Origin of the sequence: Kribbella catacumbae DSM 19601, from assembly GCF_000372465.1 — a bacterium.
Classification (GTDB): domain Bacteria; phylum Actinomycetota; class Actinomycetes; order Propionibacteriales; family Kribbellaceae; genus Kribbella; species Kribbella catacumbae.
The window spans coordinates 170,681-227,571 of sequence record NZ_AQUZ01000001.1 but is presented as its reverse complement, the minus strand read 5'-3'; the positions used below and the strand labels follow the sequence as shown (position 1 = coordinate 227,571).

Annotated in this window: 52 protein-coding genes and 1 riboswitch (1 of these 53 cut by a window edge); of the genes, 37 read left to right on the top strand and 15 right to left on the bottom strand. The window is 68.0% G+C overall.

All coding sequences use genetic code 11. From position 1 onward, the window contains the following. Together A3ES_RS0101055 and mshC are read left to right on the top strand one after the other, a co-directional pair. Positions 1–777, top strand: the 3' portion of a protein-coding gene (locus A3ES_RS0101055; protein ID WP_051084592.1) for an NmrA family NAD(P)-binding protein. Its footprint begins 39 nt before the window's first position; the window shows 777 of its 816 coding nt (coding positions 40–816); the start codon falls outside the window, past its left edge; it ends in the stop codon at positions 775–777. Between the two features lie 77 nt (positions 778–854). After that, positions 855–2,075 carry a cysteine--1-D-myo-inosityl 2-amino-2-deoxy-alpha-D-glucopyranoside ligase gene (gene mshC / locus A3ES_RS0101050; RefSeq protein WP_020384910.1) on the top strand — a complete coding sequence of 407 codons (1,221 nt, stop codon included), beginning with the start codon at positions 855–857 and terminating at the stop codon, positions 2,073–2,075. A 276-nt stretch (positions 2,076–2,351) separates the two neighbouring features. On the opposite strand, the gene A3ES_RS0101045 is transcribed toward mshC, so the two are convergent. Genes A3ES_RS0101045 through A3ES_RS0101035 form a run of 3 tightly spaced genes read right to left on the bottom strand, consistent with a single transcriptional unit; the run spans position 2,352 to position 4,907 of the window. Further along, positions 2,352–3,245 (bottom strand): hypothetical protein, encoded by an 894-nt coding sequence (locus A3ES_RS0101045; protein WP_020384909.1) that lies wholly within the window; start codon positions 3,243–3,245, stop codon positions 2,352–2,354. A 28-nt stretch (positions 3,246–3,273) separates the two neighbouring features. Beyond that, on the bottom strand, positions 3,274–4,056 hold the full coding sequence (locus A3ES_RS0101040; protein WP_020384908.1) for a L,D-transpeptidase: 783 nt from the start codon (positions 4,054–4,056) through the stop codon (positions 3,274–3,276). Between the two features lie 5 nt (positions 4,057–4,061). Next, positions 4,062–4,907, bottom strand: a complete 846-nt coding sequence (locus tag A3ES_RS0101035; RefSeq protein ID WP_020384907.1) for a PAC2 family protein — start codon at positions 4,905–4,907, stop codon at positions 4,062–4,064. 132 nt (positions 4,908–5,039) lie between these two features. Here A3ES_RS0101035 and A3ES_RS0101030 point away from each other — a divergent pair, with 132 nt between their 5' ends. From A3ES_RS0101030 to A3ES_RS0101000, 7 genes are all read left to right on the top strand, one after another. After that, positions 5,040–5,690: an HAD family hydrolase gene (locus A3ES_RS0101030; protein ID WP_020384906.1), complete on the top strand. Its 651-nt coding sequence runs from the start codon at positions 5,040–5,042 to the stop codon at positions 5,688–5,690. A 50-nt stretch (positions 5,691–5,740) separates the two neighbouring features. Further along, a complete protein-coding gene (locus A3ES_RS0101025) occupies positions 5,741–7,312 on the top strand; it encodes an ABC transporter substrate-binding protein (RefSeq protein WP_020384905.1) in 1,572 nt (523 codons plus the stop codon). A 249-nt stretch (positions 7,313–7,561) separates the two neighbouring features. After that, positions 7,562–8,551 carry an ABC transporter permease gene (locus A3ES_RS0101020; protein ID WP_026162453.1) on the top strand — a complete coding sequence of 330 codons (990 nt, stop codon included), beginning with the start codon at positions 7,562–7,564 and terminating at the stop codon, positions 8,549–8,551. A 50-nt stretch (positions 8,552–8,601) separates the two neighbouring features. Further along, a complete protein-coding gene (locus A3ES_RS0101015) occupies positions 8,602–10,362 on the top strand; it encodes an ABC transporter substrate-binding protein (RefSeq protein ID WP_026162452.1) in 1,761 nt (586 codons plus the stop codon). 102 nt (positions 10,363–10,464) lie between these two features. Further along, positions 10,465–11,478 carry an ABC transporter permease gene (locus tag A3ES_RS0101010; RefSeq protein WP_020384902.1) on the top strand — a complete coding sequence of 338 codons (1,014 nt, stop codon included), beginning with the start codon at positions 10,465–10,467 and terminating at the stop codon, positions 11,476–11,478. Continuing rightward, entirely contained in the window at positions 11,475–12,503 is a 1,029-nt protein-coding gene (locus tag A3ES_RS0101005; protein ID WP_020384901.1) for an ABC transporter ATP-binding protein, read from the top strand. The genes A3ES_RS0101010 and A3ES_RS0101005 overlap by 4 nt, the downstream gene beginning before the upstream one ends. A gap of 13 nt (positions 12,504–12,516) precedes the next feature. Next, positions 12,517–13,587, top strand: coding sequence for a dipeptide ABC transporter ATP-binding protein (locus A3ES_RS0101000; RefSeq protein WP_020384900.1), 1,071 nt, complete (start codon positions 12,517–12,519; stop codon positions 13,585–13,587). 59 nt (positions 13,588–13,646) lie between these two features. Here the strand turns inward: A3ES_RS0101000 and A3ES_RS0100995 are convergent, their stop codons facing one another. Both A3ES_RS0100995 and A3ES_RS0100990 read right to left on the bottom strand, forming a co-directional pair. Beyond that, positions 13,647–14,849: a hypothetical protein gene (locus A3ES_RS0100995; protein ID WP_020384899.1), complete on the bottom strand. Its 1,203-nt coding sequence runs from the start codon at positions 14,847–14,849 to the stop codon at positions 13,647–13,649. After that, entirely contained in the window at positions 14,846–15,370 is a 525-nt protein-coding gene (locus A3ES_RS0100990; RefSeq protein ID WP_020384898.1) for a SigE family RNA polymerase sigma factor, read from the bottom strand. The genes A3ES_RS0100995 and A3ES_RS0100990 overlap by 4 nt, the downstream gene beginning before the upstream one ends. Positions 15,371–15,602: 232 nt before the next feature. On the opposite strand from A3ES_RS0100990, the gene A3ES_RS0100985 reads away from it, so the two are divergent. From A3ES_RS0100985 to A3ES_RS0100970, 4 genes are all read left to right on the top strand, one after another. Then, the gene (locus A3ES_RS0100985; RefSeq protein ID WP_020384897.1) at positions 15,603–16,448 is read left to right on the top strand and encodes an MIP/aquaporin family protein; all 846 of its coding nucleotides are present in this window, start codon (positions 15,603–15,605) and stop codon (positions 16,446–16,448) included. Positions 16,449–16,475: 27 nt separating this feature from the next. Further along, complete coding sequence (glpK, locus tag A3ES_RS0100980; RefSeq protein ID WP_020384896.1) at positions 16,476–17,993, top strand: glycerol kinase GlpK; 1,518 nt, start codon at positions 16,476–16,478, stop codon at positions 17,991–17,993. A gap of 54 nt (positions 17,994–18,047) precedes the next feature. Beyond that, on the top strand, positions 18,048–19,760 hold the full coding sequence (locus A3ES_RS0100975) for a glycerol-3-phosphate dehydrogenase/oxidase (protein ID WP_020384895.1): 1,713 nt from the start codon (positions 18,048–18,050) through the stop codon (positions 19,758–19,760). A 335-nt stretch (positions 19,761–20,095) separates the two neighbouring features. Beyond that, a complete protein-coding gene (locus A3ES_RS0100970; protein ID WP_020384894.1) occupies positions 20,096–20,917 on the top strand; it encodes a GNAT family N-acetyltransferase in 822 nt (273 codons plus the stop codon). Between the two features lie 79 nt (positions 20,918–20,996). On the opposite strand, the gene glpK (A3ES_RS0100965) is transcribed toward A3ES_RS0100970, so the two are convergent. The 7 genes from glpK (A3ES_RS0100965) to A3ES_RS0100935 form a co-directional block, all read right to left on the bottom strand. Continuing rightward, positions 20,997–22,502: a glycerol kinase GlpK gene (glpK, locus tag A3ES_RS0100965; RefSeq protein ID WP_020384893.1), complete on the bottom strand. Its 1,506-nt coding sequence runs from the start codon at positions 22,500–22,502 to the stop codon at positions 20,997–20,999. Positions 22,503–22,520: 18 nt separating this feature from the next. Continuing rightward, positions 22,521–23,279 (bottom strand): IclR family transcriptional regulator, encoded by a 759-nt coding sequence (locus A3ES_RS0100960; protein ID WP_020384892.1) that lies wholly within the window; start codon positions 23,277–23,279, stop codon positions 22,521–22,523. Positions 23,280–23,334: 55 nt separating this feature from the next. After that, positions 23,335–25,860: an ABC transporter permease gene (locus A3ES_RS0100955; protein ID WP_020384891.1), complete on the bottom strand. Its 2,526-nt coding sequence runs from the start codon at positions 25,858–25,860 to the stop codon at positions 23,335–23,337. Then, positions 25,860–26,621 carry an ABC transporter ATP-binding protein gene (locus A3ES_RS0100950; protein WP_020384890.1) on the bottom strand — a complete coding sequence of 254 codons (762 nt, stop codon included), beginning with the start codon at positions 26,619–26,621 and terminating at the stop codon, positions 25,860–25,862. The genes A3ES_RS0100955 and A3ES_RS0100950 overlap by 1 nt, the downstream gene beginning before the upstream one ends. A gap of 79 nt (positions 26,622–26,700) precedes the next feature. Continuing rightward, a complete protein-coding gene (locus tag A3ES_RS0100945) occupies positions 26,701–28,386 on the bottom strand; it encodes a ribonuclease J (protein ID WP_020384889.1) in 1,686 nt (561 codons plus the stop codon). A gap of 106 nt (positions 28,387–28,492) precedes the next feature. Continuing rightward, on the bottom strand, positions 28,493–29,380 hold the full coding sequence (locus A3ES_RS0100940; RefSeq protein ID WP_026162451.1) for a RecB family exonuclease: 888 nt from the start codon (positions 29,378–29,380) through the stop codon (positions 28,493–28,495). Positions 29,381–29,417: 37 nt separating this feature from the next. After that, positions 29,418–29,864 carry a hypothetical protein gene (locus tag A3ES_RS0100935; RefSeq protein ID WP_020384887.1) on the bottom strand — a complete coding sequence of 149 codons (447 nt, stop codon included), beginning with the start codon at positions 29,862–29,864 and terminating at the stop codon, positions 29,418–29,420. Positions 29,865–29,994: 130 nt separating this feature from the next. Between A3ES_RS0100935 and A3ES_RS0100930 the strand changes: the two genes are divergently transcribed. From A3ES_RS0100930 to A3ES_RS0100875, 12 genes are all read left to right on the top strand, one after another. Next, positions 29,995–32,346 carry a WD40/YVTN/BNR-like repeat-containing protein gene (locus A3ES_RS0100930; protein ID WP_063745908.1) on the top strand — a complete coding sequence of 784 codons (2,352 nt, stop codon included), beginning with the start codon at positions 29,995–29,997 and terminating at the stop codon, positions 32,344–32,346. A gap of 88 nt (positions 32,347–32,434) precedes the next feature. Further along, positions 32,435–33,196 carry a carbohydrate ABC transporter permease gene (locus A3ES_RS0100925; RefSeq protein WP_020384885.1) on the top strand — a complete coding sequence of 254 codons (762 nt, stop codon included), beginning with the start codon at positions 32,435–32,437 and terminating at the stop codon, positions 33,194–33,196. Next, positions 33,193–34,452: an ABC transporter substrate-binding protein gene (locus A3ES_RS0100920; protein WP_020384884.1), complete on the top strand. Its 1,260-nt coding sequence runs from the start codon at positions 33,193–33,195 to the stop codon at positions 34,450–34,452. Before A3ES_RS0100925 ends, A3ES_RS0100920 begins: the two co-directional genes overlap by 4 nt. After that, on the top strand, positions 34,449–35,483 hold the full coding sequence (locus A3ES_RS0100915) for an ABC transporter ATP-binding protein (RefSeq protein ID WP_020384883.1): 1,035 nt from the start codon (positions 34,449–34,451) through the stop codon (positions 35,481–35,483). The genes A3ES_RS0100920 and A3ES_RS0100915 overlap by 4 nt, the downstream gene beginning before the upstream one ends. Then, on the top strand, positions 35,480–36,364 hold the full coding sequence (locus A3ES_RS0100910) for a carbohydrate ABC transporter permease (protein ID WP_020384882.1): 885 nt from the start codon (positions 35,480–35,482) through the stop codon (positions 36,362–36,364). Before A3ES_RS0100915 ends, A3ES_RS0100910 begins: the two co-directional genes overlap by 4 nt. 91 nt (positions 36,365–36,455) lie before the next feature. Continuing rightward, positions 36,456–37,289 carry an intradiol ring-cleavage dioxygenase gene (locus A3ES_RS0100905; protein WP_020384881.1) on the top strand — a complete coding sequence of 278 codons (834 nt, stop codon included), beginning with the start codon at positions 36,456–36,458 and terminating at the stop codon, positions 37,287–37,289. Positions 37,290–37,324: 35 nt separating this feature from the next. Continuing rightward, positions 37,325–38,476, top strand: coding sequence for a site-2 protease family protein (locus A3ES_RS0100900; protein WP_237744826.1), 1,152 nt, complete (start codon positions 37,325–37,327; stop codon positions 38,474–38,476). Between the two features lie 487 nt (positions 38,477–38,963). Further along, a complete protein-coding gene (locus A3ES_RS0100895) occupies positions 38,964–39,920 on the top strand; it encodes a tRNA (adenine-N1)-methyltransferase (protein ID WP_051084591.1) in 957 nt (318 codons plus the stop codon). A 69-nt stretch (positions 39,921–39,989) separates the two neighbouring features. Then, entirely contained in the window at positions 39,990–41,735 is a 1,746-nt protein-coding gene (arc, locus tag A3ES_RS0100890; RefSeq protein ID WP_020384878.1) for a proteasome ATPase, read from the top strand. 105 nt (positions 41,736–41,840) lie between these two features. Then, positions 41,841–42,377, top strand: coding sequence for a hypothetical protein (locus A3ES_RS0100885; RefSeq protein ID WP_020384877.1), 537 nt, complete (start codon positions 41,841–41,843; stop codon positions 42,375–42,377). Between the two features lie 178 nt (positions 42,378–42,555). Continuing rightward, positions 42,556–44,454, top strand: coding sequence for an endo-1,4-beta-xylanase (locus A3ES_RS52280; protein ID WP_083933108.1), 1,899 nt, complete (start codon positions 42,556–42,558; stop codon positions 44,452–44,454). A gap of 121 nt (positions 44,455–44,575) precedes the next feature. Then, positions 44,576–44,911, top strand: a complete 336-nt coding sequence (locus tag A3ES_RS0100875; RefSeq protein WP_020384875.1) for a hypothetical protein — start codon at positions 44,576–44,578, stop codon at positions 44,909–44,911. 13 nt (positions 44,912–44,924) lie between these two features. On the opposite strand, the gene A3ES_RS0100870 is transcribed toward A3ES_RS0100875, so the two are convergent. The 3 genes from A3ES_RS0100870 to A3ES_RS0100860 all read right to left on the bottom strand — a co-directional run bounded on the left by A3ES_RS0100870 (position 44,925) and on the right by A3ES_RS0100860 (position 47,053). Continuing rightward, positions 44,925–45,815, bottom strand: coding sequence for a hypothetical protein (locus A3ES_RS0100870; RefSeq protein ID WP_020384874.1), 891 nt, complete (start codon positions 45,813–45,815; stop codon positions 44,925–44,927). Next, positions 45,812–46,456: an RNA polymerase sigma factor gene (locus A3ES_RS0100865; RefSeq protein ID WP_020384873.1), complete on the bottom strand. Its 645-nt coding sequence runs from the start codon at positions 46,454–46,456 to the stop codon at positions 45,812–45,814. Before A3ES_RS0100865 ends, A3ES_RS0100870 begins: the two co-directional genes overlap by 4 nt. A gap of 63 nt (positions 46,457–46,519) precedes the next feature. After that, positions 46,520–47,053: an NUDIX hydrolase gene (locus A3ES_RS0100860; RefSeq protein WP_020384872.1), complete on the bottom strand. Its 534-nt coding sequence runs from the start codon at positions 47,051–47,053 to the stop codon at positions 46,520–46,522. Between the two features lie 73 nt (positions 47,054–47,126). Here A3ES_RS0100860 and dop point away from each other — a divergent pair, with 73 nt between their 5' ends. From dop to der, 12 genes are all read left to right on the top strand, one after another. Further along, positions 47,127–48,647, top strand: a complete 1,521-nt coding sequence (dop, locus tag A3ES_RS0100855) for a depupylase/deamidase Dop (RefSeq protein WP_026162449.1) — start codon at positions 47,127–47,129, stop codon at positions 48,645–48,647. A 58-nt stretch (positions 48,648–48,705) separates the two neighbouring features. Next, on the top strand, positions 48,706–48,915 hold the full coding sequence (locus tag A3ES_RS0100850) for a ubiquitin-like protein Pup (RefSeq protein ID WP_020384870.1): 210 nt from the start codon (positions 48,706–48,708) through the stop codon (positions 48,913–48,915). Between the two features lie 8 nt (positions 48,916–48,923). Next, positions 48,924–49,775 carry a proteasome subunit beta gene (gene prcB, locus A3ES_RS0100845; RefSeq protein WP_020384869.1) on the top strand — a complete coding sequence of 284 codons (852 nt, stop codon included), beginning with the start codon at positions 48,924–48,926 and terminating at the stop codon, positions 49,773–49,775. Between the two features lie 32 nt (positions 49,776–49,807). Beyond that, the gene (gene prcA, locus A3ES_RS0100840) at positions 49,808–50,674 is read left to right on the top strand and encodes a proteasome subunit alpha (protein WP_020384868.1); all 867 of its coding nucleotides are present in this window, start codon (positions 49,808–49,810) and stop codon (positions 50,672–50,674) included. 166 nt (positions 50,675–50,840) lie between these two features. Beyond that, the gene (locus A3ES_RS52275; protein WP_083933106.1) at positions 50,841–51,092 is read left to right on the top strand and encodes a type II toxin-antitoxin system Phd/YefM family antitoxin; all 252 of its coding nucleotides are present in this window, start codon (positions 50,841–50,843) and stop codon (positions 51,090–51,092) included. Next, entirely contained in the window at positions 51,089–51,469 is a 381-nt protein-coding gene (locus tag A3ES_RS0100830; RefSeq protein WP_020384866.1) for a type II toxin-antitoxin system VapC family toxin, read from the top strand. The genes A3ES_RS52275 and A3ES_RS0100830 overlap by 4 nt, the downstream gene beginning before the upstream one ends. A 78-nt stretch (positions 51,470–51,547) precedes the next feature. Further along, positions 51,548–51,638: riboswitch (ZMP/ZTP riboswitch) on the top strand. Between the two features lie 29 nt (positions 51,639–51,667). Continuing rightward, the gene (locus A3ES_RS0100825) at positions 51,668–52,531 is read left to right on the top strand and encodes a bifunctional 5,10-methylenetetrahydrofolate dehydrogenase/5,10-methenyltetrahydrofolate cyclohydrolase (RefSeq protein WP_020384865.1); all 864 of its coding nucleotides are present in this window, start codon (positions 51,668–51,670) and stop codon (positions 52,529–52,531) included. Between the two features lie 68 nt (positions 52,532–52,599). Beyond that, a complete protein-coding gene (aroH, locus tag A3ES_RS0100820; RefSeq protein ID WP_020384864.1) occupies positions 52,600–52,968 on the top strand; it encodes a chorismate mutase in 369 nt (122 codons plus the stop codon). Next, positions 52,965–54,038: a prephenate dehydrogenase gene (locus tag A3ES_RS0100815; protein WP_020384863.1), complete on the top strand. Its 1,074-nt coding sequence runs from the start codon at positions 52,965–52,967 to the stop codon at positions 54,036–54,038. Before aroH ends, A3ES_RS0100815 begins: the two co-directional genes overlap by 4 nt. A 10-nt stretch (positions 54,039–54,048) precedes the next feature. Beyond that, entirely contained in the window at positions 54,049–54,735 is a 687-nt protein-coding gene (cmk, locus tag A3ES_RS0100810) for a (d)CMP kinase (protein ID WP_020384862.1), read from the top strand. Then, positions 54,732–55,463: a lysophospholipid acyltransferase family protein gene (locus A3ES_RS0100805; protein WP_020384861.1), complete on the top strand. Its 732-nt coding sequence runs from the start codon at positions 54,732–54,734 to the stop codon at positions 55,461–55,463. The genes cmk and A3ES_RS0100805 overlap by 4 nt, the downstream gene beginning before the upstream one ends. Then, the gene (der, locus tag A3ES_RS0100800; protein ID WP_020384860.1) at positions 55,456–56,838 is read left to right on the top strand and encodes a ribosome biogenesis GTPase Der; all 1,383 of its coding nucleotides are present in this window, start codon (positions 55,456–55,458) and stop codon (positions 56,836–56,838) included. Before A3ES_RS0100805 ends, der begins: the two co-directional genes overlap by 8 nt. Positions 56,839–56,891 lie beyond the last annotated feature (53 nt).

The window sequence follows — 56,891 nt, the reverse complement described above, 5'->3', positions numbered from 1 at the left end:
CGGCGGGTAGTCCGGCAATTAAGGGCCGATGGCAACGAAGTACGGGCGGCGTCGCGATCGGGTGAGGTGCGGTTCGACTGGACCGATCCGCAGACGTGGGCCGGCGTGGTGGACGGGGCGAAGGCGGTCTATCTGATCGCGCCGGATGATCCGGAGCCGATCGAGGCATTTGTGACGCAGGCGGTGCGGGCCGGCGTCGAGCGGTTCGTGGTGTTGTCCGGGCGCGGGATCGACCACGCGGAGGGGCGATTCGGGCCTGGAATGGTGGAGGCCGAGCGGGCGGTGGCGGCCTCCGGGGTCGGCTGGACGGTACTGCGGGCAAACAACTTCAACCAGAACTTCACCGAAGATCTGTGGCATGAACCCCTGCTGGCCGGGCGGCTGGCGCTGCCGATGGGCGCGGTGGGAGAGTCGTTCGTCGACGTGCACGACATCGCCGAGGTGGCTGCTCTGACGCTCACCGGGGACGGGCACTTCGGGCAGGTGTACGAGCTGTCCGGGCCGGAGTCGCTCACGTTCGCCGAGGCCGTCCGGGTGATCTCGAAGGTGAGCGGGAGGACGATCGAGTACGTCGAACTGTCGCCGGCCGAGTACCAGGCAGAGGTGCTTGCCGAGGGGTATCCGGCGGAGGTCGCGGAACTGTTGGGCGTGATGTTCGAGTTGATGCGCGCGGGGAACCTGACAGCGCCCACCGACACGGTGGAGAAGCTCCTCGGGCGGCCGGCGACCACGTTCGCCGAGTACGCCGTACAGGCTTGGAGTGGCACTAGCGCATAAAAGCCGGGAGCGCGCGCTGGATCGGAGAGTGGAACCGCGTCGTGGCGCGAATTCGCTGACTGGATAGGCTCCATCCCATGCAGGCGTGGACGAAACCAGAAATCCCGGTCGTACCCGGGCCGTCCCGGCGTCTTCGCCTCTACGACACCGCTTCGGCGGGGCCGGTCGAGGTGCCGCCCGGCGGCGACGGCCCGGCCCGGATGTACGTCTGCGGGATCACGCCGTACGACGCGACCCACATGGGGCACGCCGCGACGTACGTCACGTTCGACCTGATCAACCGGCTCTGGCTGGACGCCGGGTACGACGTGGCGTACACGCAGAACATCACCGACGTGGACGACCCGCTGCTCGAGCGTGCGACCGCGACCGGCGTCGACTGGACTGATCTGGCGCAGGCCGAGATCCAGCTGTTCCGCGACGACATGACCGCGCTGCGGGTGGTTCCGCCGCAGAACTACGTCGGCGTGGTGGAGTCGATCGAGCTCGTCACGAGGTCGATCGAGGACTTGCAGCGGGCCGGCGCGGTGTACTCCGTCGACGGCGACCTGTACTTCGCTGTGAAGGCGGATCCGGCGTTCGGTGGCGTGTCCGGGTACGACGTGGAAACGATGCGGGCGCTCTTCGCTGAGCGAGGTGGCGACCCGGATCGCGAGGGCAAGCGCGACCCGTTGGACAGCCTGCTCTGGCGTGCTGAGCGGCCGGGGGAGCCGGCCTGGGACTCGCCGTTCGGGCGGGGGCGTCCGGGGTGGCACGTGGAGTGCTCGGCGATCGCGCTGGAGCATCTCGGGATGGGGTTCGACGTTCAGGGCGGTGGGAGTGATCTGATCTTCCCGCATCACGAGATGTCGGCCAGTGGGGCGCAGGTGGCGACGGGAGAGCACCCGTTCGCGCGGGCGTACGTGCACCAGGCGATGGTCGGGCTGGACGGCGAGAAGATGTCGAAGTCCAAGGGCAACCTGGTGCTCGTCTCGAAGGAGCGCAAGGGCGGCTCGGATCCGATGGCGATCCGGCTGGCGTTGCTGGCGCATCACTACCGCACCGATTGGTTCTGGACGTCGTCCGACCTGCTCGACGCACAGGAGCGGCTGGACGTCTGGCGAGGCGCGATCACCCGGGGGACTGGCCCCGACGGCGCGGCTGCGGTCGACGCGCTGCGTGCCGCACTAACCAACGACCTCGACACCGTGGCGGCACTCGCTGCCGTCGACCTCTGGGCCGAAACCAACGGCGACGACCCCGAGTCCGCCGCACTGGTCGCCCAGGCTGTCGACGCACTGCTCGGGATCAAGCTCTAACCCGTACTGCGAACCGAGCGTGCCGGTGCCGGTGAGCGGGCGCGGACCGCCACCACTACCGAACCCGGAACCGGAGCCGCGACACGCCGCGGGGAAGCGTTTGCTGGCGAGGTTCGACAGTGGCGGCGGTCCGGCCCCTGCCTCGGATCAGCGCTGTCAGCCGGGGCGACTGGGTCAGCCGGTGACCGGGAACCGCCGGGTCAGCCGTGACCGGGAACTCCCGGGTCAGCCGGTGACTGGGAACCGCCGGGTCAGCCGTGACCGGGAACTCCCGGGTCAGCCGGTGACTGGGTGGTGGGTCTTAACCGGGGTGGGGACCGGGGCGGCCGGGGCCTCGTCTGGGGGTGGGACGGGGAGTGTTGTCGTCGGCGTGGTCGGCTTTGGGGTGGGCTTGGCGGCTGGCTTGGCGCAAGTGGCTGAGGCCAGGCGGATTACCTGGGCGCCGCCGCCGAGGTTGATTGTCAGGCCGGTGATGGTGAACGCGCCGTCCGAGTGCTTCGCCTGCTGGTTGACCGTGATGGTGGCCAGCGGCGCCGCCGGGATCGTCGCGCTTTGCTTGACGGTCGGTACTGCGATCCGCTGGCCCAGCAGCGTCAGCGCACCGATGTCGACACCGCCCTGATCGCCGGAGCACCAGACGCTCAGGCCTTCGATGCCGAGCAGCGAACTCGGCGGGGTGAGTAGCAGCTTGCACAGGTCCGGCAGATTCTTGACCGGCAGGTCGATCGTGTTCAGGTCCGGCAGCGGAATGCCGAGCTCGGGCAGCGGGAGATTCGGGATCGGCAACTCGTCGGCGCCGGTGGCCGGAAGGTTCGCGCAGCTCTTCTTCAGGTCGGGCGGGAGCTTTACCTGGCTGAGGATGTCCGGGCCGACGACCACGTCGAAGAGCTCGACCGCGGCGGAGTCGTTCCCGGCGGTCGCAGTACCGGCGCGGACGGACAGCAGCGGGTTCTTCGGCAGTTCGAGGGCGGAGGTGCTTCGCCGTTTGCCGTCGAGCGATTCGGCGTACGGCGTCTTCGCGATCGGGACCTGGCCTTCCGCGCTGACCGCGTACGCCGACGAGGCGCGCGCGGCCGCGTTGCCCACCGGGGCGCTGGCGACCAGCGTGAACGCTACGACACCTGTCACGGCCGTGACCGTCGTGATGGTCGGCACGAGCTGTCGTCGCATCGGAATCCCCACTTTCTGCCGAACCCTGCTACTTGCTGTCGATCAGGACGAGTGTTCCCAGCGGAACCTGCTGCAGACGACCGAGTGCGGTCTTCGGCACCCGGACGCAACCGGCGCTGACGGCTGCCCCGAACACGTCCGGCCTGGGCCAGCCATGAATCGCGACGGTACCAGGCCCACCACCGAACGTGTCGAGAGTAGGACTGTGTGCTCCCAACGGCAGGACGACGGGCGACGCGGACCGCTTGGTGTCGATGATCGAGCCGAGCAAGAAGGTACGCCCGGGCGGGGTCGGCGTCTTCTTCGCGCCGACGCCGGCCTTCCACCGGCCAAGGCTTTTGCCCTGCTGGAACAGCTCGATGGTCCGCGAGCCTGTGTGCACCCTGATCACGTACGACGAGGAGGCGCGCTCCAGGTCCTCGTCGCGCACCCAGCCGGTCGAGCGATTCGGCTTCGACGGCAGCAGCACCCGCAGCCACCCGTCAGCCTGCTCGACCACGGGCAGCCAGGTCGGCCCGAACTGGGTCGGCCCGATCTTGGCGAACGGTTCGGCGTCAGGAGCGGAGTAGAGGGCTGTCTCGGCGCGCGGGTGGACGACCAGCCCATCGGTTCCAGCGAAGGGTTGCGGGTCGAGTGGCGCGGTCGCGACGGTGGTGTGGGTCGACGAACTCGCCAGCGTGCTGAGGTCGACCTCCTCGACGTGCTTGCGGTTGCCGAGCACGCCGACGACCGCGACGGTGCCAAGCAACAGGAGCACGGCCAGTGCTCCGATCGACCCTCCGCCCCGCTCGTCGGCGCGTGTCCTGCGCATACCGGTTACTCCGGGCGGTCGGTATTGCGGCGGCGGAGGTAACGCTCGAACTCGGCGGCGATCGCGTCGCCACTGGCCTCGGGGAGGTCGGTGGTGTCGCGCTGCTCTTCAAGGGACGCCACGTACTCCGCGACCTCCGGGTCCTCTTCGCTCAGCTCGTCCGCGCCGCGCTGCCAGGCACGCGCCAGCTCGGGCAGATCACCCTCGGGCATCGGCAGATCCAGCAGGGCCTCCACCTTGCCGAGCAACGCCAGCGACGCCTTCGGGCACGGAGTACCGGCGATGTAGTGCGGGATCGCGGACCAGATCGACACCGACGGTACGCCGAGAGTTCCGCACAGGTCGGCGAAGACGCCGGTGATCCCGGTCGGGCCTTCGTAGCTCGACGGCTCGAGGCTCCACGAGGCGGTCAGTTCCGGGTCGGACGACGACGCGGAGACCGGGATCGGCCGGGTGTGCGGCGAGTCGGCGAGCAGCGCGCCGAGGACGACGACGAGCTGCGCGTTCGAGTCGTCGACCAGTTCGAGCAGCTCGCGGCAGAAGCCACGCCAGCGCATGTTCGGCTCGATGCCGCGGATCAGCAGCACGTCCCGGTCGGTGTCGTCGGGACGGGCCAGGAAGATCCGGGTGGTCGGCCAGGTGAGCCGCCGGACGCCTTCGTCGTCGAACTCGACCTCGGGGCGCTTCACCTGGTAGTCGTAGTAGTCCTCTGGGTCGATCGCGGTGACGAGCTCGGCGTCCCACTCCTCGATCAGGTGATCGACCGCTCCGGTGGCCGCCTCGGCCGCGTCGTTCCAGCCTTCGAACGCGGCGATTACGACCGGATCCCTCAGGTTCGCGAGATCTACCACTCGCCATCCCCCGTCCTAGTCGTCTGTTGAGCCAATAACCGGAGTGCCAGCCTACGTGTAGAGCGAGGCGAGCGGCTTCGGTTTCACGGCCGGCCGGAAAAGGTGTCGAACGTACTCCGTAGGATGCCGTCCATGACCCTTCAAGCGGTGCTCTGGGACATGGACGGCACGTTGGTGGATTCGGAGCCCGAGTGGGCCCGGGTGCAGATCGGGCTGCTCACCGAACTCGGCGCGATCTGGACCATCGAGGACTGCATGTCCCTGGTCGGCAGCGATCTCGGTGACGCGGTGAAGGTCTGGATGACCCGGATCCCGGCCGGCGCGATCGAGCCGGAGGAGCTCGCCGAGCGGATGTACGGCGAGGTGGTCCGCGCCCTGAAGGAAGGCGTCGCACTGCGTCCCGGCGCGCTCGAGTTGCTGACCGCACTGAGGTCCGCGGGGATTCCGTGCGCGCTGGTCTCCGCGTCGTACCGGGTGATGATCGACGCCGTGTTGTCGCATCTGCCGCCTGATCTCTTCGACGTGATCGTGGCCGGTGACGAGGTCCGCAACGGCAAACCGCACCCGGAGCCGTACCTGACCGCAGCGGCCGAGCTGAGAGTCGATCCCGCCAACTGCATCGTGATCGAGGACTCGCCGACCGGCGCCCAGGCCGGGACCGCGGCGGGCGCGTTTGTCATCGCCGTACCGCAATTGGTGACGATCCCGGCGGCCCCCCGGCGTCTGGTGGCGGAGTCACTGGAACCGCTCACTCCGGATGCGTTGCGCGACTTGCTCCGCTGAGGGGTTACCTTCTTTGGGTGCCTGCGGGGGTGTTCTGGGGGAAGGTTGGAATGGTGACTTTGTTCAAGCGGCGCGCCGCGTGGCTGGCGGCGGCCGGCGTGCTGGCGGGCTCGCTCGCGGCCTGCGGCAAACCTGGTGCCAGCAATCCGAACCAGGAAGGGCCGCCGCCGAAGGAACTGGTCATCAAGGTCGCCACGACCGACACCGTCAGCTCACTCGACCCGGCCGGTCCGTACGAGATCGGCTCCCGCACGCTGCAGGCCAACCTGTACCAGACGCTGCTGACGATGCTGCCCGGCAAGGCGACCCCGGTGCCGGACGCCGCCGACTGCCAGTACGACGCGCCCACGACGTACACCTGCAGTCTGAAAAAGGGACTGACCTTCCCCAACGGGCATGAACTGACGTCATCGGACGTGAAGTTCAGCTTCGACCGGATGCTGCGGCTGAAGACGCCCGGCGGACCGTCGGGTCTGTTCGGTTCGCTCGTCTCGGTGAGTACGCCCGACGAGCTGACCGCGGTCTTCACCCTGAAGAAGCCGGACGCACGGTTGCCCTACCTGCTGACCACCACGGGCGCGTCGATCGTGGACGAAGAGTCCTACCCGGCCGGCAAGCTGCTCAGCGACAACGCGATCGGCAGCGGGCCGTACCAGCTGAAGTCGTACCGGGCGGGATCCGCGGCGGTGCTCGGCAAGTTCAAGGGGTACCGCGGGCCGCGCGCCGCGCAGAACGACACGGTCGAGGTCAGCCTGCTGCCGGATGCCGCGTCGCTGACGGAGGCGCTGACGAGTGGCAAGGCCGATGTCGGGTTCCATGGGTTCGGGCCGGGGACGCTCGACAAACTGCGAGCCGGCGACCAGGTGCAGGTGGTCGACGGGGGATCGGCGGAGATCCGGTTCTTCGCTTTCCACATGCGCTCGATGGTCGCCCGCAAGCCCGCCGTACGACGGGCCGTCGCGCAACTGATCGACCGGCCGGCCATCGCCAAGAAGGCGTACGGCGATCGCGTGTCCCCGCTGTACTCCGTCGTGCCACCCGGGTTCGCCGGGCAGGTGGACGCGTTCCGGACGCAGTACAAGGAGCCGAACAAGACGGCCGCGGCCGCGATCCTGCGGGAAGCCGGCATCGTCTCGCCGGTGACGCTCACGGTCGGCTGGACGCCGTTCCAGTACGGCGCGGGCGCGAAAGCTGAAGTCCTCGAGCTGAAGCGGCAGCTGGAGGCGTCAGGGCTGTTCAAGGTGGTACTGCGGAGTGCGGAGTGGCCGAAGTACCAGCAGCTCGCGCACGCTGGGGTGTACGACCTCTACCAGGCAGGCCTGTTCCCGGAGTACCTGGACAGCGGTGACTATCTGGAGCCGTTCGTGCGTGACGGTGGTGTCTATCAGAACGGCTACCGCAGCTCGGCGGCGAACAAGCTGCTGGACCAGGAGATCGCGGAGCAGAACCAGCTCGAACGCGAAGAGTCACTGAAGAGCCTGCAGAACCTGCTGGCCCAGGATGCCCCGGTCATCCCGTCCTGGCAGGGCCGGTTGACGGTGGTCGCCGGCAAGAGCGTGGAGCGGGTCGAGGAAACGCTGAATCCGCTCTCGTTCGTGTATTTCTCGCCGCTGCGCAAGTAGCGCCCGCCAACCTGTCGGCCGCTCTGTCATGGCCCGTCAGTGTCAGTGACAGCGAGTCGCCAGCGACCCTCGGTAGGTACATGCTGTACTGCGAGTTGTCCCACGATACGGGACGATTTCCTACGCATCACGATCGGGCAACGCGGTACTTTCGGCGTTTGACTCCGGCGAGTAATGAAGGCAGGTTAAGTCGGCAGCTATACCGGATCCGTACCCGGATCCATTGACACAGGCAGGGGAACACATCGCGTGACGACACCACTCGAGGTCGAGCCCGGCAGGGGAGATCCTGAAGCAGTCCTGCAAGGGATGCGGAAGATCGAGGGACGCTCGCTCGGCCAGATCGCGTGGATGCGGCTCAAGCGGGACAAGGTAGCGATCGTCGGCTTCGTCGTGATCGTGCTGCTGATCCTGATGGCGATCCTCGCGCCGCTGATCGTCAAGGCGATCGGCCACCCGCCGAACGAGTTCAACCAGGACCTGATCGACACCCAGGGCGGCACGCTGGCCCCGCTCGGCAGGTTCGGCGGGATGAGCTGGGACCACCCGTTCGGGGTCGAGCCGGTGAACGGTCGCGACCTGATGAGCCGGGTCATCTACGGCTCGCGGATCTCGCTGCTGATCGCGTTCTTCGCGACGCTGCTCTCGGTCACCATCGGCACCGTTATGGGGATCGTGTCCGGCTTCTTCGGCGGCTGGGTCGACGCCCTGATCAGCCGGCTGATGGATGTCTTCCTGGCCTTCCCGCTGCTGGTCTTCGCGATCGCGCTGGCTGGTGTCATCCCGGACGACGCCTTCGGCCTGCAGGGTGACTCACTGCGGATCGTGTTGCTGATCTTCATCATCGGGTTCTTCAACTGGCCCTATATCGGGCGGATCGTGCGCGGGCAGACGATCTCGCTGCGGGAACGCGAATTCGTCGACGCGGCCCGCAGCCTGGGCGCGCGCCGGCCGTACATCCTGTTCACCGAGCTGCTGCCGAACCTGGTGGCGCCGATCCTGGTCTACTCGACGCTGCTGATCCCGACGAACATCCTCTTCGAGGCGGCGCTGTCGTTCCTCGGCGTCGGTGTCCGGGCCCCTACGGCCACCTGGGGCGGCATGTTGTCCGACGCGGTCACCTTCTACACGATGCCGCACTTCATGTTGTGGCCTGGCCTGGCCATCTTCATCACCGTCCTCGCCTTCAACCTGTTCGGCGACGGGCTGCGCGACGCGCTCGATCCGCGATCGCGATGAGTTCGACTTTCACCACCAGCGGTTCTGACAAGAAGGGGTGCACCACCACGATGAGCATCAAACGACTGAGAACGGTAGCCGCATTGTCGGCGGTCGTTGCTCTGGCGCTGTCCGCCTGTGGCGGCGGCGGCGGCAACGACAACGGCACCGCGGCCGGTGGGGCCAAGAACGAGTTCAACGCTGGGCTGGCCGCGGTGGTGAACCCTTCTGACAAGAAGGGTGGAACCATCAAGATGGGGCACTCCGACACCTGGGACAGCCTGGACCCGGGTGAGACCTATTACGGCTACGCCTGGAACTTCGCGCGGTTGTACGGCCGCTCGTTGCTGATGTTCAAGCCGGCTCCTGGCAAGGCGGCCAACGAGGTGGTTCCCGACCTGGCCGAGGGCCTGGGCGTACCCACCGACGGTGGTAAGACCTGGACCTACAAGATCCGCAAGGGCGTCAAGTTCGACGACGGCACCGAGGTCAAGGCCAAGGACGTCAAGTACGCCGTCCTGCGCTCGACCGACAAGGAGACCTTCCCCAACGGTCCGGCCTACTTCGAGGCGTTCCTGAACCTGCCGGCCGGCTACAAGGGCCCGTACAAGTCCAAGGGCGTCAACACGGACTCGGCGATCAGCACCCCGGACGACTACACCATCGTCTTCCACCTGAAGAACGGCTTCGGTGGCTTCGACTACCTGGCCCAGTTGCCCCAGACGATGCCGGTGCCGGAGGCCAAGGACACCGGCGCCAGGTACCGCAACACGATCGTCTCCAGCGGCCCGTACAAGTTCGCGAACCTGCAGCCCGACAAGTCGTTCGAGCTCGTCCGTAATGACAAGTGGGACCAGGCGACCGACCCGAACCGCAAGGCCCTGCCGGACAAGTACCAGGTCTCGCTGAAGGTCAACGCCGATGACATCGACAACCGGGTCATCTCCGGCGACCTGGACATCGACGTCTCGGGTACCGGTGTCCAGCCGGCCTCGTTGAGCAAGGTGCTGACCGACCCTGCGCTGAAGGCCCAGGCGGACAACGCCTCCCTCGCCCGCCTGTGGTACACCTCGATCAACCCGACGGTTCCGCCGTTCAACAACATCGAGTGCCGCAAGGCGATCCAGTACGGCATGAACAAGGCGAGCTACCAGACCGCCTACGGAGGCCCGTTCTCCGGTGGTGACCTGGCGACGACGCTGATGCCGCCGCTGGTTCCCGGCTACGAGAAGTTCGACCTCTACCCGGCCGGCCCGGACAGCAAGGGCGACCAGGCCAAGGCCAAGGAAGCGCTGACCGCGTGCGGCCAGCCCAACGGCTTCACCACCAACATGGCGTACCGCTCCGACCGGCCGCGCGAGAAGGCGACCGCCGAGGCGTTCCAGCAGGCACTCAAGCCGATCGGCATCAACCTGACGCTGAAGGGTTACCCGTCGGGTGACTACTTCTCGCAGTACGCCGGCAACCCGCCGTTCGTCGTCGCGAACAAGATCGGCCTGGCCACCAACGGCTGGGGCGCTGACTGGAACGACGGCTTCGGCTTCCTGTCGCAGATCGTCGACAGCCGGGTCATCCGGCCGACGGGTGGCTCCTCCAACACCAGTGTCCGGATCCCCGACGTCGACAAGATGCTCGACGCCGCGATCGCCGAGACGGACACCGCCAAGCGCGAGAAGCTGTGGGCGCCGATCGACAAGCGCGTGATGGAAGAGGCAGTGATCTACCCGGGTGTCTACGCGAAGAGCCTGCTGCTGCGGCCGAAGAACCTCAGCAACGTGTTCATCAGCGAGGCGTTCAACATGTACGACTACCTGAGCCTGGGTGTGAAGTAGCAGGTCCGCGCTGCCCCGTACAGAAACTCACGTTAGGTAGGTGAAGGCCGCAGGTGTCCGGCCCGGGAGGATCTCCCGGGCCGGACACCGGTGCCAGACACTGTGATCACATACATCATCAGGCGCCTCGTGGCGGCGATCGGGCTACTGGTCATCGTGAGCGCGGTCACCTTCTCGATCTTCTATCTGGTCCCACGCTGGGCCGGCGCTACGCCGGAGACCCTGGCGACCCGGTACGTCGGCCGCGCCGCGACCGAGGACACGGTCAAGCTGACCGCCGAGCGGCTTGGTCTGTACGACCCGATTGCAGTGCAGTACTGGAACTGGGCCAAGGGCGTCGTTGTCGGCGCCGAGTACGACTACGGCGCTGGGGTCGAGCGGTGCCCGGCGCCTTGCCTGGGCTACTCGTTCATCACCAAGCAGCCGGTGTGGCCCGAGCTGCTGGACCGAATACCAGTGACGCTTTCGCTGGCCGCGGGTGCTTCGGTGCTGTGGCTGGCGTTGGGCGTCGCGATCGGAGTGCTGTCCGCGCTGAGACGCGGGTCGATCTTCGACCGGGCGGCGATGACAGTCGCCCTGGCCGGTGTCTCGCTGCCGATCTTCTTCACCGGGCTGATATCCCTGGCTTTCTTCAGTTATCAGCTGGGCTGGACGGTGCCTGGTGGAACCTTCGTGAAGATCACCGACAACCCGATCAAGTGGGCACAGGCACTGACCTTGCCCTGGATCACGCTCGCGTTCCTCTTCTCCGCGCAGTACGCCCGGCTCACTCGGGCCGGCATGCTCGAGACGATGAACGAGGACTTCATCCGGACGGCCCGGGCCAAGGGGCTGCCGGAGCGGACAGTCGTCGTACAGCACGGCCTGCGGGGCGCGCTGACGCCGATCGTCACCATCTTCGGTCTGGACGTCGGCCTGCTGCTCGGTGGCGCCGTGCTGACCGAGAAGACGTTCTCCCTGCCGGGGCTGGGCAAGTATGCGGTCGACGGCATCGTCGCCAACGACCTGCCGAAGATCCTCGGCGTGACGCTGGTCGCCGCGGTGTTCATCGTGCTGGCGAACCTGATCGTCGACCTCCTGTACGCCGTCGTCGACCCGAGGGTGCGCGCCAAATGACCGAACCGAACTCCTTCCTCGAGGTCCGCGACCTGCGCACGCACTTCCCGACCGACGACGGTCTGGTCAAGTCCGTCGACGGTCTGTCGTTCTCGCTCGACCGGGGCAAGACGCTCGGTATCGTCGGCGAGTCCGGGTCCGGCAAGAGCGTGACCAGCCTGTCGATCATGGGCCTGCACAAGGGTGGCAGCGCGCGGATCTCCGGCGAAGTACTGCTCGACGGCCAGGATCTGGTCAGCTCGTCGGCCGAAGAGGTCCGGCTGCTGCGCGGCAAGCGGATGGCGATGATCTTCCAGGACCCGCTGTCGGCGATGCACCCGTACTACACGGTCGGCCACCAGATCATCGAGGCCTACCGGGTGCACAACAAGGTCACCAAGGCGGTCGCCAAGAAGCACGCGATCGAGATGCTCGACCGGGTCGGCATCCCGCAGCCGGACAAGCGCGTGGACGCCTACCCGCACCAGTTCTCCGGCGGGATGCGGCAGCGCGCGATGATCGCGATGGCGCTGTCGTGCGACCCCGACCTGCTGATCGCCGACGAGCCGACGACGGCGCTCGACGTCACCGTACAGGCGCAGATCCTGGATCTGATCCGCGATCTGCAGCGCGAGTTCAACTCCGCCGTCATCATCATCACCCACGACCTCGGGGTGGTCGCCGAGCTCGCCGACGACATCCAGGTGATGTACGCCGGCCGGGCGATCGAGTACGGCACGGCCGAGGACATCTTCGACCGGCCGCAGCACCCCTACACCTGGGGTCTGCTGGGCTCGATGCCCCGGATCGACCGGGAGCGGACCGAGCGGCTCATCCCGATCAAGGGCACTCCGCCCAGTCTCATCAACGTCCCGTCGGGGTGCGCGTTCAACCCGCGGTGCAACTACGCCTCCCTGAACGAGGGCGCGAGTGAGACCGAGCGGCCGGAACTTCTGGACATCGGCGCCGGACACAAGGTGGCCTGCCACCTGTCGCCGGGGCAACGCCAGAAGATCTGGGAGACCGACATCAAGCCGAAGCTGTGAACGGACGAGGACTGTGACGACTGCTGATACCGACCCCACCGCCGTTCCCGGCGTCGTCGAGCCCGAGATGGGCGAAGAGCTGCTGTCGGTGACGAATCTGACCAAGCACTTCCCGATCCGGCGCGGCCTGCTGCAGCGCCAGGTCGGCGCCGTCCAGGCCGTCGACGGCCTGGACTTCACGGTGAAGAAGGGCGAGACGTTCTCGCTGGTGGGGGAGTCGGGCTGCGGCAAGACCACCACCGGCCGGCTGCTCACCCGGCTGCTCGAACCGACCGACGGCAAGATCATCTTCGAGGGGCGCGACATCAGCCACCTCGGCGACGGCAAGATGCGGCCGCTGCGGCGCGACGTACAGATGATCTTCCAGGACCCGTACGGTTCGCTGAACCCGCGGCACACCGTCGGCAAGATCGTCGGAGCGCCGTTCAGGCTGCAGAACGTGAAGACCGAGGGCGGCACGAAGAAGGCCGTCCAGGAGCTGCTCGAGCTGGTCGGCCTGAGCCCGGAGCACTACAACCGCTACCCGCACGAGTTCTCCGGCGGCCAGCGGCAGCGCATCGGCATCGCCCGCACCCTCGCGCTCCGGCCGAAGCTGATCGTCGCCGACGAGCCGGTCTCCGCGCTGGACGTGTCGATCCAGGCGCAGGTGGTGAACCTGCTCGAGGACCTGCAGGACGAGTTCGACCTGACCTACGTGATGATCGCCCATGACCTGTCAGTGGTCCGGCACGTCTCGGACCGGGTAGCCGTCATGTACCTGGGCAAGATCGTCGAGATCGCCGACCGGGTCGGCCTGTACGAGACACCGATGCACCCGTACACGCTCGCCCTGTTGTCCGCAGTACCGATCCCGGACACCAAGCGCAGAGGCAAGCAGGAACGCATCCGCCTCCAGGGCGACGTCCCCAGCCCCATCGACCCACCCCCCGCCTGCCGCTTCCACACCCGCTGCTGGAAAGCCCAGGACATCTGCAAAACAGTCGAGCCCCCACTGCTCCAGCTGGCCCCCGGCCACCAGGCGGCTTGCCACTTCCCCGAAAACCAGCCCGGCGGCGAAGCCCCCAAAAAAGCCACCGCCAGCTGAAGCTCAAGCAGTCACAGCGCCCGAAGAACCAGACCAGGTTCTTCGGGCGCTGTTGTTGTTCAGCCGTAGAGCCAGCGGATGGGGGTGCCTATGGGGAGGGTGAAGGGGGCTGTGCGGGGTGGGGTGGTGGTGAAGGTGAGGGTGGAGAAGGCGGGGGTGGTGACTTGGCAGGTCAGGGTATTGGTGGAGCAGGTTAGGAGGTCCACGGGGATGCCGGGGACTGGGTCGATGAGTTGAGGGATGAGGCGGACGCCGGCGGCGGTGAAGGTGTTGTCGGTTAGCCACTGGCTGAAGATCAGGCGGGGGTGGTCGGGGTCATAGAAGGGGAGTTGCTTGCCGGCGGTGGTGTCGAAGAGTTTGAGGTCTGTGGGGGGTGGGGTGATGCGTTGGGGGTCGTTTGCGCCGGTCAGGAGGTACTTGGCGGAGGGGGAGAGGTAGGCCTGCTTGCCGGGGTAGGTGCCTTTGACGTTGTTGCCGGGGAGGTCTTTCAGGGTCAGCAGGGCGGGGCCCGTGGGGTTTTCTGGGTGCGCGTCGAGGAGGTAGCGGTCGGCGGTCAGTGCGCGGATGGCGCGGGGGTCGAGCGGCTCGATGAATGGCTGGCTCTGGCCGGTCTTCAGGTTCCAGCGGTAGACGCCTTTGAGGGTGCCGAAGTAGGCGTCGTCGCCGTCGATGGCGATGACGCGTGGGGCCGTCGCGAGGGACACGTTCGGGGGAACCTTGTTGCCGAGCTCGGTGCGGACGAGTTCGCGGCGGGCCGCGACGTCGTAGACGACCGACTCGTACCGGTCGTTGAAGCCTTCGACCCAGCCGACCAGGTTTCCCCGGGTGGCGGCGGTCAGCTCGCCGAGCTCGCCGGGGCCATCGCCCAGCCGGCGTACTTGCTTGCCATCGGCAAGGAAGATGCCGCCGTCGCCGGTCGTGGTGAAGACGAAGCCGGCGTCGGTCTGGACGAAGGCGTTGAGCTTGTTCGGGGCGATCGAGATGACGTCGCGGCCGTAGTGGATGTCGCTGCCGATCGCATAGGTGGCGCGGCGCTCGGTGAACGGCAGGGCGACGGGTGCCGGGTCAGGCCCAAGCGTCTTGGCCACAGTGAGTCCTGTCGCGAGGACGGCCAGGGTGACCATCGCCGTACCGAGGACCACGACGGCCCGGCGGCGCCGGATCCGGCGGTCGCCGGTACTGATGATCGAGTCGAGGTCGAGTCCAGGCGGCTCGGTGAGGTTGGCGTGCTGGGTCAGGGTGTCTTTCAACAGGTCGGTCACTCCGTCATCCCTGCCTTGTCCATGATCAGGTCCGCGTCGGCGCCGAGCCGGGCGCGGAGTTTCTTGAGGGCGTCGGAGACCTGGCTCTTCACCGTGCCGATCGAGCAACCGAGGATCTCGGCGGTCTGGGCCTCGGTGAGGTCTTCGTAGTACCGGAGCACGACGGCCGCGCGCTGGCGCGGAGGCAGCCGCCGGAGCTCCTCCCACAGCCAGAGTCGTGCGGTGGAGTCCTCGGCGTCGGACGGTTGCTCCGGTACGTCGTCGCGCGGCTGCTCGGCGTGCCAGGACTTCCGGCGCCACCACGTGATCGCGACGTTGGTGATCACCTTGCGGGTGTAGGCCTCCGCATTGGCCGGATCGCGCAGTTTCCGCCAGGCGACGTACGTCTTGGTAAGCGCTTCCTGGACCAGATCGTCGGCCAGACCGCGATCGCCGGCCAGCAGGTAGGCGTACCGGTACAACGCCCCGTGCCTGGCGGTGGCGAACTCCACGAAGGCGCTGGAGTCCTTTCCGTCGGCCATCTGGTCTCCCTCACCTGGTGGTCGGCCTGCTCGTCAACCCTGACGAGGTGGACTTGGCAAAGGGTTGGGTGTCAAAGCCTGAATCTCGATCGTACGAAGCGCCCGAGTGTCGCAACCGGCAGACGGCTGGGCCGCGTTCGACAATGTCGAACGATAGGCGTTGTGCCGCCTCGCTAACGCTCCTAGATTCCAGTTCTCCGTGGTCGTCACGGAGTGGAAGGGAGTTTTCGGAATGGCTACGACAGCTACTGATCCACGGGCGGTCAAGGCGAAGACCCTTCTGGGGGAGTGCTCCGCCGAGCTCGCCGGAACATTCATCCTGATCTTGTTCGGCTGTGGTGTTGTCGCCCAGGTGGTGGCGGCAGGGATCGGAAACCACGACTCCATCGCCTGGGCCTGGGGGCTCGGAGTGACCCTGGGCATCTACACCGCCGGGCGGATGACCGGCGCGCACCTGAATCCGGCGGTGACGATCGCCCTGGCGGCGTTCCGCGGGTTCTCCTGGAAGAAGGTGCTGCCGTACTCGGTGGCACAGTTCCTCGGAGCGTTCCTGGCGGCGCTGGTAGTTCGGTGGAACTACACCGAGGCACTCAACAAGTTCGACCCTGAGCTGGGCATCAAGAGCCAGGGCGTGTTCTCCACCCTGCCGGGCAACGGCAGCATGGATCTCGGCGTCGGTATGTGGGACGGCTTCCGGGACCAGATCATCGGCACCGCGATTCTGATGTTCCTCATTCTCGCGATCGTCGACCTGCGCAACACGTCGCCGGCAGCGAACCTGGCCCCGGTCATCGTCGGCCTGGTGGTGGTCGGCATCGGGATGGCGTGGGGTACCAACGCGGGGTACGCGATCAACCCGGCCCGTGACTTCGGGCCCCGGCTGGCGTCCTTCTTCACCGGCTACGGGGGAGCGTTCAAGGATCAGTTCGGGGATCTGTATTTCTGGGTGCCGATCGTGGCACCGATCATCGGCGCGCTCGTCGGCGCGTTCCTGTACGACCTGCTGGTCGGCCGCAACCTCCCGATCGCGGACGAGGAAGAAGAGCCGGGCAGGATCCCTGAGGAAAAGACCGCATGACACGCGAGCGTGAGGAGAGGACAATCCATGGCTGACTTCGTAGGTGCCGTCGACCAGGGCACCACGAGCACCCGCTTCATGATCTTCGACCACTCCGGCAACGAGGTGGCCATTCACCAGCTGGAGCACGAGCAGATCCTGCCGCAGGCCGGCTGGGTCGAGCACAACCCGGTGGAGATCTGGGAGCGCACCAGCTCGGTGATCAGGACCGCGCTGAACGCGCAAGGGCTGCATGCGAGCGACCTGGCGGCGCTCGGCATCACCAACCAGCGCGAGACGGCCGTGGTCTGGAACCGCAAGACCGGACGCCCGTACTACAACGCGATCGTGTGGCAGGACACCCGCACCGACCGGATCGCGTCGGCGCTGGAGCGCGAAGGCAAGGGTGACGTGATCCGGCAGAAGGCCGGCCTGCCGCCGGCGACGTACTTCTCGGCCGGCAAGGTGCAGTGGATCCTGGAGAACGTCGACGGTGTGCGCGAGGCGGCCGAGGCCGGTGAGGCCGTCTTCGGCAACACCGACACCTGGCTGCTGTGGAACCTCACCGGCGGCACCGAGGGTGGCGTGCACATCACCGACGTGACGAACGCCAGCCGCACGATGCTGATGAACTTGGAGACGCTCGACTGGGACGACGAGTTGATCTCGTTCTTCAACATCCCCCGGCAGATGCTGCCGGAGATCCGCCCGTCGTCCGACCCGAACAAGTACGGCGAGACGCTCGCCAACGGGCCGCTCGGCGGCGTGGTACCGCTGACGGGTGACCTCGGTGACCAGCAGGCCGCCACGGTGGGGCAGGTCTGCTTCAACCCGGGCGAGGCCAAGAACACCTACGGCACCGGCAACTTCATGCTGCTGAACACCGGCACCGAGCTGGTCCGCTCGAAGGCAGGCCTGCTCAGCACGATGTGCTACCAGTTCGGCGACGACGCGCCGGTCTACGCGCTGGAGGGATCGATCGCCGTCACCGGGTCGGCCGTCCAGTGGCTGCGGGACCAGCTCGGCATCATCTCCGGCGCGAGCGAGACCGAGACGCTGGCCCGGCAGGTCGCGGACAACGGCGGCGTGTACTTCGTCCCGGCGTTCTCCGGCCTGTTCGCACCGTACTGGCGGTCGGACGCCCGCGGAGCGATCGTCGGGCTGTCGCGGTTCAACACGAACGCTCACCTGGCCCGCGCAACACTGGAAGCGATCTGCTACCAGAGCAAGGACGTGGCCGACGCGATGGAGAAGGACTCCGGCGTGAAGCTGGAAGTCCTGAAGGTCGACGGTGGCGTGACCGCGAACGAGCTCTGCATGCAGATGCAGGCCGACATCCTCGGCGTCCCGGTGAGCAAGCCGGTCGTCGCGGAGACCACCGCCCTCGGAGCGGCGTACGCGGCCGGTCTGGCGGTGGGGTTCTGGAACAACACCGACGAGCTGGTGCAGAACTGGAACGAGGACAAGCGCTGGAGTCCCGAGTGGAACGACGAGCAGCGTGCCGCCGGGTACAAGGGTTGGGAGAAGGCCGTCCAGCGCACGCTCGACTGGGTCGACGTCGACTAGCCGGCCCCAGCGACAACACGTAGTACAAGGCAACACGACGGAAGGAACAGCACAGTGGGCGCAGTGGCTCTGTCACCGCAGGCAAGGACCGACGCCATCGACGCGATGTCGGACGGCCCGGAACTCGACGTCCTGGTGATCGGTGGCGGGGTGGTCGGCACCGGCTCGGCTCTCGACGCCGCGACCCGGGGCCTGACCACCGGACTGCTGGAGGCGCGCGACTTCGCGAGCGGTACGTCCAGCAGGTCAAGCAAGTTGGTTCACGGTGGCCTGCGCTACCTGGAGATGCTCGACTTCCGTCTGGTGCACGAGGCGTTGCAGGAGCGTGGGCTGCTCCTGCAACGCCTGGCACCGCACCTGGTGAAGCCGGTGCCGTTCCTCTACCCCCTGCAGCACAGGTGGTGGGAGCGGATCTACGCCGGCTCCGGTGTCGCGCTGTACGACGCCATGGCGCTCAGCTCGGGTCTCGGCGCCGGCCTGCCGATCCACAAGCACCTGACCCGGCGTGGGGCCATGCGACTGGTCCCCAGCCTCAAGAAGTCGGCACTGATCGGCGCACTCCAGTACTACGACGCGCAGGTCGACGATGCCCGCCACACGATGGAACTGGCGCGTACTGCGGCGTCGTACGGGGCGCATGTCGCCAACCGGGTCAAGGTGACCGGGTTCCTCCGGCAGGGCGAGCGGGTGACCGGGGTCCAGGCGAAGGACCTGGAGAGCGGACGCGAGTTCGAAGTACGGGCCAAGCAGGTCGTCAACGCGACCGGCGTCTGGACCGACGACACCCAGGCGATGGTCGGTGAGCGCGGGCAGTACCACGTCCGCGCGTCGAAGGGGATCCACCTGGTCGTACCGAAGGACCGGATCCAGTCCAGCACGGGGATGATCCTGCGGACCGAGAAGTCCGTGCTGTTCGTCATCCCGTGGGGCCGGCACTGGCTGATCGGCACCACCGACACCGACTGGAACCTGGACAAGGCCCACCCGGCCGCGACCAGCAAGGACATCGAGTACCTGCTCGACCACGTCAACGAAGTACTGGTGACACCGTTGACGCGGGAGGACGTGGAGGGCGTGTACGCCGGGCTCCGACCCCTTCTGGCGGGGGAGTCGGAGAGTACGTCGAAGCTCTCGCGCGAACACGTCGTCGCGCATGCCGCCCCCGGCCTGGTGGTTGTTGCCGGTGGCAAGTACACGACGTACCGGGTGATGGCCAAGGACGCGATCGACGCGGCCGCGAATGCCCTCGACGGCCGGGTGCCCAAGTCGGTCACCAAGAACACCCCACTCGTCGGCGCCGACGGCTACCACGCGATGTGGAACCAGCGTCATCTCATCGCGCAGCGCTCGGGGCTGCACGTGGCCCGGATCGAGCACCTGCTCAACCGGTACGGCGCTCTGGTCGACGAGGTGCTCGCACTGGTCGAGGAGGACCCGTCGCTGGGTGAGCAGCTGCCCGGCACGCAGGACTACCTCAAGGCTGAGATCGTCTACGGCGCCAAGAGCGAAGGCGCCCGCCACCTCGACGACATCCTGGCCCGGCGTACCCGGATCTCCATCGAGGCCTGGGACCGCGGCGTCGAAGCCGCCGACGCGGCCGCCCGGCTGGTGGCACCGATCCTCGGCTGGGACGAGCAGACGATCGAGCGAGAGGTCAGCTTCTACAAGCGGCGCGTCCAGTCCGAACGCGACTCCCAGGACCAGCCCGACGACGAGTCAGCAGACAAGGTCCGCCTGGAGGCCCCAGACATCGTCTCCCCAGCCTGACCTCAAACCGCCGCAGCTGGCCGAGCCCACCACTGGTGGGCTCGGACCCCTAACGGCGACCTTGAACAAGGTGTGCCCTGTTCGAGGTCACCAGAAGGTGTTCAAGCCCACCACTGGTGGGCTCGCTCGCCTTGCTTGCTTTGGGGTTGTGCTCTGGAGCCCCTGCACCGCGTGAAGGATTGTTGCCACGGAGCGGCTAAAACCCTTCACGCGGTGCGGGAGCGCGTCCCCTCAAATCTCGGGTTGAGTTGCTGCTCGAAAGGCTGGTCGTTTGCCCGAACGGCCTACGCTCATTGGAGAATCTCTCTCACTTGTTCTCCACCGGAGGAAGCTTGATGGCGCTGGACCGGATCGCCGCACTGCTGGAACTGTCCGAGGCCGAGGCCCTTTGGGGTTATCAGACCAACGCCCCGGCCGACGTCGCGGAAAGACTCGGGCTGGCGTCGCTGCGGATCGGCGGCGGAGTCGTGCTGTCGGTGCGCGACGATGCGACGGACTACTGGAGCAAAGCCCTCGGGTTCGGCTTCAGTGAACCGGTCACCACAGCGATGGTTGCCTCGATCACCGACTTCTATCGCGAGCACGGTTGCAAGCAGGCCACGCTGCAGTTCGCGCCGGCGGTGCTGCCGGCGGGCTGGGACGAGATCTGCGCGAAGGAAGGCCTGACCGAGGGCACCACGTGGCTGAAGCTCGCCCGGCTGGCCGGTCTGGTGGAGTCGCCAGAGACCGAGCTGCGGGTGGCCAAAGTCGAAGCGGCTGACGCCGACGAGTGGGCGACCGTGATGACGCGTGGCTTCGGGATGCCCGAGCACCAGGTGGTGCCGATGATGAGAGGCGTCGTCGACATGCCCGGCTGGACGGCGTACGGGGCCTGGGAAGGGGGTCAGCTGGTGGCCGCGGCGGCGCTGCTGATCACTGGAGAGGTCGCGGAGTTCCCGGGCGCTGCGACGCTGCCAGAGCATCGCGGGAAGGGCGCACAGTCGGCGCTGCTGGCGGCACGGGCCCGGCAGGCCGCCGCGGAGGGCGTGAAGTGGCTGAGCGCGGAGACCGGCAAACCCGCGGAAGGCCAGCAGAATTCCTCGCTGAACAACATGATCCGCACCGGTTTCGAGATCCGCTACGAGCGGAAGAACTGGACCTGGCGACAAACCACGTGATCATTCGCCCCCTTTTAACCCTCGCCGCTGCCCTGCAACTCCGGGCTTTATCCACAGAGGGTGAAAAGGGGGCGAATGATCAGGTGGTTTGGATCCAGCCGAAGGTGCGCTGGACTGCGGCCTGCCAGTTCGCGTACTCCGTGGCGCGCCGGCCGGGATCCATGTTCGGCAGCCACTGACCGGCCCGATGCCAGTTGCTGCGCAAGCCTTCCAGGTCGGGCCAGTAGCCGACCGCGAGCCCGGCGGCGTACGCGGCACCGAGGGACACCGTCTCGGTGACCATCGGCCGGACCACCGGGACGTCGAGCAGATCGGCCAGGAACTGCATCAGCAGGTTGTTCGCCGTCATCCCGCCGTCGACCTTGAGCGCCTTCAGGGCGATGCCGGAGTCGGCGTTCATCGCGTCGACCACCTCGAGCGTCTGGAACCCGGTCGCCTCGAGCACCGCCCGGGCCAGATGACCTTTGGTGATGTACGACGTGAGGCCCGCGATCACCCCGCGCGCCTCGCTGCGCCAATGCGGCGCGAACAGCCCGGAGAACGCGGGCACGATGTAGGCGCCACCGTTGTCCTCGACGGTCCGCGCGAGCGTCTCGATCTCGGCGGCGGTGTGGATCAGCCCGAGCCCGTCGCGGAACCACTGCACGAGTGAGCCGGTGACCGCCATCGACCCTTCCAGCGCGTACGCCGCCGGCTCCGACCCGATCTGGTACGCCACGGTGGTGAGCATGCCGTGCGTCGACCGGACGATCTCCTTACCCGTGTGCAGCAACAGGAACGAGCCGGTGCCATAGGTGCACTTGGCCTCACCCGGGCTGAAACACGTCTGCCCGAACAGCGCGGCCTGCTGGTCACCGAGCGCCGCCCCGATCCGTACGCCGGGCAGCACCGTGGTCGCCGTCGCGAAGACCCCCGAGGACGGCCGGATCTCCGGCAGCACGGTCGCCGGTACGTCGAACGCGGCCAGCAACTGGTCGTCCCACTGGAGCGTCTCGATGTTCATCAGCATCGTCCGGCTCGCATTCGTCACGTCGGTGACGTGCAGACCGCCGTCCGGGCCGCCGGTGAAGTTCCAGATCAGCCAGGTCTCCATCGTGCCGAACAGCACCTCGCCGCGTTCGGCGCGAGCGCGCAGACCCGGGGTATGGTCGAGCATCCAGCGAAGACGCGGTGCGGAGAAGTACGTCGTCAGCGGCAGCCCGCACAAGTCGGCGAACCGGTCCACCCCAACGTCCCCGGCCAGCTCGGTGATGAGGCGATCCGTCCGAGTGTCCTGCCAGACCACGGCATGGCCGATCGGCTGACCGGTCCGGCGATCCCACAGCAGGCTGGTCTCCCGCTGGTTGGTGATGCCGATGGCAACGATCTGGGACGGCTCGGCGCCGATCTGGCGAATCGCGGACGGCACCACCCGGGTCACGTTGCGCCAGATCTCCGCGGCGTCGTGCTCGACCCAGCCCGGCCGGGGGAAATACTGCTTGTGCTCCCGCTGGGCGACGGACACGAGCCGCCCGCGCCGGTCGAACAGGATGCAACGGGTCGAGTTCGTGCCCTGGTCGACGGCAGCGACGTACTGCTCAGCCATCGATACCTCCCGGGGCCGTCATCGGTCCTCGCGGAGGTCTCGGCCGATCGCTTCGGCGGTGGCGCGGACCATCGTGACGAGGTTCGCGCGATGGCGAAGACGGCTGTCGCAGATCCGTTCGATCCGGCCTGTCAGACCGACTGCACCGACGACGAGACCGCCGAGACCACGGATCGGCGCGGCGATCCCGGCCAGCTCGACGGTGTGCTCCTCGAACTCTGCGGCCCAGCCCTTCGCCCGTACTGCGGTCAGCTCCTCCGCAAGACGGGCGGGCTCGACGATCGTCCTGGTCGTGTAGGCGTCCAGCTTGCCGGGCCGGGTCGCTCCGCTGGCGTCGAAGGCGAGCACCGCCTTGCCGAGAGCGCACGCGTGCGGCGGCAACGTAGTACCGACGTCCAGGTCCTGGTCGCTGTCGTCGGGGCGGAAGACGTGGTGCACGACGACGACCTTGCCTTCGACCAGGCGTCCGACGCGGACGACCTCGCCGCTGCGGGATGCCAGTGAGTCGGCCCAGTTGATCGCCCGGCTGCGCAGCTCGTTGGGATCGAGGTAGGTGTCGCCGAGCCGGCCGAACGCGTCGCTGAGCCGGTAATGCGCCCCGCTGTGGTCCTGCTCAACGAATCCGACCTGGTGCAACGTCTTGAGAATCCCGTGCACGGTCGTCTTGGCCAGTCCGAGCGCGTTGCCGAGATCGGCTACCCCCAAACCGTTCGGCGCCGCCGCAAGTAGCCGCAGCACAGCCGCGGCCCGCTCGATCGACTGCACGCTGCCCGGCACACCGGCAGGCTACCCGCGTTTGCGTGCCGTGGCTGCGGCTCGGCCCTAGAGCACGTCACTCGGTGGCGATTGCCCGCAGTACGTCGAGCTTCGCTGCACGGCGTGACGGCCAAACTGCAGCCAGTACTCCGACCGCGGCGGAGACCACGACCGCGATCGCCAGTTGGAGCACGGGGATGTCGAGGACGCTCAACCCGTCCTCCTTCATCACGTTCTGGATGGCCATCCCGAACAGAACCCCGATCAGCAGGCCCAGCAGCGAGCCGAGCAAGGCGATCGCGATCGCCTCGACCTGGAGCATCCGGCGCAGTTGCGGGCCGTCCATCCCGATCGCCCGGAGCAGGCCGATCTCCCGGGTCCGCTCGATCACGCCGAGCGCGAGCGTGTTCACGATGCCGAGGATGGCGATCAGGATCGCGAGGGTGAGCAGCATGGCGATCGCGGCGAGCACGAGGTTGATCGGCTGCCGCTGGCTCTGCGCGTAGGCCTGCTGGTCGCGGACCTCGACGGTGGGGTAGTCGGTCAGCTGGCTGGCGACGGTCTGCCGCACCGTGGCGAAATCGGTGCCATCGGCAACTTCGACGTACAAGGTGGTGTCGGTGGTCCCGCCGCCGACCTGACTGAAGGTCGGCAGCGCCAGGATGACGGCGTTGAGCTGGCGGTTCGGCGCGATGATGCCGGCCACGGTCAGTGTCTGTTTGCCGGTCGTCGTGGTCAGGACGAACTTCTCGCCGACCGTCAGCTTCAGTTGCCTGGCCAGATTGCGGGGGATCACGGCCTGACCGTCCTTCAGGCCGTTGGCCGAGCCGGACTCGAACCGGGTGCTGATCGGACCGTCGATCGTGCCGTCGTCGACGCCGGCCACGGTGATCCGGTTTCCGTCGAGGTCGCCCGGCATCTGCCGGACGCGGTGCACCGAAGCGACCCCGTTGACCTTGGCGACCTTGTCGCCGACCTGGCTGCTGAACGGCTCATCGGCGCTGACCAGGAGTTCGGCGGTGCCGATCGTGTCCTTGAGGTTCTGGTTGATCGACGCCTTCGCGGACGCGGCGATCACGACCAGGCCGCTGATCAGGGCGAGCGAGATCATCAGGGCGGACGCGGTCGCGGAGGTACGGCGGGGATTGCGCTCGGCGTTGCGGCGGCCGAGCGTCACCGGGGCCTTTCGGCCGAATGGCGACATCAGCCCGCGTACGGCGTACCGGCTGATCAGGGGGCTGGTCATGACCACACCGAGGAGGGCGAGCGCGGCGGCGAGGCCGAGCAGGATCGTCGCCGGCAGACCGCGCAGGGTGAACGCCGCCCCGCAGAGGATGGCGGTCATGAGCAGCAGGAAGCCGCCGATCAGGAGCCGGACAAGTAGTGAGCGTTCGGGCACGCTGGCGTCGTCGCGCATCGCGGCGACGGGCGAGAGCTTGCCGGCCCGGCGGGCCGCGGGATAGGCGGCGAGGAGGGTGACGCCGATGCCGACGGCGTAGCAGGCGATCACGGTCGTGACGCTGACCTGCAGGTTCGAGCCCGGGATCGCGAGGTCGAGGGACTTGTAGAAGGCCTGCAGCGCTGCCGCGACACCGGCGCCGAGCATCAGGCCGAGAGTCGAGCCGACGGCGCCGATCACCAGTGCCTCGGTGAGGACCGTGCGGGTGATCTGCCCTCGGGAGGCGCCGATCGCACGGAGCATGCCGAGCTCGCGGGAGCGCTGCGCGACGAGCATCGCGAACGTGTTGATGATCAGGAAGGTGCCGACGAAGAGCGCGATGCCGGCGAACAGCAGCAGGACGGCGCTGAAACCGCCGAAGCTGTCGTCGAGCGCGCTCTCGGCATCGGCCGAGACCTGCGCCGCGGTCCGGACGCTGACGTCCTTGCCGACGAGTTCGGTGATCGCCTTGCTGACGGTAGCGACGTCCTGGCCGGGGTGGACGGCGACGCTGATCGACGTCCAGCCGGGCCTGCCGAGGAGGAGTAGCTGGGCGGTGGCCGCGTCGAACGTGATCAGCGGGGCGCCGGCCGACGTACCGGAGAGGTTGGGGGAGGTGATCGCGGTCAGGGTCGCGGTGATGGCCTTGGCCGGCGTGATGACCTTGACCTGGTCGCCGATCTCATAGCCCTCGCGCTTCGCGGTCGGCTGGTCGATGCCGAGTTGCTGCTGACCCCACGGTGGCTTGCCGTCGAGCAGCCGGAAGGTTGCGGTGTGCCCGTCGTGCGGCCAGCCGGCGGCGTACGTCGGAAGGCCGAACGCGTCGGTCGGCTTACCGTCGGTGCCGAGGATCTGCCCGCCGGGGACGAGTAGTTGCGGGTCAGTCCCGGCGACGCCTGGGACGGCGGCGATCCGGCTCGCGAGGTCGGAGGAGAGGGTGGCTGCGCGGGCGTTCGACAGGCCGGGGTTGTTCTTGAGGGTGACGACCGGGCTGACCACGATGTCGGCGGGGTGGCCGGCGAAGTTCTTCTTCAGCGCGGCCGACAGCGTGTCGGTGAAGATCAGGGCTCCGCCCACGAACGCGACGCCGAGCAGGACGGCGATCGTGCACAGGACAAAGCGGAGCCGATGCGCGAGCACCGACCGGAGGCCGAGCTTGAGCATCAGCCGGCCTCTTGGGTGTCGAGCTTCTTCATCCGCTCGAGCACGGAGTCCGCGGTCGGGTCGAGCAGCTCGTCCTGCAGCCGTCCGTCGGCGAGGAAGACCACGCGATCGGCGTACGACGCCGCCGTCGGGTCGTGGGTCACCATTACGACGGTCTGGCCGAAGTCGCGGACCGAGCGATGCAGGAAGCCGAGGACGTCGGCCGATGAGCGGGAGTCGAGGTTGCCGGTCGGCTCGTCAGCGAACACCACCTCGGGGCGGGAGGCGAGCGCGCGGGCACAGGCGACGCGTTGCTGCTGACCGCCGGACAGTTCGGACGGCTTGTGCTTGAGGCGATCCTGCAGGCCGATCGTGGTGATCACCTTGTCGAGCCATTCCGCGTCCGCCTTGCGGTTGGCGAGGTCCAGCGGGAGCGTGATGTTCTCCAGCGCGGTCAGTGTCGGAACCAGGTTGAACGCCTGGAAGACGAACCCGATCCGGTCCCGGCGCAGGTGCGTGAGCCGCTTCTCGTCGAGCCGGGTGAGCTCGACGTCGCCGAGCATGACCTGGCCGGCCGTGGGGCGGTCGAGGCCGGCCAGACAGTGCAGCAGAGTCGACTTGCCGGACCCCGACGGGCCCATGATCGCGGTGAACCGCCCTTTACCGAACTCCAGGCTGACGTCGGCCAGCGCCTCGACCCGGGTATCCCCGGTCGTCCCGTAGCTCTTCCCCAACCCACTGGTCCGGATAGCCACACCCTGCTCGACAACTCTCACGGTCACACCCAGAACGCTATCCGCCCACAGGTCCGCCCCACCCAACCCACCCCGGTACGGCGAGGGGTGGGGTCAGGGGTTGAGGTCAGGCGTCGATGACGATGGGGATGACGACCGGGCGGCGGCGCCAGTGGCGCCAGGTCCAGTTGCCTACTGCGCGGCCGACGAGTTCTTCCAGAGCGTTGGCGTCGCCGATGCTCTCGGAGGCGGCCTTGGCCAAGGTGTCTTCGATGACCGGGATGACGTCCTTGAACGTGGTGTCGTCGTGGACGAAACCACGGGCCAGGAAGTCCGGCGGCTCGGCCAGGCGGCCGGTGTTCGCATCGACGAGCAGGACGACGGTGACCACGCCTTCTTCGGCCAGTGCCCGGCGGTCCTTCAGCGACGCCTCGGTCACCCCACCGACGGTCATCGCGTCGACGTACACGTACCCCGCCTCGACCTTGCCGGTGATCCTCGCGCGGCCCTTGTCCAGGTCGACCACCACGCCGTCCTCGGCGATGATCACCCGATCCGCCGGTACGCCGGTGCTGACCGCGAGCTGGGCGTTCGCCTTCAGGTGCCGGAACTCACCGTGCACGGGCATCACGTTGCGCGGCTTGACCAGGTTGTAGCAGTAGACCAGCTCGCCCGCGCTCGCGTGCCCGGAGACGTGCACCTTGGCGTTGCCCTTGTGCACGACGTTCGCGCCCCAGCGGGTCAGCCCGTTGATCAGGCCGTAGATCGCGTTCTCGTTGCCCGGGATCAGCGAGCTGGCCATCAGCACCGTGTCGCCCTCGCCGATCCGGATCATGTGGTCGCGGTTGGCCATCCGGGCCAGCGCGGCCATCGGCTCACCCTGCGAGCCGGTGCAGACCAGGGTGACCTTGCGGTCGGGGAGCTTCTCCAGCTCCTTCAGGTCGACGATCAGGCCCTTCGGGATCTTCAGGTAGCCCAGGTCGCCGGCGATGCCCATGTTGCGCACCATCGAGCGGCCGACGAAGGCGACCTTGCGCCCGCCGGCCTTCGCCGCGTCGAGCACCTGCTGGATCCGGTGCACGTGGCTGGCGAAGCTGGACACGATGATCCGGCCGGGAGCGGTCCGGAAGACGGTGTCGATCGCCGGGCCGAGGTCCTTCTCGGCCACGGTGAAGCCGGGCACGTCGGCGTTCGTGGAGTCGGTCAGGAACAGGTCCACGCCCTCCTCGCCGAGCTTGGCGAAACCGCGCAGGTCGGTCAGCCGGCGGTCCAGCGGGAACTGGTCCATCTTGAAGTCACCGGTGTGCAGGACGACTCCGGCCTTGGTCCGGATCGCCACCGCCAGGCCGTCCGGGATCGAGTGGTTCACGGCGAAGAACTCGGTCTCGAACGGGCCGAGCTTGCGCCGCTCACCCTCCTTGACCTCGATCGTCTTCGGCGTGATCCGGTGTTCCTTGAGCTTGGACGTGATGAACGCCAGGGTCAGCTTCGAGCCGACCAGCGGAATGTCGCCGCGCTCCTTCAGCAGGTACGGGACGCCGCCGATGTGATCCTCGTGGCCGTGGGTGAGGACGATCGCCTCGATCTTGTCCAGCCGGTCCCGGATCCAGCCGAAGTCGGGCAGGATCACGTCGACGCCGGGCTGGTGCTCCTCGGGGAACAGCACGCCGCAGTCCACGATCAGCAACCGGCCGCGATGCTCGAACACGGTCATGTTGCGGCCGATCTCGCCGAGACCGCCGAGCGCCACCACGCGGAGGGCGGTGTCGGGCAGGCGGGGCGGGTGGCCGAGGTCGGGATGCGGATGACTCATAGTGCGGACCGTATCCGAGTCGGGTGGTTGTCCCGGGCATCGACCGGGTGTGAGCAGAAACTCAGGCGGGTGATAGCGGGTTCCCGCCACTGCTTGCCGAGGCTTCTCATCCGTCCACTCCTACCAGATCCACCCCGGCCGATTCCAGGGCTACCTCTTCCACCGATCGGGTCGGCAGCGGCGGCGGCGTACCGCCCCAGGCGGGGCAGAGGGGCTTGTAGTCGCACCACTCGCAGAGCGCGCCTTTGCTCGGTCGCCAGTCGCCGGAATCCAGTGCGCGGGTGATCGCGGTCCAGAGCGCGCCCACCTTGCGCTCGCAGGCGCGCAGATCGGCCTCGTCGGGGACGTAGCGCACGATCTCGCCGTTGCCGAGGTAGACGAGCTGCAGCATCGCCGGTACGACGCCGCGCACCCGCCACAGCACTAGTGCGTAGAACTTCATCTGGAAGAGCGCCTTCGCCTCGAAGAACTCCGACGGCGACCGGCCGGTCTTGTAGTCGACCACGCGGATCTCGCCGGTCGGCGCGACGTCGAGGCGGTCGACATACCCGCGCAAAGTCAGGCCTGACTCGAGCTCGGTCTCGATATACAGCTCACGCTCGGCCGGCTCCAGCAGGTTCGGATCCTCGAGGGTGAAGTACTTGCCGAGTAGTTGGTGCGCCTCGGCGAGCCATTTGGCCAGCTCCTCGCCGTCGGCGTCCTCGGCGAACAACTCGGCCACCTCAGGCTCGGCCTCGAGCAGCCGCTGCCACTGGGGCTCCAGCATCTCAGCCGCGTGCTCGAGCGTGCGCTCACCGCGAGGCAGATCGAAAAGCCGCTCCAGTACTGCGTGCACCACCGTGCCGCGGACCGCCGCGGACGAAGGCTTCTCCGGCAGGCGGTCGATGACGCGGAAGCGGTACTTGAGCGGGCAGCTCATGAAATCCGCCGCCCGGGACGGAGACAGGGCTCCACTCGGGTGGCCGTGCAGGTCGGCTGCTGCTGCAACGCTCATGTCTCCAAGGCTAGGCCAGACCGCCGACAGTTCCTGCTCACCGCGCTTGGGTCGGCGAAGGAACGGCACCGGGGTCGATGAGGACGAGGTCGATGTCCCATTGCCCCTCGCAGGCGGCCCGCCGGACGAGAGCCTGGCCCGCGGCATACGACCCGGCGGTGAAGAACACCTCCGCCTCGAAGCCCTCGTTGTCCATCCCGGCCGGACGGTAGTCCGCGGCGGTCACCGCGTCCTGGATCAGCACGGTCACCTCGTCGATGGGCTTGCCCGTGACCGCCCGCACCGTGAGGTGGCCCTGTGTTTTCTGGACGTGCGTGACGGTCGCGAAGGCGCTGAAGGACAACTTGGCGGGCAGGAGTGCGGTTTCGGCCGGGGGAGCGGCCGTCGGAGTTGCGCACGCGCCCTCCGCGGCGCCGCTCGAACACCCGGCCAGCAGGACGGTCAACGCGGCCGCCGCCGTTCCGATCAACGCCCGTACGACCATGGCGCCAACTGTAGGGTGGGCGCCCGGATTGCAAGGGTCGCAAGCCGGTGAAATGTGGATTTCCCGGTGCTACGGTGACCCGGCATCGTGGCGCGTGGGGCGCCCAGTGATCCTGGAGGCACGCGTGGCCATGCGCAGGAAATCCGTCGTTCCTTTGATCGCCGCGGTGGCTGTCACCGCCTTGGTGGGTGGCGGCGCCGTCTCGGCCGCCGGGCCTGACAGCGGCCGTGTGACGCAGGCCGCCGAGTCGATCGCCACGGCTGATCCGGTGGGCGCCGAGGAGTGGATGTACCAACAGCGGGCCAACCCCGACGGCTCCATCCCGGACACCGCGGTCGATGCGGCGCTCATGCAGTCCAAGCAGATGAGTGATGTGGCGTTGAAGTCGCCGAGCACCGACCAGGTCTGGAAGGGTCTGGGCCCGAGCAACATCGGCGGCCGCATCCGAGATATCGCCGCCGACCCCACCACCAAGGACGTCGTCTACATCGCGACCGGTACCGGTGGCCTGTGGCGGTCCAACAACGGTGGCGCAACCTTCGCCACCGCATGGGATGACCAGTTGCCCCAATCGATGGGCGCCGTCGCGGTCGACTCACGCGGCACAGTGTGGGCCGGTACGGGCGAGCCGGACCACGGCGGCGGTTCGTCGTACTACGGCAAGGGCATCTACAAGTCGCGCGACGGCGGCGCCAACTGGACCAACCTGGGTTTGAAGGCCGGCGACACGATCGGCCAGATCGTCATCGACCCGCGGAACGACAACCGGGTCTTCGTCGCGGTGATGGGTGCCCTGCACGACACCGAGCCGACCCGCGGCCTGTTCATGACCGAGAACGGCGGCCTCACCTGGACCCGCGTCATCGTCCCGGACAGCGCCAGCACCGGCGCGATCGATGTCAGCATCAACAAGGCCAATCCCGACATCATGCTCGCCACCACCTGGGACAAGATCCGGGACCAGAAGTCGCGCATCTACGGCAAGAACTCGTTCCTCTACCGCTCGACCGACGCCGGCAAGACCTGGACGAACATCCACCAGGCGCCGTTGCCGCAGAGCACCGACGTGGTGGGTCAGCCGGTCACCGCGACGTACGTCGGCCGGATGGGTGTCGACTTCAGCGACAGTGACCCCAACCGCGCCTACCTGATCTCCAGCACGGCCGGTGGCAACTTCAACGGCTTCTTCACCAGCACGGACGCAGGCGCGACCTGGACCCCGGTCGGGGCCACTACTGGCGGGCCCCTGCAGTCCATCAGCGGCGGGTTCGCCTGGTGGTTCGGCCGCGTGTACGTCGACCCGGTCGATCCGCAGCACGTCTTCGTGGCCGGCATCAGCCTCGCCGAGAGCCGCGACGGTGGCCTCACCTGGACGACCTCGCAGACCCCGCATGCCGACCAGCACGGTCTCGAGTGGGATCCCTTCACCCCGGGCAAGGTGATGCTCGGTAACGACGGCGGCTTCTACTGGTCGACCGAGAACGGCGCCGCCCGGGGCCTGTGGGCCAAGACCCCGCGCCTGCCGGTGACGCAGTTCTACGCGATGGACGTCTCGCACCAGGACGGTTCGCGGCTCAACGCGGGTTCGCAGGACAACGGCTCGCTGAAGTCGTGGGCGGCCGACAACACCGTCAACGGCGACTGGTTCGGCTTCGTCGGCGGCGACGGGATGATGAACCGGATCGACCCGACGAACGACCGCAAGTACTACGGCTGCTCGCAGAACGGCGGCTGCCGCGGCTTCGTCGACGGCGTGGGCTTCACGATGACGATTCCCGGCGCCCGCAAGAACTGGGTCGCCCCGCTGGAGTTCGCCGCCGACCCGCGGCACTTGTTCGGCGGCAGCGAGTACGTCAGCCGGATCAACACCGACGCCGGTCAGCGGGTGTGGCAGCGGATCAGTCCTGACCTCACCGAGGGCACCGAGCCCCGTGCTCCCGGCTTCGGTACCGTCACCGCCCTCGGTACCACGAAGGCCGATCCCAACCTGGTCTACGCCGGCACCGACAGCGGTCTGGTCTGGGTCAGCCGCAACGCGATGGCCGCGCCCGACCAGGTGACCTGGGAGAAGCTGCAGAGCCCGGCCTTCCCCGGTCGCTGGGTCACCCGCATCACCGTCGACCCGCAGAACCCGGCCATCGCCTGGGCCAGCTTCTCGGGCTGGCGCTCCGGCGAGTCCTACCCGCACCTGGTGATGACCCGCAACGGCGGCAAGAGCTGGTCCGACATCACCGGCTTCCGCATCCCGCAGGCGCCGATCAACGACGTCATCCGGCATCCGTCGAAGAAGTCCTGGCTGTTCATCGCCACCGACGTCGGCGTCTTCCGGACGACCAACCTGGGCCTGACCTGGGTCAAGGTCGGAGCGAACCTTCCGCTCGTACCGATCAACGACATCGACCTGCCCGAGGGCAGCCAGACGCTCTACGCCGCGACGTACGGCCGGAGCATCTGGACCACCTCGCTCGCCGACGCGTCCTGAAACCCGCGAAGGCCTGACCCTGCGACGCATCAGCCGGCCATCCCGACGGCCCGCCTCCTGGCGGACCCTCGGGGCGGTCGGGCTGTCCGTGCTCTTCCTCGCGCCACTCGTCGTCATGCTGCTGGGCTCCCTCCAGCGCCCGCTTCAGCCACCTCCGGACGGGCTTGACCTCTGGCCCAACCCCGTCGAGTGGTCGAACTATTCGGCTGTACCGCGGTTCATGCCGCTGGCCCGCCTGCTGCTGAACTCGCTGCTGCTCGTCGTCGTCGCGGTCCCGGTCACGGTCGTCGTGACGTCCATGGCCGGCCTCGCGATCGTCACGGCTCGCGACCCGGTACGCCGCTGGCTCGTCGGCCTCTCGGTGCTCATGCTGTTGGTGCCCGCTGCGGCGTTGTGGGTGCCGCGAGTCGTTCTGCTGCGCGGCATCGGTCTCGCCGACACCCCACTCACCGTGGCTCTCCTTTCCCTTGCGGGCACGACGCCCTTCTATGTGCTGCTGTTCGCACTGGCCTACTCGCGAATCCCCGGATCGCTACTCGAAGCCGCCACGCTCGAAGGACTCAGCCCGTACGCCGTCTGGCGGCAGATCGCGATTCCGCTGGCGCGCCCGGCGGTGGTCGCGGTCGCGGCGCTGTCAGGCCTGTTCTACTGGTCCACGTTCATGGATCCGCTGACCCTCGTGTCGTCGCCCGCCAACTGGCCGGTGGCGCTGGGCCTGCGGAGCCTCAGCGAGATGGAGGCCGCCCTGTATCCGATCTACCTCGCCGCCGCGGTGATCGTGACCGCGCCCGCGCTGATCGCGTTCTGCATCGGCCAGCGATCGTTCTTCTCCACGGTGGAGCGGGCATGAGGGCCCGCGGGGCGCTTGCCGCGCTGACGGTTTCGGCGGTGCTCGCGGTGAGCGCCTGCGCCGGGGAACCCGATCCGGCCAGCGAGGCCACGCCGGCGAAGATCACGGTCCAGGTCCGGGCCGAGCCGGAGGAAGCGGCGGTCTACCGCAGCCTCGTTTCGGCGTACCAGAAGGAGAGTGGTGGTGAGGTCGAGCTCGTCGCGGTCGGCCGGGCGGACCACCTGACCCGGCTGTCCACCGCGTTCGCGTCGGGTGACGCCCCGGACGTCTTCCTGATCAACTACCGCGAGTACGCGCCGTTCGTACAACGCGGAGCGGTCGCGCCGGTAGGCCCGCTGATCGACAAGCAGGGACTCGACCGAGGTGGGTACTACGAGGAGCCGCTGAGCGCGTTCAGCTATCGCGGTGCTCTGCAGTGCATGCCGCAGAACATCTCCTCGCTCGTCGTGTACTGGAACCGCGCGTTGTTCCGGCAGGCAGGCGTCGCCCCTCCCAAGGCGGACTGGACCTGGGCCGAGTTCGTCGCGACCGCCCGGGCCCTGACCAGCGCCAAGACGAAGGGTGTCGGCATCGACCCGTCGATCACCCGGATGGCGCCGTTCATCTGGAGCAGCGGTGGCTCCATCGTCGACAACGACGAGAAGCCGACCCGTACGACGTTGCACGAGCCCGGCGCCCGCGCCGCGCTCCAGGCCGTCGTCGACCTGATCGGTACCGGAGCCACGCCGACAAAGGCCCAGCTCGCCGCGCAGGACCTGGACGAGCAGTTCATGACCGGCAAGGTGGCGATGTTCCTGAGCTCGCGCGTCGAGGTCCCGGCGCTGCGGGAGCAACGCGGGCTCGACTTCGACGTCGCGAGCCTGCCCGTCCTGGGCAAGCCCGCGTCGGTGCTGCACTCCGATGCGTACTGCGTCGCGAACAGCTCGGAGCACAAGGACGCCGCGGCCAAGTTCATCGCCTACGCCGTTGGTCACCAGGGCCAGACCATCACAGCCCTCGGCGGGCGGACCGTGCCGTCGCTGCGGGCGGTCGCGACCTCGCCGGCGTTCCTCAGCCCGACCCGCGCGCCCGCGTCGTCCCAGGTGTTCCTCGACGCCATCCCGCATCTGCGGCACACACCAGTGACGCCGTCGTGGCCGGAGGTCGAGGACGTGATCGGCAATCAACTCCAGCGCGCGTTCGAAGACCGTGTTCCGCTCGACCAGGTGCTTGCCGAGATCCGGAAGCAGGCCGACCCGCTGCTCCGGGGCCGATGAGCCTGCGGGTCGAAGCCGCGCGCAAGGTTTTCCGGGCTCACGGCGGGGCGCGGGTGGTGGCCCTCGACGGGGTCGACCTCGAGGCGGCCGATGGTGAGTTGCTCGTCATCGTCGGGCCCTCGGGGTCCGGCAAGTCGACGCTGCTGCGAGCGATCAGCGGGCTGGAGCCGCTCGATTCGGGGCGCGTGGTCATCGGCGACCGGGACGTCACCGACGTACCGGCAGGTCGGCGGGACGTCGCGATGGTGTTCCAGGAGGCCGCGCTGTTCCCGCATCTCAGCGTCGCCGCGAACATCGGCATCGGCGAACGGGCCCGGGGAGCTCGGCGACGCGAGGTCGAGGTCCGCGTTGGCGAGGTGGCCCGCAGCCTCGACGTCGAGCACCTGCTGCGGCGGATGCCGGGCGAACTGAGTGGTGGCGAACGGCAGCGGGTGGCGCTGGCGCGAGTGATGATTCGCGTCCCCTCGGTCTGTCTGCTCGACGAGCCGCTCGCCTCGGTCGACGCCGAGCTACGACTGCGGATGCGAGGCGAGATCCGGGCGGTGCAGCGGTCGCTTGGGATCCCGATGGTGCATGTCACCCACGACCAGCTCGAGGCGATGGCGATGGGGGACCGGGTAGCGGTCATGGACGGTGGCCGCGTGCTCCAATGCGACACTCCGGCCGCCCTGTACGCGCGGCCTGCCACGACTGCGGTGGCACGCATCGTCGGCCCGCTGCCGATGAACCTCTTGCCTGCCACTGACGGGCTGGTGGTGGGAGTGCGACCCGAGCGAGTCCGGGTGTGCCGGGATGGTCAAGCACCTGCGGACCGTGCTGGACAGGGTCAGTCCGGCGAAGGTGAGTGGACAGGCACAGTGCTGGCGGTCGAGCCAGCCGGCGAGGAGTGTCTGGTTCGGATCCAGGCCGACAGCGAGTTGCTTGCTCGCCTGCCCTGGGGTGACGCCCCGAAGGTGGGGGAGCAGGTGTCTTTGGCTTGGCGTCGCGAGGACGAGCATCGCTTCGACGCCGTGACCGGCCAGCGCCGATGAAACCGACTGCGGCAGTGTGGCGGTGGCCGCTCGCCGTTCCGTACCTGTTGGGGTCGCTGCTACTCGTACTGGCCCCGCTCGCGCTGGCCGCCGTACTCGCGTTCACCGACTACTTCGGGTTCCGGGCGCCGGAGTTCACCGGTGTCGACAACCTCGTCCGCTTGGTGGGCGACGGGGCGTTCTGGGACGCCGTCGGTGTCAGTGCGCTCGTCGCCGCGGTCGTCGTACCGCTTCGGCTGCTCCTCGCGGTCGGGGCTGCCCTCCTGCTGGCCCGCGGCGGCGGAGCCACGACGACGGTTGGCCGCGCATCGGCGTACCTGCCGTCCGTCATCCCGGACGCGGCCTGGGCCCTGCTGTGGCTGTGGATCCTTAACCCGTTGTACGGGCCGTTGCCCGCCCTGCTCGGCGCCTTGGGCATCCCTGACCCCGGCTTCCTCACGACGCCGTGGGGAGCCAGGCTGGGATTGGTCCTGGTGATGGCCTTCCAGATCGGCGAGGCGTTCACCGTCGCGCTCGCCGCGCGGATCGCCATCCCCGCGCGGCTGCATGAGGCGATCGAGCTGGAAGGCGGGTCCGCCTGGTTCGCGATGACACGGGTGACGCTGCCGCTGATGGCGCCCATCGTGATCGTCCTGGCTGTGCGGGACGTGGTCGTCGTCGTACAGAACGCGTTCGTCCCGGCACTGCTCGTCACCGGCGGCGGTCCGGTGAACGCGACCCTGACCGCACCGCTGCTGATCTACCGCCGGGCCTTCGAGTACGGCGAACTCGGCTACGCGAGCACGCTGTCGGTGACTCTGTTGGTGCTCACCGGCGTCGCGGCTGCACTCCCGCTCTGGATGGCGGCTCGCCTGGCCGCCCGCCAGCGAACCCGGCAGTAGACCCGCTCACAGCGAACTCCCAGCAGACTTTCGGCAAACCATCGGTCTCGCTCGGCACCCTGGATCTACAAGCAAGGGCGAGGAGACCGAGATGCATGACCATGACAGAGGCCTCGAGTACGACCTGGGCGTACTCCGGCGGCGCAACGTCCTGAGGCTGTTCGCAGGAGCAGGCCTGGCGGTGGTGGCCGGTTGCGCGGCAGACGACAGCGCCTCAGGCGGCTCGTCGCCGAGTGCCTCCACCAGCACCAGCAGCACGCCGACGGCCGGTACGTCGACTGGCACCACGTCGAGTGTCGATGTCGACGAGATCCCGGAAGAGACCGCCGGACCCTACCCGGGCGACGGGTCCAACGGCCCGAACGTCCTGACCGAGTCCGGCATCGTGCGCAAGGACATCACCAAGAGCTTCGGCTCCGCGAGCGGCGTTGCCGAGGGCGTCCCGCTCACGGTCGAACTCGTAGTACTGGATGCGGCCAAGGACACCCCTCTGGCGGGTGCGGCCGTCTACCTGTGGCACTGCGACGCGCAGGGGCGCTACTCGCTCTACGACGGCGAGATCAGCGGCGAGAACTACTGCCGCGGAGTACAGGCTGCCGACGAGAGCGGGAAGGTCACCTTCACCACCATCTTCCCCGCGGCGTACCAGGGGAGGTGGCCGCACATCCACTTCGAGGTCTACGCATCGCTGTCCGAGGCCACGGCGGCCGGGAAGATCAGTGCGACCTCCCAGCTGGCTCTGCCGGCCGAGGCGTGCAACGCGGTCTACGCGACTTCGGGGTACGACGGAAGTGCGCGGAACATGTCGCAGACCTCGCTGGAGAACGACAACGTCTTCTCCGACGACGGCGCCGTCCACCAGTTGGCCACCATGAGCGGCGGCGTTGAGCAGGGTTACACGGCGCGGCTTACGGTGGGTGTATAGCGCACTGTTACACCTCGACCAGTAGCGTTACCTCGATGTCCGATTCGCGTGATCCCCAGAGTCCCGCCCAGCCTGCCGGTCCTACGCCCGGCACCTGGGTGATCGGTCGTGTCAAGGGCATCAAGCTCACCATGAGGTTCACCTGGCTGCCGGTGGCGGTACTGCTGGCGCTGGGCTTCTCCAGCATCATCGGTGCGCAGTTCCCGGAGCTGGGCAGCTGGCGGTACGTCGCGTCGTTCGTGTTCGTCGTCGCGTTCACCGCGTCGATCCTGATCCACGAGCTGGCGCACGCGCTGGTGGCCATGCGGTTCGGCATCCCGGTGTCGGAGATCAACCTGGGGTTCTTCGCGGCCGGCACGCACATCGAGGGGGAGCGGAAGAGCCCGTTCGAGGAGTTCGCCGTTTCCGTGGTCGGCCCGCTGGCGTCGCTGCTGGTCGGCGGACTGGCGTACCTCGGCTCGCGGGCAGTGGACGAGGGCGTCGGGTACGTCGCGTTGTTCAACCTCGCGATGGCCAACCTGATCGTCGGCGTCACCAACCTGCTGCCGGGGCTGCCGCTGGACGGCGGCTGGGTGCTGCGGGCGTTCGTCTGGAAGGTGACGGGCAACCCGCACACCGGCACGATCGCGGCCGCCTGGGCGGGCCGGGTGATCGCCATCGCTGTCCTGGCGGCGCCGGTGATCCTGGAACAGCTCTTCAACCGGGAGCCCACCCTCATCGACTTCGTGATCGCGCTGGCGGTCGGGTTCTTCCTCTGGATGGGGTCGACGGCGGCCTTGATGCAGGCCCGGCTCCGGCAGAAGCTGCCGGCGCTGCAGGTGCGCACGATGGCTCGCCGAGCGATCGCAGTACACGCCAACATGCCGATCTCGGAGGCCGTTCGGCTGGCCACGGGTGCACAGGCCGGCGCGGTCGTCGTCATCGACGGGGACGACAAGCCGCATGCGCTGGTCTCGGAGTCGGCCGTCAACGCGGTCGCCCAGAACCAGCGCCCCTGGACCACGGTCGGCGAGGTCGCCACCCGGATCGGCGCGGGCCACATCATCGGCGTCAACGACACCGGCGAGGAGATCCTCGCCACCCTCCGCAAGAGCCCCGCCTCGGAGTACCTCGTGCTGGACACGAACGGCGAGGTCTACGGAGTCCTCGCCACCGCAGACGTAGAACAGGCCTTCCGCAACCGCTGACCTCAGCAACGCGTACTGCGGGTGCTGACGGTCGCGGCCCACCCGTCCAGCCGAGCGGGCCTCCAGTCGACCGACCCGGCCTTCATCCTGCCGATCGGCGCCTACCTGTCTGCACCACTAGCGCCTTATGGGGCGACTGGCGTGCTAAAGCGCGCCAGTCGCCCCGTAAGGCGGCAGCGTCCCGGGACCAACCCGCTCCGCACCGGCGAGACAGCACCGTCCCTGACACATGCACCTGTCGCGTCGCCGCCGGAGCCGTCTTCCGGACCGCCGTGCACGCACCACCCGTCGCGGCCGCGCCGACACGCCGCGGTACGCGCTTGCCCGGCCGGCCTCTGCAGGCATGGCGATCCGTTGCCTGGGGCAACTGGCTTGGGGTGCTCGTGGGGGTCGGGTTGATGGGTGGGGTCCGGTTGCGGCGGGGTGGGGGTAGGGGGTGTGGCGGCATTCTGAGGTCGTCGGGGTGGCGAAGTAGGGTGACCCTCTTATGTCTGATCTTCGTGATTTTCCTGATGCTTCCTTCTCCGGGGTGCACCACGGTCCGCTGCAGGCGGGCGAATGGGTGACGCTTTCCGACTCCAAGGGCCGGCGGCACTCGGTCTTCCTGGAGCGGGGGAAGATCTTCCACACCACCAAGGGCGGGATCGAGCACGACGAGCTGATCGACGGGCCGGACGCGGTGGTGGTCCGGTCCAAGGGCGGGGTCGAGTACCTCGCGCTGCGGCCGCTGATGGCCGACTACTCGGTGTCGATGCCGCGTGGCGCGGCGGTGATCTACCCCAAGGACACCGCCCAGATCGTGACGATGGCCGACATCTTCCCCGGCGCGAAGGTGGTCGAGGCCGGCGCTGGGTCGGGCGCGCTGACCACCGCGCTGCTGCGGGCGGTCGGGATCCACGGTCAGGTGATCTCGTTCGAGCGCCGCGAGGACTTCGCCGAGGTGGCCCGCAAGAACGTGACGGGCTTCTTCGGCGCGGAGCACCCGGCCTGGCGGCTCGAGGTCGGCGACCTGGTCGAGTCGCTGGACGAAGAGGACGTCGACCGCGTCGTACTGGACATGCTGGCCCCCTGGGAGTGCGTAGACGCTGTCGCGGCCGCCCTGGTGCCGGGTGGGGTGTTCTGCGCGTACGTCGCCACCACGACCCAGCTGAGCCGCTTCGTGGAGACGCTGCGAGCGCATGGCGAGTTCACCGAGCCCCGGGCCTGGGAGTCCCTCGTGCGCGACTGGCACGTCGAAGGGCTGGCCGTCCGGCCAGGACACCGGATGCAGGGTCACACCGCCTTCCTGGTCACCGCGCGACGGATGGCGCCCGGCGTACAGGCACCGCGGAAGAAGCGCCGGCCGGCACCGGGTGCCTACGGCGACGACTATTCCGGGCCGCGCAAGTCCGATACACCTGCGGACACGCCGGGGACAACCGATTCATCCGCAACCGACACGTGATGGGATTCAGCTTGCTCGGCGTGCTTTTCTGGGTAAGGTCCATAGGGTCGAGCCCCACATGGTGAGGTGATGATCGTGGCTGGAGACGAGAGTCCTACCGCGGCAGAGCTGCGTAACCAGGTCCGTTACCTGGAGGCCGAGGTCGCAGCGTTGCGGCGGAGGTTGTTGGAGCACCCGGCGGACAGCCGGTCGCTCGAGAGCAGACTGTCCGAAACCCAGGCGTCCTTGGCGAGCGTGACCGCGCAGAACGAGCGGTTGGCGGAAACGTTGCGCGAGGCCCGAGAGAAGATCATCGCCCTGAAGGAGGAAGTCGACCGGCTGGCCCAACCGCCGTCCGGTTTCGGTACCTTCCTGGGCCGCAACGACGACGACACGCTGGACGTGTTCACCGGGGGCCGCAAGCTCCGCGTCGCGGCGAGCCCGTCAGTCGACCTGGACGCGCTCCGGCTCGGCCAGGAACTGATGCTGAACGAGGCGCTGAACGTGGTCGAGGCCTGCGACTTCGAGGTCGTCGGCGACGTGGTGATGCTGAAGGAGCTGCTGGCCGACGGCGAGCGGGCACTGGTGATCGCGCAGGCCGACGAGGAACGCGTCGTCCGGCTCGCCTCTCCGCTGCTCGACATCGCCCTGCGGGCCGGTGACTCGTTGCTGCTGGAGCCCCGTTCGGGCTACGTCTACGAGAAGATCCCGAAGTCCGAGGTCGAGGAGCTGATCCTCGAAGAGGTCCCGGACATCGACTACACCCAGATCGGTGGACTGGCCGGCCAGATCGAGCAGATCCGGGACGCGGTCGAGCTGCCATACCTGCACAAGGACCTGTTCCTCGAGCACGAGCTGAAGCCGCCGAAGGGTGTCCTGCTGTACGGCCCGCCGGGCTGTGGCAAGACGCTGATCGCGAAGGCGGTGGCGAACTCGCTGGCCAAGAAGGTGGCCGAACGGACCGGGGTGGAGGGGCAGAAGTCGTTCTTCCTCAACATCAAGGGCCCGGAGCTGCTGAACAAGTACGTCGGCGAGACCGAGCGGCACATCCGCCTGGTCTTCCAGCGGGCTCGTGAGAAGGCCTCCGAGGGCATGCCGGTGATCGTGTTCTTCGACGAGATGGACTCGCTGTTCCGCACCCGCGGTTCCGGTGTCTCCTCCGACGTCGAGAACACCATCGTGCCGCAGCTGCTGAGCGAGATCGACGGCGTCGAGGGCCTGGAGAACGTGCTGGTCATCGGTGCCTCGAACCGGGAGGACATGATCGACCCGGCGATCCTGCGGCCGGGCCGGCTGGACGTGAAGATCAAGATCGAGCGGCCGGACGCCGAGTCCGCCCGCGACATCTTCTCGAAGTACCTGACCACCACCCTGCCGCTGCACGCCGACGACCTGGGCGAGTTCGCCGGCGACCGGCGCGAGTGCGTGAACGGGATGATCCAGCGCACGGTCGAGCGGATGTACACCGAGGCCGACGAGAACCGCTTCCTGGAGGTCACCTACGCCAACGGTGACAAGGAAGTCCTGTACTTCAAGGACTTCAACTCCGGCGCGATGATCCAGAACATCGTCGACCGGGCCAAGAAGATGGCGATCAAGGCCTTCCTGGACGACAACCAGAAGGGCCTGCGGGTGCAGCACCTGCTGCAGGCCTGCGTGGACGAGTTCAAGGAGAACGAGGACCTGCCGAACACGACCAACCCGGACGACTGGGCCCGGATCTCCGGCAAGAAGGGCGAGCGGATCGTCTACATCCGCACACTCATCTCCGGCAAGCAGGGCACCGAGCCGGGCCGTTCGATCGACACGGCAACGAACACGGGTCAGTACCTGTAACCAGCTCCGACAACAGCCGCCCCGGTCCAGCACGGACCGAGGCGGCTGTTGCTTTGGGCCCGCACCCCGTGTTTCCGTTGGCAGCAGGGGGAGCGGGGTGTTCCGATGCTGAGGTTGACGGTCTCCGGGCGGCTGGTCGACGGCGAGATCGAGGTCGGGCAGGTCCTCACGCTGGACACGGCACCCGTCCGGAACGGCCCGTGCCTGCCGGGGGCGAGGCTGGATCTCATCGACGAGGCCGGCCGGATCGTCGCCACCGCGCCGGTGAGCTGGGATGGCGACGGGGCGATCAGTGCGGTGATCCCTGATCCGCCTCGCGGCTCGACGCTGCGGATCGTACGCGACGAGGAGGAAGTCTGGATCCGCGAACCCGCGGGGGCTCCGCCGCGCGTAGAGGGTCTGCGGGGCACCGTCGACGGCGTGTGCGTGCGACTGACCTGGCAGGAGGAGGTCTACGTCGACAGGCCGCTCCGGTTGCTGCGGTGGTCTGCTGACGAGGGGGAGACCTGGCAGTTGCTCGATGCTGCAGTCGAAGCGGAGGAGGCGACCATTCCGGCGGCGCTGCTGCCGCGACCGGCCTTGGTCCAGGTGGTTGTCGCGGACGGCTTCGACACCGCCGTGAGCGAGTGGCTCCGCCGCTGAGAGTGGCCGAAATATTTCGATCATTCTTAAGTTGGATTGCCGAATACTCATTCCTCGCTCAGGGCGAAATGTTTCGAAAAATTCGCGGGATTGCGCTCTTGATTTATCGGTTGCGTTTGTCCACGATCACTGCGTGACGTCACCCGAAATCTGACCGCCTCCAGAAAAGGTGAGCTGCATGATCAGAAGAAGCCTTGCGGCCTTGACCGCCGGCGCCCTGGCCGCGACCGGCCTCGCAGTACTCGTTCCGGCCACTGCCGAAGCCGCCACCACCCTTGGTGCCTCGGCTGCCCAGACCGGCCGGTACTTCGGTACTGCGCTCAGCGCCGGCAAACTCAACGACTCGACCTACACCACGATCGCGAACCGCGAATTCACCATGGTCACCGCCGAGAACGAAATGAAGATCGACGCTACCGAACCCAGTCGCAACCAGTTCAACTACACGAACGCCGACCGGATCGTAGACTGGGCCACCAGCAACGGAAAGCGCCTGCGCGGGCACACTCTCGCCTGGCATTCCCAGCAGCCGGGCTGGATGCAGAGCCTGAGCGGTGCCACTCTCCGCAGCGCGATGCTCAACCATGTGACGCAGGTCGCCGCGCACTACCGCGGCAAGATCTACGCCTGGGACGTGGTCAACGAGGCCTTCGCCGACGGCAGTTCCGGTGCTCGCCGGGACTCGAACCTGCAACGCACGGGCGACGATTGGATCGAAGCCGCCTTCCGAGCGGCCCGGACCGCCGACCCGGGCGCCAAGCTCTGCTACAACGACTACAACATCGACAATGCCGACCACGCGAAGACGAAGGCCGTGGTGGCGATGGTCCGCGACTTCAAGAACCGCGGCGTGCCGATCGACTGCGTCGGCCTGCAGGGACACTTCAACAGCGGGAACCCGCTGCCGGCCAACTTTCAGACGACACTGTCGACGTTCGCCGCCCTGGGCGTCGACGTACAGATCACCGAACTCGACATCCAGGGATCGGGCACCGATCAGGCGAACAAGTACCGCCAGGTGACGAACGCCTGCCTGGCGATCTCGCGCTGCAACGGCATCACTGTGTGGGGGGTGCGTGACACCGACTCCTGGCGGCCCGGCGACACGCCACTGCTGTTCGACGGCAACGGCAACAAGAAGGCTGCGTACACCGCAGTCCTGGATGCGCTCAACGGCGCTCCTCCGACCAACCCGCCGCCCACCGATTGCCGTAACGGGTTCGTCGCGCTGACCTTCGATGACGGGCCGAACCCGGGCAACACCCCCGCCTTGCTCAACGCGCTGCGGGCGGCCGGAGTACGGGCGACGATGTTCAACACCGGGCAGAACGCTGCGGCCAACGCGGCTCTGGTGGCTGCTCAGGCGAGTGCGGGGATGTGGATCGCCAACCACAGCTACACCCACCCGCACATGCTCACGCTGAGTACGGCCGCGATATCGTCCGAGCTCTCCCGAACCCAGACCGCCATCCAGAACGCGGGAGGCGGTACGCCGAAGCTGTTCCGGCCGCCGTACGGCGAAACGAACGCCACCCTTGAGTCGGTCGCGTCCGGCCTCGAGCTGAGGACGATCATCTGGGACGTCGACTCGCAGGACTGGAACGGCGCCACTACCGCGCAGATCGTCCAGGCCGCGGGCCGGCTCACGAACGGCCAGAGCATCCTCATGCACGATCAGTACGCGGCCACTGTCGCCGCGATTCCACAGATCGTCTCGGATCTGCGTAACCGCGGCCTGTGCGCAGGGATGATCTCTCCGACGACCGGCCGCGCCGTCGGCCCCGACGCCAACAACCCACCGCCCGGCCGCGGCTGCACCGCGACGTACTCCGACGGCCAGTCCTGGCCCGACCGTTTCAACGGCCAGGTCGCGGTGACTGGCTCCAGCAACTGGACCGTCACAGTCACCACCCGCGCCCCGCAGAAGATCATCGCCACCTGGAATGCCACCGTCAGCTGGGATACCACCGGCAACGTCATGACCGCCCGCCCGAACGGCAGCGGTAACACCTTCGGATTCACCGTCCAACACGGCGGCAACCAAACTCGCCCGACCGTAACCTGCTCCGCCACCTGATCCCATCCATCTCTCCCTCCCAGGTGGTGCGGCCGCCGTCCCACCTGGGAGACCCCGGAGCAGGGCAGGGTCGGGGTTCTCCCCGATAGCCGTCGGCCCGCGGTCGTCGTACCGTGTCGCCATGGCGACGGAAGACATTCGCAAGGACCTGCGTGCTGCCGTGGCGGCGCGGCAGGAGCTGGGGCCGGAGTACGAGCTCGAGGTCATCGAAGGGTTCCTCGCCAAACTCGACGCGCACACCGCCCAGCACCTCGCCACGCCACCGGTGAAGGCGGAGACGCCCAGCCGGGAAGGCGACCCGGGTGGGCTCGCGCTGGCCATCGTCTCGGTCGCCGCAGGCATCCCGATCACCGCGATCGCCGCCACTCAGGAAGGCGCCTTCGCCATCGTCATCTGCTGGGGCGGCCTGGTCGGAATCAACCTGGCCCGGTCGATCTCACGCTTCATCGGCCGCTGAAGCTCACCCTCAGCTAGAGCTTGACCGGCACCGGATTGCCGGCCGCGTCGAAGGCTCGGACCTGTTGCTTCAGGTGGTCGCCGTTGACGAACTTTCCGCGGGTCTGGACCTCCGTATAGGCGAAACCTCCGTCGACGACACCCTCCGTCCACTCACCGAACTTGCCCTTCCAGACCGACCGGGCCTCGACTCGGGCGATCTCCGGCCGGGCCCGATACAAGGTCCACAACTGCAGCGTGCCGTTGTTTTTCGTCATCTCGAACCCGCTGGTGTCGAGCGCCACCAATCCTTGCGCGGCTGTCGGCCGAGCGGTCCATACCTTGTTGGCCACGACGACAGTTGATCCGATGGACCCGAGTCCCGCAGACGGCGTACGCGTCAGGCAGAGTCTCACCCCGAGGTTGTAGGCAGAGCTGCCCGGAGATGAGCCGCGGCGAGCTCGTTCGCCAGTGGCATTCCGTGTAACCGGCGGCGGATCGGACTTCTTCGGCTGGCTGGCCACCGCGACAGCTGTCGTGCTGTCGCCGGTGATGCCGCGCACGTGGCGCGTCCACAGCAGGTTGGGGTTCTCGGTCTCGTTGGGCCACTGGCAGTCGCCTTGGAGTTTCGGCAGCAGGGCAGCCGGAACCGCACCGCGATCCACCTTCGGAGCTCCCGAAGCGGGGGACACGCCGCTGGGAGCAGGCGTACCGGCGACGCCCGGATCGGCGGTCGGCTTGTCGGTGACGACCAGCGTGCCGGCCACGACCGCCGCTACGCCGCCGATGGCAATCACCGGGGCGGCCCACCGCCAGACCGAGCGACCGGTCGTGGGCCTGGCCTGGTCCATCACTCGATTCCGCAGCCGGGACCGCTTGGACGGACTCAACGGGGGCACGGGTGGCGGGTCCAGCTGGATGTTCATGAGAGCTCCTCGGTGAAAGTGACCCGCGCGAGCAAGTCGGGAAAGCGACGACGGGTGCGGTGCAGCCTCGCTTTGACAGTGCCGACCGGTACGCCGAGCGCGTCCGCGGCCTCGGCCTGGGTGAGGCCGGCCCAGACGACCAGTTCGAGCGTCTCCCGCTCGTGCCGGGGCAGCTTGGCGACCGCCCGGCGGATCGTCGACATCCGCAGCTCGTCGTCGAGCCGGTTGGCCACCTCGGCGGCATGATCGGTGCCGTGGACGGGGCCGGGCAGCCGGTCGACCAGGTTGCGGAACCGGGCGGCAGTGCGCGCCAGCGTCCGGCATTCGTAGCCGGCTACGACCAGTAGCCAGCCGCGGGCGGTCGGAGCGGTCAGCGGGCCTGGTGGGTTGCGATGGAAGCGTCGCCAGGTGGCCAGGAACGTCGTCTGGACAACGTCCTCGGCCGTGCTCCAGGAGGCGGTCCGCCGGAACGCGAACGAGTGCACGTCGTCCGCGTAGCGATCGAACAGCTCGCCCAGCGCCAGCTGGTCACCTTGCCGCAGCCGCTCCCACAGCTCGTGGTCGGAACCCGGGTCGGGTCCGGTCTCGGCCACTGAGGAGGCCATCGCGGGCTCCGTCTCGTCGGTCAAAATGGTGTTCACAGCGGTAAGTGACCGCTCAGCCCTCGGATGGTTGCATCACGACCGGGCTGGATCGCTGACCCGCTACGCCTGAGTCTGCCAGGGGTTATCGGACGGCTGGGCGAGGGCGCGGACCAGCGGGCCCAGCAGAGCGGTGGTGTCTGGCATGAAGGGCCAGGTGGGGTCGTCCAGTTTGGTGACGAGGTCGGTGGGGGACATCCATGCGCCCCACTCGACCTCCTCTGGCTGGTGTTTGACGGGGCCGTCCCAGACGCAGGTGTAGAGGTAGGCGTGGTAGCTGGTGTGGTCGTCCGCGTAGTCGCCCTCGGGCAGGCGGGTCAGTTCGACGCCGGTGATGCCCAGCTCCTCGGCCAGCTCGCGCACGACAGCGCCGTACGGGTCCTCCCCGGCCGCGACGACACCACCCGCGGCGAAGTCGTAGCGGCCCGGGTAGACGTCCTTCGTGGGCGTCCGGCGGTGCACGTAGATCTCACCGGCACTGTTCCGGACCAGTACGCCGGTCGCGCCGTGGCGCAGGTTCTCGCGCCGCATGACCGAGCGCGGGGCGGACCCGCACACCTTGCCGTCGTCGTCCAGCAATGCCACGAGTTCGTCCATTTGTGCAGTCTCACAGGTCACCCCGCGGTGACATCAACCCATTTAGTCCGCCGTACCGCGTAGGCTCGATCATATGAGTGTTCGGCGGATCATGGGGACCGAGACCGAGTTCGGCATCTCGGTTCCTGGCCAGCCCGGGGCCAACCCGATGCTGACTTCGAGCCAGGTGGTGAACGGCTATGCCCAGACGCAGCCTCTGGCGCGCAAAACCCGGTGGGACTTCGACGAGGAGCACCCACTGCGAGACGCGCGCGGCTTCGACCTGAGCCGGGAGGTGGCCGACTCCAGCCAGCTCACCGACGAGGAGACCGGGCTGGCCAACGTCATCCTCACCAACGGCGCCCGGCTGTACGTCGACCATGCCCACCCGGAGTACTCCTCGCCCGAGTGCACCAACCCGCGGGACGTGGTGGTCTGGGACAAGGCCGGCGAGCTGGTGATCATGGAGGGTGCGCGGCAGGCCCGGCAGATCCCTGGGGCGCCCCCGCTGAACCTGTACAAGAACAACACCGACAACAAGGGCGCGTCGTACGGCTCGCACGAGAACTACCTGATGCGCCGGTCCACGCCGTTCGCGTCGATCGTGCGGCACCTGACCCCGTTCTTCGTCAGCCGCCAGGTGGTCACCGGCGCCGGCCGGGTCGGGATCGGCCAGGACGGCAACACCAACGGGTTCCAGATCAGCCAGCGGGCCGACTACTTCGAGGTCGAGGTCGGCCTGGAGACGACGCTCAAGCGGCCGATCATCAACACCCGCGACGAGCCGCACGCGAACCCGGACCGCTACCGCCGGCTGCACGTGATCATCGGCGACGCGAACCTGTCCGAGATCTCCACGTACCTGAAGGTCGGTACGACGTCGCTGGTGCTGGCGATGATCGAGGACGGCTGGCTGACCGACGACCTGTCCGTCGACCGGCCGGTCACCGCGCTGCACGAGATCAGCCACGACCCGACCTGCACGCACCACATGACGCTGAAGGACGGCCGCAAGATCACCGCCGTCCAGCTCCAGGTGGAGTATCTGGAGCAGGCCCGCAAGTACGTCGAGGACAAGTACGGCGACGACGCCGACCGGCAGACCAAGGACGTCCTGCAGCGCTGGGAGAGCGTGCTCGACCAGCTCGCGACGGACCCGATGCAGCTGTCCGACCAGCTCGACTGGGTCGCCAAGCTGAAGCTGCTGCAGTCCTACCGCGATCGCGACGGCCTGGAGTGGGACGACTCGAAGCTGCACCTGGTCGACCTGCAGTACGCCGATCTCCGCCCGGACAAGGGCCTGTACTACAAGCTGGTCAAGTCCGGCCGGATGCAGCGCCTGGTCAGCGACGAGGAGATCCGGATGGCCGTCTCGCATCCGCCGACCGACACCCGCGCCTATTTCCGCGGCCGCTGCATGCAGCAGTACGCCGGCCAGGTCGCAGCCGCCTCCTGGGACTCGGTGATCTTCGATCTCCCCGGACGTGAATCGTTGCAACGCATCCCGACGCTGGACCCGCTGCGCGGTACAAAGGCACACGTCGGGGCCCTGCTGGACCAATGCGACACCGCGAGTGACCTGGTTCGCACCATCACTGGGGGTGCCGCCGGGTAGGGTCGCTATAGAGAGCCGGTTGGGCGGCTCTCCACTGCGGTTCTAGGAGGTGTGTGCCATGGCGAAGGACGGCGGACAGCAGCACAAGCAGCCGAAGCGTTCGACGACCGAAGAAGAGGTCACCGAGGTCAAGTCGACCGAGGACGTCGCCGAACGCAAGGAACGGCTCGACGACGACGTGGACTCGATCCTCGACGAGATCGACGAGGTGCTCGAGGAGAACGCGGAAGAGTTCGTCCGCGGTTTCGTGCAAAAGGGTGGGGAGTGAACCGCTAGATGAGATTCGATGCCTCCGGCCGGTTGCCGGAAGCCTTCCTGACCCCAGGTGGCTCGTCCTTCATGGACTTCCTGGCCGGGCACGCGCCCGACCTGTTGCCCGGACGACGCGACCTGGGGCTGGGTGACCTGAACGGCACTCTGTCACGGGACGTCCCGCACGGTACGACGATCGTCGCGGCCACCTTCCCCGGCGGGGTCGTGATGGCCGGCGACCGGCGCGCGACGATGGGCAACATCATCGCCCAGCGCGACATCGAGAAGGTCTTCCCGGCCGACGAGTACTCCTGCGTCGCCTTCGCCGGTACGGCGGGCCTCGGGATCGAGATGGTGCGCCTGTTCCAGGTCGAGCTGGAGCACTACGAGAAGCTCGAGGGCACTACGCTCAGCCTCGACGGCAAGGCCAGCCGGCTGACCGCGCTGATCCGCGGCAACCTGCCGATGGCGATGCAGGGCCTGGCCGTGGTGCCGCTGTTCGCGGGCTACGACCCCGACATCGAGGGCGGCCGGATCTTCTCGTACGACCCGACCGGTGGGCGGTACGAGGAGCGCGCTTTCCACAGCGTCGGTTCGGGTTCGCTGTTCGCCCGTGGCGCGCTGAAGAAGCTGCACCGCGACGACCTGAGCGAGACCGAGGCCGTCACAGTGTCCATCCAGGCGCTGATCGATGCGGCCGACGACGACTCGGCGACCGGTGGTCCGGACATGCTGCGCCGGATCTTCCCGGTGATCGGCGTGGTCACCGCCGACGGCTACCGCCGGCTGCCGGCCGATGAGGTCGGTGCGCTGGTCGACACCGTCATGGACGCCCGGCACCAGCGCCCGGACGGCCCGGCCGCGCCCCTCACCTGAACCCCATCGACTGATAGAGGACGACACCCTAGATGAGCGTTCCGTTCTACGTCTCACCCGAACAGCTGATGCGGGACCGGGCCGACTTCGCGCGCAAGGGCATCGCCAAGGGCCGCAGCGCGATCGCGCTGCAGTACGCCGACGGCATCCTGTTCGTGGCCGAGAACCGGTCCCCGGCCCTGCACAAGGTCGCCGAGATCTACGACCGGCTGGCCTTCGCCGCCGTCGGCCGCTACAACGAGTTCGAGAACCTGCGGATCGCCGGCGTCCGGCTGGCGGACATGCGCGGGTACTCCTACGACCGGCGCGACGTCACCGGCCGGGCGCTGGCCAACGCCTACGCGCAGACGCTCGGCGCGATCTTCTCCTCCGGTGGGGAGAAGCCGCTCGAGGTCGAGATCCTGGTCGCCGAGGTCGGCGTCAGCACGGCCGAGGACACGATCTACCGGCTCACCTACGACGGCTCGATCGCGGACGTCCGCGGGTACGCCGTGATGGGTGGCCCGGCGGAGCAGGTGGCCGAGTACGTCGGTGAGCACTACTCCGAGGGCATCTCGCTGGCCGGGGCACTGCGCCTCGCGGTGGACGCGCTCGGCCACGACGGCACGGAGATCCGGCAGCTCGAGCCGGACCAGATCGAGGTTGCCATCCTGGATCGGAGCCGGACCCAGGTGCGGAAGTTCAAGCGGATCTCCGACGAGACGCTGGCCCGGATCCTGTCCGAGTCCCGGCCGGACACGTCGCCGTCCGAGCCAGCCGCGCACACCGAAGCGGCCGAGACGGTCAACGGCGGCAACTACGAGAGTGAGTCCACGGACGACGCCCCGGTGGCGCCGCCCGCCGAGGACGACACTCCGATCGCCCCACCGGAAGACCCGGACGCCGACCGCCCCCTGTGACGGACTCGTTGCCGTCCGCCCCGGGCCCAACGCCCGCGGCGGACGGCGCCGGTCTGCCGGAGTCCTCCGCCGCCGAGTTGCACGCAGACGGCGCGACGCACGGCCGGACAGCTAGGACCTGGTCACCATCCGGGCGGTTGTGTAGCACAGGTGCTACCTTCGGGGTATGGACACTCTCGGACTACGTGAGCTCCGCCAGCACGCCAGCGACCTAGTACGCCGGGCCGAAGCCGGTGAACACCTGCTCATCACCGTCGCCGGCCGGCCGGCCGCTGTGCTCGGACCGCCCGAGCGCGACCACTGGCGACGCTACGAAGACGTGGCCGACCTGCTCATCGGCACCACCGATGACGAATGGGACGAGGACCGCGAACTCATCGATGACCAGCTCACCGACCCATGGGAGCGGCATCAGTGAAAGCCGTCCTCGACACCAGCGTCCTCATCGCCGGACTCACCGCCCCGATCCCCGGCGAACTCGCGATCAGCACCATCAGCCTCGCCGAATTGCACTTCGGAGTTCTGGTCGCCAGATCCTCCGCGGCCAGGGCCGGACGGCTACGGCGACTCGCCGGCATTGAACGAGCCTTCGAGGCGCTGCCCGTTGACGACGCTGTAGCCCGCGCATACGGAACCCTCGCTGCCGCGGTGGTCGACGCCGGACGGCAACCTCGAAGCCGATCCTTCGCTCTCGTCATCGCTGCAACCGCCCGTGTGCACGACGCACGCCTCTACACCCGCAACGCCAAAGACCTTGCCGGACTCGAAGACCTCGTTGATGTCGTCGCGGTCTGACCCCTCGTCCACGTACGGCAGCCCAAAGCGGAGAGGACGTTGCCGATCTGGCGCCGCCCTGGACGAGCAGTAGGATTCTTGGTGGACCGCGACTGGCGTTGAGGTGGGGTACCACCGGGGAACGGTCTGCCGGTGTTAGCCGGCTGAGCCGCGCGCCTGGGCAACGAATCTTTTCGTCGACGCCCGAAGGAGCGCGCTATGACTGAGACCGCCCGACTGATGGTCGGCACCCACCTTGCTGCCGAGATGGTGGCTAACGCTGCCGAGCGAGCCAAGAAACTGCAGGACGAAACCGGCGTACAGCCGTGTCTGGCGACGGTGCTCGTCGGAGACGATCCGGCGTCGGCCACCTACGTCCGGATGAAGCAGAACCGCAGCAAAAAGGCCGGGATCGGCTCGCTGAGCGTCGTACTGCCGGCGGAGACGACCACCGAGGAACTCGTGGCTGAGCTGGGCAAGCTGTCCGCGGACCCAGCCGTACACGGGATTCTGTTGCAGCACCCGGTGCCCGGGCACATCGACGAGCGGGCCGCGTTCGAGGCGATCGATCCGGGCAAGGACGTCGACGGCGTCACCATGCACGCCTTCGCCGCGATGGCGTTCGGCGAGCCCGGCTTCGTCTCCTGTACGCCGGGTGGAATCCTCCGCTTGCTGCAGGCGTACGACGTACCGCTGGAAGGCGCGCACGCGGTCGTCATCGGCCGCAGCCCGATCCTCGGCAAGCCCGCCGGAATGTTGCTGCTGGCATCGAACGCGACGGTCACCTACACGCATTCGAAGACCCGCGACCTGGCCGGAATCGTCCGGACGGCCGACATCGTGGTGGCTGCGGTCGGCCGGGCGAACTTCGTCCGCGGCGACTGGCTGAAACCCGGTGCCGTCGTCATCGATGCCGGATACAACGAAGGCAACGTGGGCGATGTCCACTACGAGGAGGCCACGCAGGTGGCGAGTCTGATCACCCCGGTCCCCGGCGGGGTAGGCCCGATGACGATCGCGCTGCTGCTGGAGCAGACGGTCGACGCCGCGGAGGCACAGACAGCGCGGATTCCGAGACGGTGACGCAACCACTGCGCCTTCTGTCCTAGGGTTGAGGGTGAGAGGCATCACCGATCTAGGAGGCAGACGCAGTGGCGGTACGGGCGATCCGCGGTGCCACCCAGCTCGAGGTGGACGAGCGCGAGCATCTGCTCGAACGGTCCGCCGAGCTGGTCAGGGCCGTGCTGGAGGCCAACGACCTGGAGTCGGAGGACCTGATCAGCATCCTGTTCACCGTCACGCCGGACCTGCACTCGGAGTTCCCGGCGGTGGCCGGCCGGCAGATCGGGCTGACCGACGTACCGCTGATGTGCATGCAGGAGATCGACGTGCCGCACGCATTGCCGCGGGTGGTCCGGATGATGGTGCATGCGGAGTCGCCGCGGTCGCGCGAGAAGATCCAGCACGTCTACCTGCACGGTGCAGTCAGTCTGCGCCCCGACCTGACCGGCGCCCAGTGACCGAGCTGCGGGGTCCCGTCCGGATCGTCGGTACCGGCCTGATCGGTACGTCGATCGGCCTGGCCCTCGGCCGGCTCGGCGTCGTGGTCGAGCTCGTCGACGCCGATCCCGACAGTGCCTTGATGGCCGAGCGGATCGGGGCCGGTTCGCGGCTGGTCCAGATCGAGCCGCAGTTGGTCGTTGTCGCTGTCCCGCCGGATCACGTCGGTGAGGTCGTCGTCGAGCAGCTGCAGCAGACCGATGCGATCGTCACCGACGCCGCCAGCGTGAAGTCGAAGCCACTCTTCGACGCCCTTGCGCTGGTCGGTTCGCCGGAAGAGCTGTCCCGGTACGTCGGCAGTCACCCGATGGCCGGGTCCGAGCGGAACGGCCCGCTGGCCGGCCGGGCCGACCTGTTCGACGGCGCGACCTGGGCGATCACTCCCCACGAGAACAGCGATCCCGACGCGGTCGAGCTGGTACGACGGCTCGCCGAGGCCGCCGGCGCTCGTACTGTCGAGCTGTCCGTCCAGGACCACGATCTCGCGGTGGCTCGCGTCTCGCATCTGCCGCAGTTGATGTCGTCGCTGGCCGCCGGCACGCTGGTCGACGCGCCCGCCGCGCACCTCGAGCTGTCCGGCCAAGGCGTCCGTGACGTCACCCGGATCGCGGCCGGCGACCCGGGCCTGTGGACCCAGATCGTCTCGGCGAACTCGCCCGCGCTGAGCGGCCTGCTGGAGCAGATCCGGGACGAGCTCGACCGGCTGTTGATTGCCTTGGGCAAGGAAGAGGCGACCGGCGAGCTGACCGCGGTGCTGAACCGCGGCGTGTCCGGCGCGATCCGGGTACCGGGCAAGCACGGCACTCCGCACATCGAGCTGGTACCGGTGATGGTCACCATTCCCGACCGGCCGGGCCAGCTGGCCCGGTTGTTCGCGGATGCGGCCGAGTCCGGCGCCAACGTCGAGGATCTGCGGATCGACCACAGCCCTGGCCGCCCGGTCGGTGAGGTCGAGCTGTCGGTCAAACCGGTGTCGGTGGATCAGCTGGTCCGGGTACTGACCGAGCGGGGCTGGTCCGTGCACCGGTAATCTTCGGGCCATGATCATCGCTGTTGACGGCCCGAGCGGGTCCGGTAAGTCGAGCACGGCCCGCGGAGTCGCGACCAGGCTCGGTCTGCAGTACCTGGACACCGGCGCGATGTACCGGGCGGTGACCTGGTCGGCGCTCGAGCACGGGCTCGACCTGGACGACCTCGCTGCGGTCGCCGAGCGCGCCCGCGCGGTCCGGCTGTCGATCAGCACCGATCCGCAGCGGGCCCGGTTCGCAGCCGATGGGGTGGACGTCACCGAGGCGATCCGGGATCCCCGGATCAGCGCGAGCGTCAGCAAGATCGCCACCAACCTCGACGTACGGGCCGAGCTGATCCGCCGCCAGCGGGAGCTGATCGAGGCATCCCAGCCGACCGGTGGTGCGGTTGTCGAGGGACGCGATATCGCCACGGTGGTCGCGCCGCAGGCAGAGCTGAAGGTGCTGCTCACCGCTGACCAGGACGCCCGGATGGCCCGCCGCAGGGCGGAGCTGGCCGAGGGCGCGGTGACCGCGGAGCAGTTGCGGGACCAGATCATCCGGCGGGACGCCGACGACTCCACCGTCTCGCAGTTCCAGGTGGCCTCCGACGGCGCGGTGGAAATCGATTCGACCCATCTGACGTTGGATGAAGTGATCGATGTCATCTGCCGACTCGCCAAGGAGGCTGAGGCCGTGCCGCGCGACCAGGAGTCATGACCGCCGACGAGCTGACCGGGCACCGGGATCTGCCCCGGACCGACGATCTGCCTGCCATCCCGCACCGGTTGGGTAGTGTGCTGCGTCACGCCGTCCGGCCCTACATGCGCTGGCGGTACGAGCTGACGACCCACCATGAGGACCGCTTCCCGGCCACCGGCCCGGTCCTGATCGCGCCGAACCACCTCAGCCTGCTGGACGGGCCGTTGCTGGGCGCGATCGCGCCGCGGATGCTGCACCAGCTGGGCAAGATCGAGGCGTTCCACGGCTTGCAGGGGTTCATGCTGCACCGGGCCGGCCAGATCGCGATCGACCGTACGCAGTACGACGTACTGGCGATCCGCCGGGCGATCCAGATCCTGCGCGAGGGCCGCGCGCTGAGCGTCTACCCCGAGGGGACCCGGGGGCCCGGCGACTTCCGCAAGGTGCGCGGGGGCGTGGCCTACCTGGCCATGGTCACCGGAGCGCCGATCCTGCCGGTCGCTCTGCTCGGCACACGTCAGCCGGGCGGCGATATCGAGCACTTTCCGCCCCGGGGGAGCCGGGTGCACGTGGTATATGGCGAGACCTTCACGGTTGACCGCGTATCCTTTCCCAGGAGGCAGGTCGACGTACGCGCGGTTGCCGACCAGATCGGCGACGTGTTGCGGGCCCATGTGCAGGCGGCCGTCGAAGCCACCGGCCACCCGCTCCCGGGCGTGCCAGACCAGAAGGATCCTGATGAGTGACCTGCCCACCGGCTACGAGTTCGAAGCGGAGCCGACCCACGACCGTGAAGACACCGGCCCGCTGCCGGTGGTGGCGATCGTCGGCCGGCCGAACGTCGGCAAGTCGACGCTGGTGAACCGGATCATCGGCCGCCGCGAGGCTGTGGTCGAGGACACACCGGGCGTCACTCGCGACCGCGTCTCTTACGACGCCAACTGGGCCGGCCGCGGCTTCACGCTGGTCGACACCGGCGGCTGGGACCCGGACGCCGTCGGCATGGCCGCGCTCGTCGCCGCCCAGGCCGAGGTCGCGATCAACGCGGCCGACGCGGTGCTGTTCGTGGTCGACGCGACGGTCGGGATCACCGACTCCGACGAGGCTGTCGTCCGGGTACTGCGTAAGGCGGGCAAGCCGGTCGTACTGGCTGCCAACAAGGTCGACGACCAGCGGGTCGAGGCCGAGGCGATGAACCTGTGGAGTCTGGGGATCGGGGAGCCGTTCCCGATCTCGGCGATGCACGGCCGCGGTACCGGCGACATGCTGGACGCGGTACTGGCCGCGTTGCCGGAGGCACCGGCTGAGCGGGACCCCGAGCTGGGCGGCCCGCGCCGGGTCGCGATCGTCGGCAAGCCGAACGTGGGCAAGTCCTCGCTGCTGAACAAGGTGGCCAAGGAGGACCGCGTCGTCGTCAGCGAGGTCTCCGGCACGACGGTGGACCCGGTGGACGAGGAGATCATCCTCGGCGGCAAGCAGTGGCGCTTCATCGATACCGCAGGCATCCGCCGCAAGGTGAAGAACGTCCAGGGCCACGAGTACTACGCCAGCCTCCGCACCAACAGCGCGATCGAGCGGGCCGAGGTCGTCGTCGTGGTGATCGACGCGTCCGAGCCGATGACCGAGCAGGACCTGCGGATCATGAACACGGTCGAGGAAGCCGGCAAGGCGCTCGTCATCGCCTACAACAAGTGGGACCTGGTCGATGAAGACCGGCGCTACTACCTGGAGCGCGAGATCGACCGCGATCTGGTGCAGTTCCGCTGGGCGCCGCGCGTGAACATCAGCGCGATGACCGGCCGCCACATGGAGAAGCTGGTGCCGGCGATCGAGGCGGCGCTGGACGGCTGGCAGACGCGTGTCCCGACGGGTCAGCTGAACGCGTTCCTCGGCCGTTTGGTGGCGGCGCACCCGCACCCGGTGCGCAGCGGCAAGCAGCCGAAGATCCTCTTCGGCACCCAGGCGACGACGATGCCGCCGACCTTCGCGATCTTCACCTCGGGCGCCTTCGAGCCGTCGTACCAGCGCTTCATCGAACGCCGCCTCCGCGAAGACTTCGGCTTCGTCGGCAGCCCGGTCCACGTCCAGATCCGCCCCCGAGTGAAGAAGCCAAAACGCTGAGACCCCTTGGTCAAACGAGGTCCGCGAATGGGGTAAGGTTTACCCCGGTCGTC

Excerpts from the sequence above, each read along its gene's own strand:
- mshC (WP_020384910.1), top strand. The coding sequence starts at position 855 with ATGCAGGCGTGGACGAAACCAGAAATCCCGGTCGTACCCGGGCCGTCC.
- A3ES_RS0101045 (WP_020384909.1), bottom strand. The coding sequence starts at position 3,245 with ATGCGACGACAGCTCGTGCCGACCATCACGACGGTCACGGCCGTGACA.
- A3ES_RS0101040 (WP_020384908.1), bottom strand. The coding sequence starts at position 4,056 with ATGCGCAGGACACGCGCCGACGAGCGGGGCGGAGGGTCGATCGGAGCA.
- A3ES_RS0101030 (WP_020384906.1), top strand. The coding sequence starts at position 5,040 with ATGACCCTTCAAGCGGTGCTCTGGGACATGGACGGCACGTTGGTGGAT.
- A3ES_RS0101025 (WP_020384905.1), top strand. The coding sequence starts at position 5,741 with ATGGTGACTTTGTTCAAGCGGCGCGCCGCGTGGCTGGCGGCGGCCGGC.
- A3ES_RS0101015 (WP_026162452.1), top strand. The coding sequence starts at position 8,602 with ATGAGCATCAAACGACTGAGAACGGTAGCCGCATTGTCGGCGGTCGTT.
- A3ES_RS0101005 (WP_020384901.1), top strand. The coding sequence starts at position 11,475 with ATGACCGAACCGAACTCCTTCCTCGAGGTCCGCGACCTGCGCACGCAC.
- A3ES_RS0100990 (WP_020384898.1), bottom strand. The coding sequence starts at position 15,370 with ATGGCCGACGGAAAGGACTCCAGCGCCTTCGTGGAGTTCGCCACCGCC.
- A3ES_RS0100985 (WP_020384897.1), top strand. The coding sequence starts at position 15,603 with ATGGCTACGACAGCTACTGATCCACGGGCGGTCAAGGCGAAGACCCTT.
- glpK (WP_020384896.1), top strand. The coding sequence starts at position 16,476 with ATGGCTGACTTCGTAGGTGCCGTCGACCAGGGCACCACGAGCACCCGC.
- A3ES_RS0100970 (WP_020384894.1), top strand. The coding sequence starts at position 20,096 with ATGGCGCTGGACCGGATCGCCGCACTGCTGGAACTGTCCGAGGCCGAG.
- glpK (WP_020384893.1), bottom strand. The coding sequence starts at position 22,502 with ATGGCTGAGCAGTACGTCGCTGCCGTCGACCAGGGCACGAACTCGACC.
- A3ES_RS0100955 (WP_020384891.1), bottom strand. The coding sequence starts at position 25,860 with ATGCTCAAGCTCGGCCTCCGGTCGGTGCTCGCGCATCGGCTCCGCTTT.
- A3ES_RS0100945 (WP_020384889.1), bottom strand. The coding sequence starts at position 28,386 with ATGAGTCATCCGCATCCCGACCTCGGCCACCCGCCCCGCCTGCCCGAC.
- A3ES_RS0100940 (WP_026162451.1), bottom strand. The coding sequence starts at position 29,380 with ATGAGCGTTGCAGCAGCAGCCGACCTGCACGGCCACCCGAGTGGAGCC.
- A3ES_RS0100935 (WP_020384887.1), bottom strand. The coding sequence starts at position 29,864 with ATGGTCGTACGGGCGTTGATCGGAACGGCGGCGGCCGCGTTGACCGTC.
- A3ES_RS0100930 (WP_063745908.1), top strand. The coding sequence starts at position 29,995 with ATGCGCAGGAAATCCGTCGTTCCTTTGATCGCCGCGGTGGCTGTCACC.
- A3ES_RS0100920 (WP_020384884.1), top strand. The coding sequence starts at position 33,193 with ATGAGGGCCCGCGGGGCGCTTGCCGCGCTGACGGTTTCGGCGGTGCTC.
- A3ES_RS0100915 (WP_020384883.1), top strand. The coding sequence starts at position 34,449 with ATGAGCCTGCGGGTCGAAGCCGCGCGCAAGGTTTTCCGGGCTCACGGC.
- A3ES_RS0100910 (WP_020384882.1), top strand. The coding sequence starts at position 35,480 with ATGAAACCGACTGCGGCAGTGTGGCGGTGGCCGCTCGCCGTTCCGTAC.
- A3ES_RS0100905 (WP_020384881.1), top strand. The coding sequence starts at position 36,456 with ATGCATGACCATGACAGAGGCCTCGAGTACGACCTGGGCGTACTCCGG.
- A3ES_RS0100900 (WP_237744826.1), top strand. The coding sequence starts at position 37,325 with ATGTCCGATTCGCGTGATCCCCAGAGTCCCGCCCAGCCTGCCGGTCCT.
- A3ES_RS0100895 (WP_051084591.1), top strand. The coding sequence starts at position 38,964 with ATGTCTGATCTTCGTGATTTTCCTGATGCTTCCTTCTCCGGGGTGCAC.
- arc (WP_020384878.1), top strand. The coding sequence starts at position 39,990 with ATGATCGTGGCTGGAGACGAGAGTCCTACCGCGGCAGAGCTGCGTAAC.
- A3ES_RS0100885 (WP_020384877.1), top strand. The coding sequence starts at position 41,841 with ATGCTGAGGTTGACGGTCTCCGGGCGGCTGGTCGACGGCGAGATCGAG.
- A3ES_RS52280 (WP_083933108.1), top strand. The coding sequence starts at position 42,556 with ATGATCAGAAGAAGCCTTGCGGCCTTGACCGCCGGCGCCCTGGCCGCG.
- A3ES_RS0100875 (WP_020384875.1), top strand. The coding sequence starts at position 44,576 with ATGGCGACGGAAGACATTCGCAAGGACCTGCGTGCTGCCGTGGCGGCG.
- A3ES_RS0100870 (WP_020384874.1), bottom strand. The coding sequence starts at position 45,815 with ATGAACATCCAGCTGGACCCGCCACCCGTGCCCCCGTTGAGTCCGTCC.
- A3ES_RS0100860 (WP_020384872.1), bottom strand. The coding sequence starts at position 47,053 with ATGGACGAACTCGTGGCATTGCTGGACGACGACGGCAAGGTGTGCGGG.
- dop (WP_026162449.1), top strand. The coding sequence starts at position 47,127 with ATGAGTGTTCGGCGGATCATGGGGACCGAGACCGAGTTCGGCATCTCG.
- A3ES_RS0100850 (WP_020384870.1), top strand. The coding sequence starts at position 48,706 with ATGGCGAAGGACGGCGGACAGCAGCACAAGCAGCCGAAGCGTTCGACG.
- prcB (WP_020384869.1), top strand. The coding sequence starts at position 48,924 with ATGAGATTCGATGCCTCCGGCCGGTTGCCGGAAGCCTTCCTGACCCCA.
- prcA (WP_020384868.1), top strand. The coding sequence starts at position 49,808 with ATGAGCGTTCCGTTCTACGTCTCACCCGAACAGCTGATGCGGGACCGG.
- A3ES_RS52275 (WP_083933106.1), top strand. The coding sequence starts at position 50,841 with ATGGACACTCTCGGACTACGTGAGCTCCGCCAGCACGCCAGCGACCTA.
- A3ES_RS0100825 (WP_020384865.1), top strand. The coding sequence starts at position 51,668 with ATGACTGAGACCGCCCGACTGATGGTCGGCACCCACCTTGCTGCCGAG.
- cmk (WP_020384862.1), top strand. The coding sequence starts at position 54,049 with ATGATCATCGCTGTTGACGGCCCGAGCGGGTCCGGTAAGTCGAGCACG.
- A3ES_RS0100805 (WP_020384861.1), top strand. The coding sequence starts at position 54,732 with ATGACCGCCGACGAGCTGACCGGGCACCGGGATCTGCCCCGGACCGAC.
- der (WP_020384860.1), top strand. The coding sequence starts at position 55,456 with ATGAGTGACCTGCCCACCGGCTACGAGTTCGAAGCGGAGCCGACCCAC.